44 protein-coding genes, 1 tRNA gene and 2 pseudogenes are annotated in these 49,232 nt (G+C 62.2%); 23 read left to right on the forward strand and 24 right to left on the reverse strand.

Features of this window, described 5'->3' with window-relative positions; all coding sequences use genetic code 11:
* Window positions 1-358: 358 nt before the first annotated feature.
* The 9 genes from ccmI to NKJ15_RS30270 all read left to right on the forward strand — a co-directional run bounded on the left by ccmI (window position 359) and on the right by NKJ15_RS30270 (window position 12,220).
* Window positions 359-1,495: a c-type cytochrome biogenesis protein CcmI gene (gene ccmI, locus NKJ15_RS30230; RefSeq protein WP_352471011.1), complete on the forward strand. Its 1,137-nt coding sequence runs from the start codon at window positions 359-361 to the stop codon at window positions 1,493-1,495.
* Between the two features lie 3 nt (window positions 1,496-1,498).
* The gene (ccmE, locus tag NKJ15_RS30235) at window positions 1,499-1,942 is read left to right on the forward strand and encodes a cytochrome c maturation protein CcmE (protein WP_352471012.1); all 444 of its coding nucleotides are present in this window, start codon (window positions 1,499-1,501) and stop codon (window positions 1,940-1,942) included.
* Between the two features lie 14 nt (window positions 1,943-1,956).
* Window positions 1,957-3,945, forward strand: coding sequence for a heme lyase CcmF/NrfE family subunit (locus NKJ15_RS30240; RefSeq protein WP_352819404.1), 1,989 nt, complete (start codon window positions 1,957-1,959; stop codon window positions 3,943-3,945).
* Window positions 3,942-4,406 carry a cytochrome c-type biogenesis protein gene (locus NKJ15_RS30245; RefSeq protein ID WP_352616899.1) on the forward strand — a complete coding sequence of 155 codons (465 nt, stop codon included), beginning with the start codon at window positions 3,942-3,944 and terminating at the stop codon, window positions 4,404-4,406. The genes NKJ15_RS30240 and NKJ15_RS30245 overlap by 4 nt, the downstream gene beginning before the upstream one ends.
* 116 nt (window positions 4,407-4,522) lie before the next feature.
* Window positions 4,523-6,079, forward strand: a complete 1,557-nt coding sequence (locus tag NKJ15_RS30250; RefSeq protein ID WP_352616897.1) for a Do family serine endopeptidase — start codon at window positions 4,523-4,525, stop codon at window positions 6,077-6,079.
* Window positions 6,080-6,478: 399 nt separating this feature from the next.
* Window positions 6,479-7,153, forward strand: coding sequence for a response regulator transcription factor (locus NKJ15_RS30255; RefSeq protein WP_254819962.1), 675 nt, complete (start codon window positions 6,479-6,481; stop codon window positions 7,151-7,153).
* 6 nt (window positions 7,154-7,159) lie between these two features.
* Window positions 7,160-8,629, forward strand: a complete 1,470-nt coding sequence (locus tag NKJ15_RS30260) for a sensor histidine kinase (RefSeq protein WP_352819406.1) — start codon at window positions 7,160-7,162, stop codon at window positions 8,627-8,629.
* Entirely contained in the window at window positions 8,629-11,595 is a 2,967-nt protein-coding gene (locus tag NKJ15_RS30265; RefSeq protein ID WP_352819408.1) for a bifunctional [glutamine synthetase] adenylyltransferase/[glutamine synthetase]-adenylyl-L-tyrosine phosphorylase, read from the forward strand. Before NKJ15_RS30260 ends, NKJ15_RS30265 begins: the two co-directional genes overlap by 1 nt.
* A gap of 145 nt (window positions 11,596-11,740) precedes the next feature.
* The gene (locus NKJ15_RS30270; RefSeq protein ID WP_352471018.1) at window positions 11,741-12,220 is read left to right on the forward strand and encodes an EF-hand domain-containing protein; all 480 of its coding nucleotides are present in this window, start codon (window positions 11,741-11,743) and stop codon (window positions 12,218-12,220) included.
* Between the two features lie 50 nt (window positions 12,221-12,270).
* Here NKJ15_RS30270 and NKJ15_RS30275 read toward each other — a convergent pair whose 3' ends face one another.
* Both NKJ15_RS30275 and pepN read right to left on the reverse strand, forming a co-directional pair.
* On the reverse strand, window positions 12,271-14,598 hold the full coding sequence (locus tag NKJ15_RS30275; RefSeq protein WP_352471019.1) for a PAS domain-containing sensor histidine kinase: 2,328 nt from the start codon (window positions 14,596-14,598) through the stop codon (window positions 12,271-12,273).
* A 188-nt stretch (window positions 14,599-14,786) separates the two neighbouring features.
* Window positions 14,787-17,432 carry an aminopeptidase N gene (pepN, locus tag NKJ15_RS30280; protein ID WP_352819410.1) on the reverse strand — a complete coding sequence of 882 codons (2,646 nt, stop codon included), beginning with the start codon at window positions 17,430-17,432 and terminating at the stop codon, window positions 14,787-14,789.
* A 154-nt stretch (window positions 17,433-17,586) separates the two neighbouring features.
* Between pepN and NKJ15_RS30285 the strand changes: the two genes are divergently transcribed.
* Window positions 17,587-17,811 (forward strand): hypothetical protein, encoded by a 225-nt coding sequence (locus NKJ15_RS30285; RefSeq protein WP_352819420.1) that lies wholly within the window; start codon window positions 17,587-17,589, stop codon window positions 17,809-17,811.
* Window positions 17,808-18,785 (forward strand): DMT family transporter, encoded by a 978-nt coding sequence (locus NKJ15_RS30290; protein WP_502897762.1) that lies wholly within the window; start codon window positions 17,808-17,810, stop codon window positions 18,783-18,785. Before NKJ15_RS30285 ends, NKJ15_RS30290 begins: the two co-directional genes overlap by 4 nt.
* On the opposite strand, the gene NKJ15_RS30295 is transcribed toward NKJ15_RS30290, so the two are convergent.
* The 3 genes from NKJ15_RS30295 to NKJ15_RS30305 all read right to left on the reverse strand — a co-directional run bounded on the left by NKJ15_RS30295 (window position 18,786) and on the right by NKJ15_RS30305 (window position 21,270).
* Window positions 18,786-19,601 (reverse strand): helix-turn-helix domain-containing protein, encoded by an 816-nt coding sequence (locus tag NKJ15_RS30295; RefSeq protein ID WP_352819411.1) that lies wholly within the window; start codon window positions 19,599-19,601, stop codon window positions 18,786-18,788. It abuts the gene before it with no gap.
* Window positions 19,602-19,706: 105 nt separating this feature from the next.
* Window positions 19,707-20,588 carry a uracil-DNA glycosylase gene (locus NKJ15_RS30300; RefSeq protein ID WP_352501793.1) on the reverse strand — a complete coding sequence of 294 codons (882 nt, stop codon included), beginning with the start codon at window positions 20,586-20,588 and terminating at the stop codon, window positions 19,707-19,709.
* Between the two features lie 37 nt (window positions 20,589-20,625).
* Window positions 20,626-21,270, reverse strand: a complete 645-nt coding sequence (locus NKJ15_RS30305) for a hypothetical protein (protein WP_023677808.1) — start codon at window positions 21,268-21,270, stop codon at window positions 20,626-20,628.
* Here NKJ15_RS30305 and NKJ15_RS30310 point away from each other — a divergent pair.
* The 3 genes from NKJ15_RS30310 to NKJ15_RS30320 all read left to right on the forward strand — a co-directional run bounded on the left by NKJ15_RS30310 (window position 21,221) and on the right by NKJ15_RS30320 (window position 23,897).
* Complete coding sequence (locus NKJ15_RS30310) at window positions 21,221-21,403, forward strand: hypothetical protein (protein WP_198023574.1); 183 nt, start codon at window positions 21,221-21,223, stop codon at window positions 21,401-21,403. The genes NKJ15_RS30305 and NKJ15_RS30310 overlap by 50 nt on opposite strands.
* Before the next feature lie 106 nt (window positions 21,404-21,509).
* Complete coding sequence (locus tag NKJ15_RS30315) at window positions 21,510-23,189, forward strand: electron transfer flavoprotein-ubiquinone oxidoreductase (protein WP_352471023.1); 1,680 nt, start codon at window positions 21,510-21,512, stop codon at window positions 23,187-23,189.
* A gap of 111 nt (window positions 23,190-23,300) precedes the next feature.
* Window positions 23,301-23,897 carry a DUF922 domain-containing protein gene (locus NKJ15_RS30320; protein ID WP_352501795.1) on the forward strand — a complete coding sequence of 199 codons (597 nt, stop codon included), beginning with the start codon at window positions 23,301-23,303 and terminating at the stop codon, window positions 23,895-23,897.
* A 30-nt stretch (window positions 23,898-23,927) separates the two neighbouring features.
* Here the strand turns inward: NKJ15_RS30320 and NKJ15_RS30325 are convergent, their stop codons facing one another.
* The 5 genes from NKJ15_RS30325 to NKJ15_RS30345 form a co-directional block, all read right to left on the reverse strand.
* Window positions 23,928-24,965, reverse strand: a complete 1,038-nt coding sequence (locus tag NKJ15_RS30325; RefSeq protein ID WP_352616882.1) for an endonuclease/exonuclease/phosphatase family protein — start codon at window positions 24,963-24,965, stop codon at window positions 23,928-23,930.
* Between the two features lie 80 nt (window positions 24,966-25,045).
* The gene (locus NKJ15_RS30330; protein ID WP_352540756.1) at window positions 25,046-26,548 is read right to left on the reverse strand and encodes an AMP nucleosidase; all 1,503 of its coding nucleotides are present in this window, start codon (window positions 26,546-26,548) and stop codon (window positions 25,046-25,048) included.
* A gap of 80 nt (window positions 26,549-26,628) precedes the next feature.
* Window positions 26,629-26,823 (reverse strand): hypothetical protein, encoded by a 195-nt coding sequence (locus tag NKJ15_RS30335; RefSeq protein ID WP_352454349.1) that lies wholly within the window; start codon window positions 26,821-26,823, stop codon window positions 26,629-26,631.
* A gap of 41 nt (window positions 26,824-26,864) precedes the next feature.
* Window positions 26,865-27,017, reverse strand: a complete 153-nt coding sequence (locus tag NKJ15_RS30340; protein ID WP_023677802.1) for a hypothetical protein — start codon at window positions 27,015-27,017, stop codon at window positions 26,865-26,867.
* 210 nt (window positions 27,018-27,227) lie between these two features.
* Complete coding sequence (locus NKJ15_RS30345) at window positions 27,228-27,572, reverse strand: DUF2147 domain-containing protein (RefSeq protein WP_023677801.1); 345 nt, start codon at window positions 27,570-27,572, stop codon at window positions 27,228-27,230.
* Between the two features lie 459 nt (window positions 27,573-28,031).
* Here NKJ15_RS30345 and NKJ15_RS30350 point away from each other — a divergent pair, with 459 nt between their 5' ends.
* Both NKJ15_RS30350 and NKJ15_RS30355 read left to right on the forward strand, forming a co-directional pair.
* Window positions 28,032-28,298: a sel1 repeat family protein gene (locus NKJ15_RS30350; protein ID WP_352819414.1), complete on the forward strand. Its 267-nt coding sequence runs from the start codon at window positions 28,032-28,034 to the stop codon at window positions 28,296-28,298.
* Window positions 28,299-28,688: 390 nt separating this feature from the next.
* Window positions 28,689-29,810, forward strand: a complete 1,122-nt coding sequence (locus NKJ15_RS30355) for a branched-chain amino acid ABC transporter substrate-binding protein (protein WP_352471026.1) — start codon at window positions 28,689-28,691, stop codon at window positions 29,808-29,810.
* A gap of 99 nt (window positions 29,811-29,909) precedes the next feature.
* Here NKJ15_RS30355 and NKJ15_RS30360 read toward each other — a convergent pair whose 3' ends face one another.
* From NKJ15_RS30360 to NKJ15_RS30415, 12 genes are all read right to left on the reverse strand, one after another.
* Window positions 29,910-31,898: an acetyl/propionyl/methylcrotonyl-CoA carboxylase subunit alpha gene (locus NKJ15_RS30360; protein WP_352616875.1), complete on the reverse strand. Its 1,989-nt coding sequence runs from the start codon at window positions 31,896-31,898 to the stop codon at window positions 29,910-29,912.
* A 111-nt stretch (window positions 31,899-32,009) separates the two neighbouring features.
* Complete coding sequence (locus tag NKJ15_RS30365; RefSeq protein ID WP_023677798.1) at window positions 32,010-32,384, reverse strand: hypothetical protein; 375 nt, start codon at window positions 32,382-32,384, stop codon at window positions 32,010-32,012.
* A gap of 43 nt (window positions 32,385-32,427) precedes the next feature.
* On the reverse strand, window positions 32,428-32,808 hold the full coding sequence (locus NKJ15_RS30370; protein WP_245274740.1) for a hypothetical protein: 381 nt from the start codon (window positions 32,806-32,808) through the stop codon (window positions 32,428-32,430).
* Between the two features lie 29 nt (window positions 32,809-32,837).
* Window positions 32,838-33,212 (reverse strand): hypothetical protein, encoded by a 375-nt coding sequence (locus tag NKJ15_RS30375; RefSeq protein ID WP_352471111.1) that lies wholly within the window; start codon window positions 33,210-33,212, stop codon window positions 32,838-32,840.
* A 115-nt stretch (window positions 33,213-33,327) separates the two neighbouring features.
* Window positions 33,328-33,858 carry an O-acetyl-ADP-ribose deacetylase gene (locus NKJ15_RS30380; protein WP_352616871.1) on the reverse strand — a complete coding sequence of 177 codons (531 nt, stop codon included), beginning with the start codon at window positions 33,856-33,858 and terminating at the stop codon, window positions 33,328-33,330.
* A gap of 1 nt (window position 33,859) precedes the next feature.
* Window positions 33,860-35,467: a carboxyl transferase domain-containing protein gene (locus NKJ15_RS30385; RefSeq protein WP_352616868.1), complete on the reverse strand. Its 1,608-nt coding sequence runs from the start codon at window positions 35,465-35,467 to the stop codon at window positions 33,860-33,862.
* Between the two features lie 4 nt (window positions 35,468-35,471).
* Window positions 35,472-35,855 (reverse strand): type II toxin-antitoxin system VapC family toxin, encoded by a 384-nt coding sequence (locus NKJ15_RS30390; protein WP_023677795.1) that lies wholly within the window; start codon window positions 35,853-35,855, stop codon window positions 35,472-35,474.
* Window positions 35,852-36,244: an AbrB/MazE/SpoVT family DNA-binding domain-containing protein gene (locus NKJ15_RS30395; RefSeq protein WP_352616865.1), complete on the reverse strand. Its 393-nt coding sequence runs from the start codon at window positions 36,242-36,244 to the stop codon at window positions 35,852-35,854. The genes NKJ15_RS30390 and NKJ15_RS30395 overlap by 4 nt, the downstream gene beginning before the upstream one ends.
* 82 nt (window positions 36,245-36,326) lie before the next feature.
* The gene (locus NKJ15_RS30400; protein ID WP_352566160.1) at window positions 36,327-37,490 is read right to left on the reverse strand and encodes an isovaleryl-CoA dehydrogenase; all 1,164 of its coding nucleotides are present in this window, start codon (window positions 37,488-37,490) and stop codon (window positions 36,327-36,329) included.
* A 47-nt stretch (window positions 37,491-37,537) separates the two neighbouring features.
* A complete protein-coding gene (locus NKJ15_RS30405; protein WP_352616861.1) occupies window positions 37,538-38,200 on the reverse strand; it encodes a TetR/AcrR family transcriptional regulator in 663 nt (220 codons plus the stop codon).
* Window positions 38,201-38,345: 145 nt separating this feature from the next.
* The gene (locus NKJ15_RS30410; protein ID WP_352616858.1) at window positions 38,346-38,624 is read right to left on the reverse strand and encodes an acylphosphatase; all 279 of its coding nucleotides are present in this window, start codon (window positions 38,622-38,624) and stop codon (window positions 38,346-38,348) included.
* Between the two features lie 90 nt (window positions 38,625-38,714).
* Window positions 38,715-39,827, reverse strand: coding sequence for a pyridoxal phosphate-dependent aminotransferase (locus NKJ15_RS30415; protein WP_352616855.1), 1,113 nt, complete (start codon window positions 39,825-39,827; stop codon window positions 38,715-38,717).
* Window positions 39,828-39,946: 119 nt separating this feature from the next.
* Between NKJ15_RS30415 and NKJ15_RS30420 the strand changes: the two genes are divergently transcribed.
* Window positions 39,947-41,599 carry a tetratricopeptide repeat-containing sulfotransferase family protein gene (locus NKJ15_RS30420; RefSeq protein WP_352616852.1) on the forward strand — a complete coding sequence of 551 codons (1,653 nt, stop codon included), beginning with the start codon at window positions 39,947-39,949 and terminating at the stop codon, window positions 41,597-41,599.
* A 44-nt stretch (window positions 41,600-41,643) separates the two neighbouring features.
* Here the strand turns inward: NKJ15_RS30420 and NKJ15_RS30425 are convergent.
* A pseudogene (locus tag NKJ15_RS30425) lies at window positions 41,644-41,794 on the reverse strand (pyridoxal phosphate-dependent aminotransferase); the annotation flags it as partial.
* Between the two features lie 107 nt (window positions 41,795-41,901).
* Between NKJ15_RS30425 and NKJ15_RS30430 the strand changes: the two are divergent.
* Window positions 41,902-43,554, forward strand: a complete 1,653-nt coding sequence (locus tag NKJ15_RS30430) for a tetratricopeptide repeat-containing sulfotransferase family protein (protein WP_352819417.1) — start codon at window positions 41,902-41,904, stop codon at window positions 43,552-43,554.
* 231 nt (window positions 43,555-43,785) lie between these two features.
* Here NKJ15_RS30430 and NKJ15_RS30435 read toward each other — a convergent pair whose 3' ends face one another.
* Window positions 43,786-44,937 carry a porin gene (locus NKJ15_RS30435; protein WP_352449013.1) on the reverse strand — a complete coding sequence of 384 codons (1,152 nt, stop codon included), beginning with the start codon at window positions 44,935-44,937 and terminating at the stop codon, window positions 43,786-43,788.
* Window positions 44,938-45,386: 449 nt separating this feature from the next.
* Between NKJ15_RS30435 and NKJ15_RS30440 the strand changes: the two genes are divergently transcribed.
* The 5 genes and pseudogenes from NKJ15_RS30440 to NKJ15_RS30460 all read left to right on the forward strand — a co-directional run.
* Window positions 45,387-45,477: transfer RNA gene (locus NKJ15_RS30440), tRNA-Ser, on the forward strand.
* A gap of 289 nt (window positions 45,478-45,766) precedes the next feature.
* On the forward strand, window positions 45,767-45,946 hold the full coding sequence (locus NKJ15_RS33120; protein WP_502899381.1) for a GIY-YIG nuclease family protein: 180 nt from the start codon (window positions 45,767-45,769) through the stop codon (window positions 45,944-45,946).
* Between the two features lie 233 nt (window positions 45,947-46,179).
* Window positions 46,180-47,367: a porin gene (locus NKJ15_RS30450; RefSeq protein ID WP_352566168.1), complete on the forward strand. Its 1,188-nt coding sequence runs from the start codon at window positions 46,180-46,182 to the stop codon at window positions 47,365-47,367.
* A gap of 237 nt (window positions 47,368-47,604) precedes the next feature.
* A complete protein-coding gene (locus NKJ15_RS30455; protein WP_502899351.1) occupies window positions 47,605-48,663 on the forward strand; it encodes a tyrosine-type recombinase/integrase in 1,059 nt (352 codons plus the stop codon).
* 450 nt (window positions 48,664-49,113) lie between these two features.
* Window positions 49,114-49,232: pseudogene (locus NKJ15_RS30460) on the forward strand (IS110 family transposase); the annotation flags it as partial.

Below are 49,232 nucleotides of genomic sequence, written 5' to 3' on the forward strand. Positions count from 1 at the left end.
CCGACCCTCGCCGCTGAGGGAGGGCGGCTACCCTCTCTCAGCGTTCCTTTCTGACCCATTCGGCAGCGAAAGTCATAAGACAAGCAATTCCAGGAAAAGTGTGAAACGGTTTTCCGTCCGGAATTGCGCAACAAAGACGCCCGGCCGTCGATCCGCCGATACCGATCCGGCACTAAAGCGCGTCGCGTTCGACCGTCGTCATGCGACGCGCTATAGGTTCTTGTTTTGATGCATGGTCGTTATCGCAAAACCGCTGCACACTTTTGCGCGACATGCATTATCGATCGGAGCGGCCCCGCCAAAGCGTCGCAGCACGCTTGTGTTGGCAGGGCAAGGGTCTCGTTCTATTGGAAGAGCCATGCTGTTTTGGGTCATAGCCGCACTCCTGACGCTGGGCGCAAGCTTGGCGGTGCTGCTGCCGTTGGCCGGCGGATCGAAGAACGCGTCCGCTGCCGGCGATCACGACCTTGAAGTCTATCGCGACCAGCTGGCCGAGCTTGACCGCGATATGGCGCGTGGCCTGATCCGGCCAATGGAGGCCGAAGAGGCACGCGCCGAAATCGCCCGCCGCATCCTTCGCCTGAGCAATGCCGGCCACGCCGACGAGACGGCGACGCAGCCGTCGCGGTCGACAAGGCTGGTGGCGACGGCGGCCGTGCTGCTGGTTCCGCTGGTCAGCTGGGGCCTCTATGGCCAGCTCGGCTCACCCGACCTGCCGTCGCAGCCGCTCAGCGAACGCCTGGCCAAGAACCCCGCCGACAGCTCGGTCGACGAGCTGATAGCCCGCGCCGAGGCGCATCTGGCGGCCAACCCATCCGATGGCCGCGGCTGGGACGTGCTGGCGCCGGTCTATCTGCGCATGCAGCGATACGCCGATGCGGTGACCGCCTATCGCAACGCCATCCGCCTCGACGGCGACAGCGCCGCCCGCCAGGCGGGTCTTGGCGAGGCGATCGCCAATGCGGCCGGCGGCATTGTCTCCGCCGAAGCGCAGGCGGCTTTCGAGGCGGCGTTGAAGCTCGATCCGGCCAATCCGAAGGCCTCGTTCTATCTCGCCATGGGCATGGCACAGGAAGGCCGCATAGCTGAAGCCACGGCGGCCTGGCAAAAGATGCTTGCCGCCTTGCCGCAGGGCTCGCCGTGGCGCGGCGCCGTCGAGCAGGCGCTGGCCGAATCCGCCGCCCGCAGCGTCGCTTCTGAGGCGCCCGCGAAAGGGCCGAGCGCCGAGGATATCGATGCTGCCTCCTCGATGTCGCCGCAGGACCGGCAAGCCATGATCAGCACCATGGTTGCCGGCCTCGACGAAAGGCTTCGGCAAAATCCGCGCGACGAGGAAGGGTGGATGCAGCTCGTTCGTTCCTATGCCGTGCTGGGCAAGACAGATCAGGCGCGTGACGCGCTCAATCGCGGTATCGCCGTCTTTGGCGCGGACAGTGACCAGGCCAGGAAATTCACCGCCTTTGCCGCCTCGCTTGGCGTGACGGCGACGGAGTAGACGATGACGCGCAAGCAGAAACGACTGTCGGTGATCGCAGCGGGGCTGGGGTTTCTCGGTGTTGCCACGGGGCTGACCTTCTATGCGCTTGGCCAGAAGGCCTCCTATTTCTACATGCCGGCCGATCTGGCCACCGCCAGCCTTCAGCCGGGCCAGCGCATAAGGCTCGGCGGTCTTGTCGAAAAAGGCACGGTCGAGCGTGGCCAAGGCGCCACCGTCGCCTTTTCGGTGACCGACAACCAGAAGGACGTCAAGGTCACCTATACCGGCATTCTTCCCGACCTCTTCCGGGAAGGACAGGGCGTGATCACCGAAGGCTCGTTTGGCCCTGACGGAATCTTTGTCGCCGACAGCGTGCTGGCCAAGCATGACGAGACCTATATGCCCAAGGAAGTGGCCGACGGCCTCAAGGCCAAGGGCGTATGGCAGGAGAGCAAGAGTGACTAGCGGGTGCGGTGACAATGGTTGAAACCGGACATTTCGCCCTGGTCCTGGCGTTTGCGCTGGCCCTGGTGCAGACGATGGTGCCGCTGTTCGGTGCGCGCACCGGCAACCACAAGATGATGGCCGTCGGCGCACCGGCCGCGCTGACCGGCTTTGCCTTGACGGCGCTGTCTTTCGTGGCGCTGGCAACCGCCTACGCCGGCTCCGACTTCTCGGTTGAGAGCGTCTGGGAGAACTCGCATTCGCTGCAGCCGCTGATCTACAAGATCACCGGAACCTGGGGCAATCACGAAGGTTCGATGCTGCTCTGGGTGCTGATCCTGACCTTCTTCGGCGCGCTCGTCGCCGTCTTCGGCGGCAATCTTCCGGCGACGCTCCGGGCCAATGTGCTTGCCGTGCAGGGAGCGATCGGCGCCACTTTCTTCCTGTTCATCCTGACGACGTCGAACCCGTTCGTCAGGCTCAATCCGGCGCCTATCGAGGGCCGCGATCTCAACCCGATCCTGCAGGACCTCGGCCTCGCCATCCATCCGCCGCTGCTTTATCTCGGCTATGTCGGTTTCTCGATCTGCTTTTCCTTCTCTGTCGCTGCCCTCATCGAGGGCCGCATTGACGCTTCGTGGGCGCGCTGGGTAAGGCCGTGGACATTGGTTGCCTGGATGTTCCTCACCGGCGGCATCGCCATGGGCTCCTACTGGGCCTATTACGAGCTCGGCTGGGGCGGCTTCTGGTTCTGGGATCCGGTCGAGAACGCATCCTTCATGCCGTGGCTGGCGGGCACGGCGCTGCTGCATTCGGCGATCGTCATGGAAAAGCGCTCGGCGCTGAAGATCTGGACGCTGCTTCTGGCGATCCTGACCTTCTCGCTGTCGCTGCTCGGCACCTTCCTGGTGCGTTCCGGCGTGCTGACCTCGGTGCACGCATTCGCCACCGATCCGACGCGTGGCGTGTTCATTCTCTGCATCCTGACGCTGTTCATCGGCGGCTCGCTGGCGCTGTTTGCCTTGCGCGCCTCCCTGCTGACGGCCGGCGGCCTGTTTCACCCGATCTCGCGCGAAGGCGCGCTGGTCCTGAACAATCTGTTCCTGACCACCGCCACCGCCACCGTGCTGGTCGGCACGCTCTACCCGCTCGTCGTCGAAGCCCTATCTGCCGACAAGATTTCGGTCGGCGCGCCGTTCTTCAACCTGACATTCGGCCCGCTGATGGTGCCGCTCTTGGTCGTCGTGCCGTTCGGGCCGCTACTCGCCTGGAAGCGCGGCGACATTTTCGCGGTCGCCCAGCGCCTGATGGCGGCTTTCGCGGCGGCGCTGCTCGCGGTGCTGGTGACGGCCCTGTTCATCGATGGCGCTTCGGTGTTGGCGGCACTCGGTGTCGGCCTTGCCTTCTGGCTGATCTGCGGCGCGCTCACCGATCTCGCCGTCAAATCCGGCTTCGGCACCGTCGCGCCCGCCACCATGCTCAGGCGCTTCGCCGGCCTGCCGCGCTCGGTCTTCGGCACAGCGCTTGCGCATCTCGGCCTCGGGCTGACAACGCTCGGCATTGTCGGCACGCTTTGCTTCGGGACCGAAAAAATCCTGTCGATGCATGCCGGCGAGACCGTCGAACTGTCCGGCCACAAGCTGCGCTTCGAGGGGCTCTACCCGGCCCAGGGGCCTAACTACAGTGAGGATCGCGGCCGCTTCACCCTGCTTGGCGCCGACGGCAGCGTCGCAGGCGAGATCACCTCGGCCAAGCGCTCATATCCGGTGCGCCAGATGACCACGACCGAATCCGGCATCAGGACGATCGGCTTCAGCCAGCTCTATCTTTCGCTTGGCGACGAGGGCAGCGATGGCTCTGTGGTCGTTCGTCTGTGGTGGAAGCCGCTGGTGACGCTGATCTGGGGCGGCGGACTGGTGATGATGGCGGGCGCGGCGATGTCGCTGCTCGACCGCCGCCTGCGCGTCGGCGCACCGTCGCGCCGCAAGGCTGCGGCCGGCGTGCCATCGGCGAGCCTGCAATGAAAAGGGCCACGCTGGCCTCGCTGGTCCTGCTGCTGGCGCTGTTGTTCGCCGGCGCCGCGCAGGCCGTCAAGCCGGACGAGGTGCTGGCCGACCCGGCACTCGAGGCGAGGGCGCGCGCATTGTCGGAAGGCCTGCGCTGCATGGTCTGCCAGAACCAGTCGATCGACGAGTCCGATGCCGACCTCGCCCGCGACCTGCGCGTCCTTGTGCGCCAGCGCCTGGTCGCCGGCGATACCGACCGGCAGGTGATGGACTATGTCGTTTCGCGCTACGGCGAATTCGTGCTGCTGAAGCCACGCTTCAATCTGCGCAATGTTTTGCTCTGGGGGACGCCAGTTCTTCTGCTGCTCGTTGGCGGGACATTCATCCTGCTGGCCGCCCGCTCGCGCCGTTCGACGGTGACCGCTGCATTAACTGCCGAGGAACAGGCGGCGCTGGACAAGATGCTCCGCCGCGATTGATCGATACATTACGAAAGTTTCATGTACCGGAAATGGCGCCGTAATGTGCGGCCCTCTATTTCCTTTGTCGAGGATGCCAATCAAGGGGCGTCCCTTGAAAAGAGGATACGATAACCATGAATGTTGCCCCCAATTCATATCTACGCACCCGCAAACGCCTTTTGGCCGCAGCCGCATCCCTGGCCATTGCCGGCGCGATCGGCTTTGGTGCTGTTGCCACCGGGACAGCCCCGGTGCTGGCCGACGCCGTGCGTGTCGAGGCACCGCAGGTCCCAAGCTTCGCCGATGTGGTCGAGCGCGTTTCGCCGGCGGTTGTCAGCGTGCGCGTCAAGGCCAAGATCCAGTCGACGGCCGATGACGGTTCCGGCCAGATGGACGACGAGGACGGTCTAGGCAATCTTCCCGACAACCCGCAGCTGCGCCGGTTCTTCCGCGAATTCCGCGGCTTTGGCGATCAAGGCGGCGATCAGGGCCCGAACGGAATGCGCCGTTTTGGACACCGTGACCGCAACAACGACCAGCCACGGCCGGTGGCGCAAGGGTCCGGTTTCTTCATCTCCGATGACGGCTATCTCGTCACCAACAACCATGTCGTCGAGGAGGGCACCGCCTTCACCGTGGTGACCAATGACGGCAAGGAACTCGACGCCAAGCTGATCGGCACCGATCCGCGCACCGATCTTGCGGTGCTCAAGGTCGATGACGGCAACAAGTTCACCTATGTCGACTTCGCCGATGATTCCAAGGTTCGCGTCGGCGACTGGGTGGTGGCTGTCGGCAATCCGTTCGGCCTCGGCGGCACGGTTACCGCAGGCATCGTTTCGGCCCGCGGCCGCGACATCGGCGCCGGTCCCTATGACGACTTCATCCAGATCGACGCCTCGGTGAACCGCGGCAATTCGGGTGGCCCGACCTTCAACCTCAACGGCCAGGTTGTCGGCATCAACACCGCGATCTTCTCGCCGTCGGGCGGCAGCGTCGGCATTGCCTTCGACATTCCCGCTTCGACCGCCAAGCAGGTCGTGCAGGATCTGATGAAGAACGGTACAGTCCAGCGCGGCTGGCTCGGTGTCGAAATCCAGCCGGTCACGCCCGAAATCGCCGAGTCGCTTGGCCTTGGGTCCGGCAAGGGCGCGCTCGTTGCCAGCGCGCAGGACAACGGTCCCGGCAAGAAGGCCGGCATCACCGCCGGTGACGTGATCACCCAGGTGGACGGCAAGGACGTTGCTTCGCCGAAGGAACTCGCCCGCCTGATCGGCGCTTACCCGCCCGGCAAATCTGTCGATGTCACGGTGTGGCGCAACGGCAAGAGCGAGGCGGTCAAGGTCGATCTCGGCAAGCTGCCGTCGAGCGACAAGCAGGCCTCGGCCGACCAGCAGCCTGCCCCAGCGCCGAAGACCGACACGCTCGCCGATCTCGGCCTGACCGTCACCAAGTCTGACAATGGCAAGGGCCTTGTGGTGACCGATGTCGAACCCGACAGCGATGCCGCCGATCGCGGTATCCAGCCCGGCGACGTCATCACCTCCGTCAATTCGGCGGAAGTGAACGGCGCCGGCGACGTCGACAAGGCGATGGCCGACGCGGTGAAGTCCGGCCGCAAGGCGGTGCTGATGCAGATCACCCGCGACGACAGCAACCGCTTCGTCGCACTGCCTGTCGCCAAGGGCTGAGCGCATGACCCCGAACACGTATTCCGTTTTCGGAAAGGCTCATGCGCCGATTCAAGGTGCTAGAGCGCCCTTTGCGCGTCCAAGAGGACGCGCGGCGCTCTAGTGGTCGACTTTTCCGGTGCGGCGGTTTTCAACACCCCCGAGCCGCCGCACGGGAAAGCACGGGGCCTGAATACGTTCGTCAGTCATCGTGTTCCGCCCCAGCGGCAGCGGGCTTCCCATCGCCCGCTGCCGCTCGAACATGCCGCTCAAGGCGTGAAGCGGTTTTAGGCTACGACATGCTAAAACAAAGACTTACCGCGTATCCCTGAATCACTTTGTTCGCGATACGCCATGGAGAAGGCCACGATGCATATGCCGGCCACTCAATCTTCCAGCGAAATCGCGTATAACGGTTCTATGAAGATTCTCGTCATAGAAGACGATCGCGAGGCAGCCGACTACCTGCAGAAGGCGTTCGCCGAGGCCGGCCATACCGCCCATGTCGCCGGCGACGGCGAAACCGGCTTCGCGCTCGCCGATTCCGGCGACTATGACGTCATGGTCGTTGATCGCATGATGCCGCGCCGCGATGGCCTGTCCGTCATTGCCGGGCTCAGGTCCCGGGGCAATACGACGCCCGTGCTGATCCTGTCGGCGCTCGGCGAAGTCGACGACCGGGTCACCGGTCTGCGCGCCGGCGGCGACGACTATCTGACCAAACCCTACGCGTTTTCGGAACTGCTCGCCCGCGTCGAGGTGCTGAACCGCCGCGCCAGCGCCAGGGAAGCCGAAACCGTCTACCGGGTCGGTGATCTCGAACTCGACCGGCTGTCGCACTCGGTGCGCCGCGCCGGGCGCGAGATAACGCTGCAGCCGCGCGAGTTCCGCCTGCTCGAATATCTGATGCGCCATGCCGGCCAGGTGGTGACGCGGACCATGCTGCTCGAGAATGTCTGGGACTACCATTTCGATCCGCAGACCAATGTCATCGACGTTCATATCTCGCGGCTGCGGGGCAAGATCGAGAAGGGCTTCGACAAGCCGATCCTGCACACGGTTCGCGGCGCCGGCTATATGCTGAAAAGCGGCTAGAACCCCATGGCTCTTTCCGTGCCGGCCATCATGAAGACGACGGCAGCGCGGCTTTCGGCGCTCTACCTCCTGCTGTTCGCCATCTGCGCGGTGCTGCTCGTGTTCTACATGACCTCGCTGTCGGCGCGCATGCTGACCGGCCAGACCCAGGACACGATCAACGACGAGGTGCTCGGCCTCGCCCGCGCCTATCAGCGCGGCGGCCTCCCGCTGCTGGTCCGCGTCGTCGAGCAGCGCTCCCGCCAGCCCGGCGCCAATCTCTATCTGATCGCCGATGCCAACGGCCAGATCCTGACCGGCAACGTGCAGAGTCTGGAGCCGGGCGTGATCGAGGCCGAGGGCTGGACTACCGAGCCGTTCTCCTACCGCCGCTTCGGCGAGGGCGAGCTCGAGCGGCAGCGCAACCCGGTCTCCGACCCGAACGAGCCCGCCCAGAGCGAAGTACAGGCCGAAGGCGAGAAGGGCCATAACGCCATTGCCCTGGTGCTGCGCCTGCCCAACCAGATGATCATGCTGGTCGGCCGCGACCTCGGCGAGCCGGAGCGCTTCCGCGCCGTCATTCGCCGCGCTCTGATGCTGGCGCTCGGCATGATGGGCGTCGGCGGGCTGCTGATCTGGTTTTTTGTCGGGCGCGCGGCGCTGAAGCGCATCGACAGCGTGTCGGAGGCGAGCCGCCGCATCATGGGCGGCGATCTTTCCGGCCGGCTGCCGGTCACCGGCGCCGGCGACGAGTTCGACCGGCTGTCGGAAAACCTCAATTCCATGCTGGCCAGGATCGCCACGCTGAACGAGGGCCTGAAGCAGGTCTCCGACAACATCGCCCACGACCTGAAAACGCCGCTCACCAGGCTGCGCAATCGCGCCGAGGCGACGCTTTCCGGCAAGCACAACACCAGCGACTACCGGCAGGCGCTGGAAGGAACGATCGCCGAATCCGATCAGCTGATAAAGACCTTCAACGCCATCCTGATGATCTCGCGACTGGAAGCCGGCTATTCCTCGGAAAGCACCACCAGGGTTGATCTGGCCGCTGCCGTGCACGACGTCGTCGAACTCTACGAGCCGGTAGCGGAGGAGGCGGGCGTGACGCTCGAAACTTCGGTGCAAGGTTCCTTCGCCGTCAACGGCAATCGCGAGCTGATTGGCCAGGCGCTGTCCAACATCGTCGACAACGCGATCAAATATTCGACCGACTCGACCTCCAGGCCTACGGTTCGCGTGACGCTGGAGCGTGTCGGTAGCGAGATCAGACTCGCCGTCTCCGACAACGGCCAGGGCATTCCCGACGATGTTGACCGCGCCAGGGTGACCGAGCGTTTCGTGCGGCTGGAAAAGAGCCGCTCGCAGCCGGGATCCGGCCTTGGCTTGAGTCTCGCCAAGGCGATCATGACATTCCACAATGGACGGCTTGAGCTTCTGCCCGGCAATCCCGGATTGTCGGTCGTCATGAGTTTTCCCGGGCGGGACGATCGCTGATGGTTGCAAGGATAGCAGTGCGACGCCTCGAAACGGACTGGCTGTTGAAGCCGGCGGTAGAGCTCGTTCCACTGGATGCAAGCCGCGCCAGGCAGGAATTGTCGGAGATCGCCGACGCCGCGCGGCAAAAGGAACTGCCGCGACTGGCGAAATCTCTCGCCGGCAAGGGGGTCGTCCAGGATTTCCTCGCCGCCGTGTTCGACCTGTCGCCGTTCCTGCGCGATACCGCGCGCCGCCGGCCACGGATACTCGATGCGCTTTTCGACGGGAGCGTCGAGGCGCGGCTGTCATCGATCGGCGCCGCGGTCGACACGGCAGCACGCGTAGAGGCCGTCTCCGAAAGCAGCCTGATGATGGAGCTGCGCCAATGTAAGGCGGAGGCGCATTTCCTGATCGCCTTGGCCGATCTCGCCGGCGAGGCCGAGACCTCGCTGACGGTGCGGCGACTGAGCGACCTTGCCGACGCCTGCACGCGTGCGGCTGTCGATTTCCTGCTCCGCGACGCGCATGAGCAAGGCAAGCTCCGATTGCCGGATGCCAAAAATCCGGCGCGACGCTCGGGCTGGATTCTGCTTGGCATGGGCAAGCTCGGCGCGCATGAGCTGAACTTCTCCTCCGACATCGACCTCGTCGTCTTCTTCGACCCCGATGCGCCTGCCGTCGTCGATCCGCTCGATGCCACAGAGCTGTTTTCGCGCCTGACCCGCCGGCTTGTTCGTATCCTCCAGGACCGCACCGAGCACGGTTACGTCTTCCGCACCGATCTCAGGCTTCGTCCCGACCCCGGCTCGACGCCGCTGGCGATCCCGGTCGAGGCGGCGCTGCGCTACTATGAGGCGCGCGGCCAGAACTGGGAGCGCGCCGCCATGATCAAGGCCCGCCCGGTGGCTGGCGATCTTGCCGCCGGCGCCGCGTTCCTGAAGGAACTCCAGCCCTATATCTGGCGCAAATACATGGACTATGCGGCGATTGCCGACGTCCATTCGATCAAGCGCCAGATCCATGCCCACAAAGGCCATGGCGAGGTCGCGGTCAAAGGCCACAATGTCAAGCTCGGTCGCGGCGGCATCCGCGAGATCGAGTTCTTCGTCCAGACCCAGCAGCTTATCGCTGGCGGCCGCTTTCCCGAACTGCGCGGCCGCGAGACCGTGCCGATGCTCGGCGAGCTCGCCGCGCGCGGCTGGATCACCGCCGACGCGCGCGATGCGCTCACCAGGCAATACTGGTTCCTGCGCCGCGTCGAACATGCCATCCAGATGATTGCCGACCAGCAGACGCATATCCTGCCGGAGGACGAAGAGGGGCTGGAGCGCGTCGCCCGCATGCTGGGCTTTGCCGATGCAGCAGGCTTTGCCGAAACGTTCCGCGCGGCGCTGCACCAGGTCGAGCGCCACTACGCAGCGCTGTTCGAAACCGCGCCGGAGCTTTCGGCCGGCATCGGCAATCTGGTCTTTACCGGGGACGTCGACGATCCCGATACCTTGCAGACCTTGCAGCGGCTCGGCTTCCAGCGGCCGAGCGACATCTGCCGGGTTATCCGCGGCTGGCACTTCGGCCGCTACCGCGTCACCCGGTCGGCGGAGGCGCGCGAGCGGCTGACCGAACTGACGCCGGCGCTGCTGCAAGCCTTCGGCCAGACGCGGCGGGCGGACGAGGCAGTGATCCGCTTCGACGAATTCCTTGCCGGCCTGCCTGCCGGCATCCAGCTGTTTTCGCTGCTGCAGTCGAATCCGGCTTTGCTGAAGCTGATGGCGACTATCATGGGCGCGGCACCGCGGCTGGCCGCCATCATCACGCGCCGGCCGCATGTCTTCGATGGGCTGCTCGATCCGGCGCTGCTGAGCGAACTGCCAAACCGCGCCTATCTGTCGGCGCGCCTTGCCGCCTTCCTCGAAGGCGACAGAGCCTATGAAGACGTGCTCGACCGGCTGCGCATCTTTGCTTCGGAGCAAAAATTCCTGATCGGCGTCAGGCTGCTTGCCGGGTCGATCGACCCGCCGCGCGCCGGCCGCGCTTTTTCCGATCTCGCCGACCTGACCATCGAGGCGGCATTGCAGGCGGTGATGGCGGAATTCGCTTTGCGTCATGGCTATATTGCCGGCGGCCGGGTCGCCCTGCTCGGCATGGGCAAGCTCGGCAGCCGCGAACTGACGGCGGGCTCCGACGTCGACCTCATCCTGCTCTACGATCACGACGCCGATGCGGAGGAGTCCGACGGCGACAAGCCGCTTGCCCCGTCGCATTACTACAGCCGGCTGACACAGCGGCTGATCGCCGCCGTTTCCGCGCCGACCGCCGAGGGCGTGCTCTACGAGCTCGACCTTCGCCTGCGGCCGTCCGGCAACAAGGGGCCGGTGGCCACTCATGTCGACGCCTTCAAGAAGTATCAGCGCCAGGACGCCTGGACATGGGAGCACATGGCGCTGGCGCGGGCCCGCACGATCGGCGGCGATGCCGAGCTCTGCCGCGAGATCGAAGGGGACGTTGCCGCAGTACTCGCTCTGCCGCGCGATCCAGCCAAGGTGATGGCCGAGGCATCCGAGATGCGCGCCATGGTCGACAAGGAGAAGCCGCCGCGCGATCCCTGGGACATCAAGCTGATCCCGGGCGGCCTCATCGATCTCGAATTCATTGCCCAGGTTGCGCTGATCACCGGAAAGATCGAGGCAGGCCGCAGGGCCACCGGCACGGCTGAGGTCCTGTCGCGCCTGGCGCCGGATTTCGCCAAGCCCCGGGTCAGGCAGGAACTGGTGGATGCCTATTCGCTCTATCTGGCGCTGACCCAGATGATACGGCTTTGCCTCACCGGCGCGTTCGAACGCGACGACGTTCCGCCAGGGCTTTCCGATCTGCTTCTTGCGGTCACCGACCTGCCGGATTTCGGGGTGCTTGAAGCGCACCTCAAGGAGACGTCGCAGAAGGTCAGAAAGGATTTCGACCTTCTGCTTCGTGCGAAACAACCGTGACGGCAACCAGCCGTACGGGCGAGAGCATCGGGCCCAAAATTGCGACCTGCTTTGGGAGGTTCCGATGTTCAATCAAAGAGATAGAGCGGGGGATTGAAGGTCCGCCGCTCTAGCATCGGGGGTGACGATGCAACAGGAGAAGACCATGAGAAAGACAACCAGACTTGCACTCGTTTTCGCAGCCCTGGCCGGCGCCGTCGGCACCGCTGCCTATGCAGACGAGCACTCCGTGGCCGGGCCGCGCGACGGCATGATGATGCGCCTCGGCAAGGTCATGAAGGACAATGACGGCACCATCACCTTCGACCAGTTCTCCGACGCCATGAACGCGCGGCTGAAGAAGATGGTCGCCGACAATGGCGGCAAGCTGACCGTGGCACAGCTCGCCGACGCGCTCGAGAAAGCACGCTTCGAGCAGATGGCCAGGCGCATCATCGCCCGTTACGACACCAAGGGCAACGGCACGCTGACCGCCGATGACATCACCAGCCGCCAGAAGAAGGTCTTCGCCATGCTCGACCGTGACAATGACGGGAAAATCGAGAAGAACGAACTGCCGAAGGGTCCCGGCGGTCACCGCCAATGGGACGGCGAGGGCAATGATGGCACTGACGGCATGCAGTGAGAAGTGATAACGCTCCGGCGGTGCGAGCCGCCGGAGACTTATTTTGTCATTCAGGCGGCGGCCTTGACCGCCTGCGCGGCTTTCTTGATCGGGATGCGTACCGAGACGATCGTGCCGGTGCCTTCGGTCGAGCGGATCTTCAAGGCGCCACCCTGAAGTTCGGCCAGCGAGCGCGAGATGGCGAGGCCGAGGCCGGAGCCGGCATGGCTCTTGGAGAACTGGTTTTGCACCTGTTCGAATGGCCGCCCGAGCTTGCTCAGCGCCGCCTTCGGGATGCCGCAGCCATTGTCCTCGATCGTCAGGATCAGCGCGCTGGAAATGCTGCGGGCTCTGACCGAGATGTGGCCGCCTTGCCCGGTGAACTTCACCGCATTGGACAGAAGGTTGATGAGGATCTGCTTGATCGCCCTGCGGTCGGCGAACAGCGTCAGCGAATCGGCGATGCGGGTTTCGACGGTGATCGACTTTTCCGCCGCCTGCAGAGAAACGACGCGAACCGTCTCCCTGATGAGCGGGCAGAGATCGATTTCTTCCTGATCCAAGGCGAACTGGCCGGCCTCGATCTTCGACATGTCGAGGATGTCATTGATCACACCGAGAAGATATTTGCCGCTGCCGTTGATGTCGGTGGCATACTCTTCGTAGCGCGGCGAGCCCAGCGGCCCGAACAGCCGCCGCTCCATCAGTTCCGAGAAGCCGATGATCGCGTTGAGCGGGGTGCGCAACTCGTGCGACATGTTGGCCAGGAATTCGGATTTGGCCCGGTTTGCCGCTTCGGCGCGCTCGGTTTCCTTCATGTATTTGCGATTGAGTTCGACGAGCTCACGCGCCCGTTCTTCTTCCGCGCGGCGGGCAAGGCTGAGGTCATGGATTGTCGCCATCAGCCGGCGCTCGCTGTCGACCAGCTTCTCCTGGTGCAGCTTGATCTGGGTGATGTCGGAGCCGACAGAGACGGTACCGCCGTCCCTTGTCCGCAACTCGTTCACCTGCAACCAGCGGCCGTCGGCAAGCTGGCGCTCGAAGGTCACGCCTCCCTGCGGTCCGTTGGTGTTGGCAAGCCGCCGCTCCGAGGCGAAGGCCAGCATGCGTTCCTCCAGAACGGCGCGCGGAGCGCCCGGCATCACGTCGCGATCCAACAGGCCGTTGTCCTGCTGGTATTTGGAATTGCACATGATCAGGCGCTCGGACGAATCCCACAGCACGAAAGATTCGTTGATGTTTTCGATGGCCGTCCTCAGGCGCAGGTCCGCCGCTTCGGAGCGCAGCGCCAGATGCCGCTGCTCGGTGACGTCGACGGCGATGCCGATCAGCTGGATCTCCGGCGCTTCCGGGTCGATAACGTGTGCTCTTGCGCGCATCCAAACCCATTGCCCGTCGGCATGGCGCATCCGGAACACCTGGTCGATATGGTCGATCTCGCGTGCGACGATCCTGTTGGCGAGTTCGAACAAATCGCCGTCCTCGGGATGAATGATTTCATCGACTTCGCCGAACGACAGCATCGTGTCACAAGGCTCGTAGCCCAGCATGTCGTACATCGAGCGCGACCAGTACATCTTGCCGCGCACCATGTCCCAATCCCACAGGCCGCAGCGGCCGCGCACCAGCGCCATGTCGATGCGCTGGTGGGCTTCGAGATAGATGCGATCGGCGGCCTGGGCGCGCGCCGCCTGGCCGAAATAGGCGTAGAGGATGATGATCAGCACACCGGCCGTCAGCACGAACAGCGTGACGTTGAGTGAGACCGTCTTGCGCCAGGCGTCAAAAACTGCCTCCCGCGGCACGAACGCTGCCGCGGCACCCTTTCGGCCGTTCGCCAGGCTCACTGCCGCGTACCAGTCCTGTCCGCCGATGCTGACCTCCATCACCCCGGCGCGGTCGCCGAACATGAACAGCGGCTGCCCGCCCTGTACGACGCCATCGAGCGACCGGCCCTCCCAGTGCATCGACTGCGGCGATACGGCAATGATCTTGAAGGCGCTATCGGTGATCGCCAGTACGTGGCTTCGGCCCATCGCGCCCTGACGACCGGTGCTCTCCAGCAGGTCCTGGATCGCGCCGGGCGTGGAACCCATGGTCGCATCGGCAGCGATCGAACTGGCCAGTTGGCCGGCGGCCAGCGCAAGGATCGCCTTGGCGTCGCGCTCGATCTCGTCGCGCTCGTTCATCAGTGACAGAAAGCGCAGTACTGCGATGATCAACAGAAACATGATAATGAGGGCCGGTATCGATCGCCGCAACAGCGGCTCGGCTGCCAGCAGCCGTCGGTAGGCAGGTTCGGCGATGAGCCGCGTATTGCCCGCGAGACCGTCGCTTCGCGCCTCGCGCCGCCCAAAAGCCGTCCCACCGGGCGCGCCCCACGCGTCCGCCTTCGCCATAAATGGCACTCCCCGATTTTCTGTCCCGCTTGACGATCCGGCAACGCCGCACTTCCGAATCGTCACTAAAGAATCAAAGGTGATTCGCCTTGTCCAGAGGCGCGGCGAAAAAAGATTAAAAATCGACTAAAATAACTGGGTTTTCGGGGGGTCTTCCCTTTTTCCCACAAGGGGACAACGGAGGTCGCTTACGCCAGGGTGCGCTCGACGATGTCTCGCAAATCGGCCGACAGCTTCTCGGTATTGGCGATCGAAAGCAACGCCTCCCTTGCCTTGGCCTGCCGCACCGGTTCGAGCGAGCGCCACGACCTGAGCGCCGTCGCCAGCCTGGCGGCCACCTGCGGGTTGCGTTTTTCGACCTGCAGCACCGTTTCGACGAAAAGCCGGTAGCCTTGGCCGTCGGTGCGATGGAAGCCGGTCTGGTTGGCGCTGGAAAACGTGCCGATGAGTGCCCGTACCCGGTTCGGGTTGGCCATCGAGAACGCAGGGTGGCCTGTCAAGGCGCGCACCGCGTCGACGGTTTGCGGGCCGGGCACGCTGGCCTGGATCTGGAACCATTTGTCCATGACCAGCGGATCGGTTGCATATTTCGCCTCGAAATCCGCCAGCGCCTTGGTCGCCTCCGGTGAGCCATGGTGACGGTGCGCAAGCACGGTCAACGCCGCGGCCCGGTCGGTCATGTTGGTCGCCGATTGGAAGTGCCCGGCAGCGAGTTCCGCACCTCCCGGCAGCAAGGAGAGATAGTCCAGCAGGACATTGCGCAGCGCCCGCCGCCCGGCACTGGCCGCGTCCGGGCTGAACGGACCAGTGTCGGCAAGCCGATCGTAAAATTTGGAGAATATCTCGCGGTTGGCCTCGGCGATTGCAACCGCCAGCGCCTCGCGCGCCGCGAAAATGGCGTCGGGGTCGATGTTCTTGCCGATGTCGCGGGCGATATCGGCCTCGCCGGGCAGCGCCAGCGCCAGTGCCCGATAGGCGGGTTCGAGCGCTTCGTCGCCGGCTATTTTGCCGGCAAGCCCGGTCAGCCGGGCGCTGAACTCGGGTTGCTTGTGGTCCAGGATCTGGCGGAAGGCTGCAATCAGCGCATCGGTCAAAAGCGAGTTGAACGACTGCCAGCGCGAGAAGGCGTCGCTGTCGTGGCCAGCCAGAAAAAACTGGTCGTCGGGCCGCTGCTCGACCGAAAGTGTCACCGGCGCCGAAAAGCCGCGGTTGAGCGACATGGCTGGACGCTCGGCAATCCCGGAAAACCTGACGACATGGCGGCGTTTGCGGATATGGATGACACCGTCCTCGACGTTCGCCCCTTCGGCGCCGCTGTGGGCTATCGCCTCGCCACCGGCGCCAACCAGGCCGAAGGCAAGCGGAATGTGCATCAGCCGCTTGCGGCTTTCCGACGGCGTTGGCGGCACCGACTGCTCGATTTCGAGCGTGAATTCCCGCGCTGCCGGATTATACGCCGAACTGACGGTCAGGTTCGGCGTACCGGCCTGATGATACCACAGCGAAAACTGCGACAGGTCGCGACCCGAGACGTCTTCGAACACTTTGATGAAGTCTTCGATCGTCGCCGCCTGGCCGTCGTGACGTTCGAAGTAGAGGTCCATGCCGGCGCGGAACGTCTCGGCGCCGAGGATGGTATGGATCATGCGCACGACTTCCGAGCCTTTTTCGTAGACCGTCGCCGTGTAGAAATTGTTGATCTCGCGGTAGCGGCGAGGCCGGACCGGATGCGCCAGCGGCCCTTGGTCCTCGGGAAACTGATGGGCGCGCAGCGTACGAACCTCGGCGATGCGCTTGACGGCGCGCGAGCGCTGATCGGCGGAGAATTCGTGGTCGCGGAAAACCGTCAGGCCTTCCTTCAGGCAAAGCTGGAACCAGTCGCGGCAAGTGATTCTGTTACCTGTCCAATTGTGGAAATACTCATGGGCAATGATGGCCTCGATATTGGCGAAATCGGCGTCGGTCGCGGTTTCCTGGTCGGCCAGCACATATTTGTCGTTGAAGATGTTGAGACCCTTGTTCTCCATTGCGCCCATATTGAAGTCGGACACGGCGACGATGTTGAAGACATCGAGGTCGTATTCGCGGCCGAATGCCTCCTCGTCCCATTTCATCGACCTTTTCAAAGCGTCCATGGCGTAGCCGGCGAGCCTCTCCTTGCCCGGTTCGACATAGATTCCGAGCTCGACCCTGCGGCAAGACAGGGTGACAAAACTGTCCGAGATCTTGCCGAGGTCGCCCGCCACCAGCGCAAACAAATAGGACGGCTTGGGGAAGGGGTCGTGCCAGACCGCATAGTGCCAGCCGCCGGCAAGCTCGCCGCTGCCGGCCGGGTTGCCGTTGGACAAAAGCAGCGGCGCCTCATTGCGCTCAGCTTCGATACGCACCGTATAGACCGACAGGATGTCGGGACGGTCGAGGAAATAAGTGATGCGGCGAAAGCCTTCGGCCTCGCATTGCGTGCAATAGACGTCGCTCGAGCGATAGAGGCCCATCAGCGCTTCGTTCTGCGCCGGCGCCAACACGGTTTCAATTCTCAGCTGGAAGCGCCTTGTCGCAGGGGGGCTGATGATTGTCAGTTGATCGGGCGTGACGAGAAAATCCGCAGGGCTCGGCTCCTGGCCGTCGATGGCGATGCCGCGGAGCGTCAGCCCGTCGCCATCCAGCACCAGTGGCACCGACGCCGCAATCCCGTCGCGGCGTTCGACCGTCAGCACGGCGGTCACATGCGTTGCTTCAGGCGAAAGGCGGAAAGTCAGGCTGGTTTCCGGAATGAGATAATCACTGGGGCGATAGTCTTCGAGCTTGAAGACCTGGCCGGTATCTGTGCGCATTCCTTGATTTTTCCTGTCGATCCGGGTGCGGCGGGCGGGTCCGCTGGTCCAAATAATTTGAAGTCTGCGCTCTTTACACGAAACGCTCCCTCGACAAAACTGCAGCGACGTCTATTTCAGGCGATCATTTCCCAAGCATCATCGCGAGGCTTCCATGACCGTCGTCACGCCGAAATTCGGAACGAGCGCCTCTGTGTTGTGTCGCGAGGATGTGGCCTTCATCAAGGGCGCGCGGGAGGCGGGTACGATCGGGTCGACGCCTGCCGCGCTCAATGCGGTGACCGACGCGCACTACCGCACCTACGGCATCAGGCATATCGACATGCCGGCAACGCCGGCGTGCATCTGGGCGGCGATCGAGGAAGCAAGAGGGGCGTGACAGCCAGACCGGATTTGCCAGTGCTTGCAGTTGGCGACCTTGCCGGCGAGCACAGCACGCTGACCGGAATCTTGCTCAAGATCGTATCGGTGGCGGTCTTCGTCGGCATGTCGTCCTGCATCAAGGCGGCAGGCACCGTCCCGGCGGGCCAGATCGTCTTCTTCCGCTCCTTCTTTGCCATTTTTCCGATCATCGCCTTCCTCGCCTTCCAGGGAAAACTCGGAACCGCCTTTTCGACAAAGCGCCCGCTCAACCACATTGCGCGCGGCGTCGTCGGTGTCTGTGCCATGGGGCTCGGCTTCTTCGCGCTGACGCGGCTGCCGCTGCCGGAGGCGATCACACTGAACTACGCGCAGCCGCTGCTGGTCGTGGTGTTCAGTTCGATCTTCCTCGGCGAAGCCATCCGCATCTATCGCTGGAGTGCGGTTGCCGTCGGCCTGGTCGGGGTGCTGATCATCTCGTGGCCGGAACTGACGCTGCTCAGTTCGGGCGCTGCCCTTGGCGATCAGGAGGTGCTTGGCGTCATCGCCGCCCTGATAGCCGCGGCGATCTCGGCCATCGCCATGCTCCTGGTTCGCAACCTCGTCCAGAGCGAGCGGACGGCGACCATCGTGCTGTGGTTTTCGGTAACCGCGAGCGTCATGGCGCTGCTTTCGCTGCCATTCGGCTGGCAGGCGCTGACGCCAGCACAGGCGGGGCTTCTGATTGCCGCGGGTTTTTGCGGCGGGCTTGGCCAGATTCTGATGACCTCGGCCTATCGCCATGCCGAGGCTTCCGTCGTAGCACCTTTCGAATACACTTCGATGATCCTCGGCGTCGTCGTCGGCTATCTGGTCTTTGGCGATATCGCCACGATCAACATGCTGGTCGGCGGCATGATCGTGGTTGCGGCGGGGATTTTCATCATCTGGCGCGAGCGCCAGCTGGGTCTCGAACGCACCCGCACCCGCAAGGCCGTCGCGCCGGAAGGGTGATCAGCCCGCTGCGTCGGTCCGCTCTTTCGCCAGCCGCATCAGCACCGCCCGCGTCTGCTCGTCGGCGGGGAAAAAAGATTCGATCGCCAGCTCCGCCAGCGTCACGTCGAGCGGCGTGCCGAACACGGTGATGGTGCTGATGAACGACAGCACCGCGTCGCCATGGGCAAGCTTGAGCGGATGGACAATCGCGTTCGGTTCGACCGGCGCCGGCCGGCTGCTTTTAAGGCCGGACGGATAGGCCCGAAGCTCGCGCTCGAGCTCGACCAGAACCGGATCGGCGGCAGCGTCGTTCTGCCGCTTCAGCCGCTCCAGAAGATGCGTCCGCCATTCCGCAAGGTTGACGATGCGCGGCGCGATGCCGCCGGGATGCAGGCTGAGGCGCAAAACGTTGACCGGCGGCTTCAGCAGGGAGGCGTCGGCGACATTGGCGAGGAACGGGCCGATGGCGGCGTTCGCCGACACCAGGTTCCAATGCCGGTCGACGGCAAGCGCCGGGAACGGCTCGTGCGCCTTGAGCACGGTCTCGACCGCCGCCATCGCCGGTGCCATCGAGGCATCGTCAAGTGGTCGTTCACTGAAGCTCGGGGCAAAGCCGGCGGCCAGCAGCAGCTGGTTGCGCTGCCTGAGCGGGATCGAAAGCTGCTCCGCCAGATGCAGCACCATGTCACGCGAGGGTGCGGCGCGGCCGCTTTCAACGAAACTCAGATGCCGCTGCGAGATCTCGGCCTCCATGGCGAGGTCGAGCTGGCTGATGCGCCGGCGTGTACGCCATTCGCGAATGAGACTGCCGGCGGAAATCTGGGCTGCTGTCATAACGAGATGACTAGGCCGGCAGTGGGCGCATTTCAATTACCTGCGAGATCATGATGCCGCCCTTCCTTCCTCGCAAGGGGAGGACGGAAGACGCGTTCTGCACCGTTACCCAAGTGCCCGCAACTTCGCCTTCACTTCGAGGAAATCCCGCCACGCCAGCTTCTTGTGCGCAGGCGTTCTCAACAAATAGGCCGGATGCAGGGTCGGCATGGCGGGAATGGCGACGCCAGACGGGGTCGTGTGGACGCGCCAGTTGCCGCGCAGCCGCAATATGCCTTCGGAGGTGTTGAGCAGGGTCTTTGCCGACGGGCCGCCGAGATTGACCAGCACCTTCGGATTGACCAGTTCGATCTGCCGCTCGATGAACGGCCGGCAGATCTCGGTCTCGTGCGGCGTCGGCGTGCGGTTGCCCGGCGGCCGCCAGGGAATCACGTTGGCGATGTAGGCAGATGTCCGGTCAAGACCGATCGCGGCCAGCATGCGGTCGAGCAGCCGGCCCGAGCGGCCGACGAACGGCAAGCCCTCTATGTCCTCGTCGCGGCCCGGCGCTTCGCCGACCAGCATCACCGCGGCAGTCGGATTGCCGTCGGCGAACACCAGGTTCTTGGCGGTGAATTTAAGATTGCAGCCGTCGAATGCCGCCATGTGCTGGCGAAGCTCGTCGAGGTTTGCCGCCGATCTCGCCAGTTGCCGCGCCAATGCCGCCTGCGCCTCGTCGGGCACCGTTGACATGGCCGGGGACGTTCGCACTGCCGGTGCCGTATTCGGTCTCTCGCCCATTTCGCCGCGCGACACGCTCGTCGAGCGATGAGGCGATGCATTTTCACCGGCCGGCAGAGCGGCCGCCGCAGGCACCCGCTCCGGCGGCCTGGCTTCTGCAAACCTGTTTACCGGCTGTTCTTCAAGTGCCTCGTCGACGCCGGCGCTGGCGTAGAAGGCCAGCAGCTCGGCGAGATCGGCTCGGCTAGTGTGGGGGGCGGCAGTCATGGTTTCACATTCGGCCGCGGAGCTTGAATTTGCAAGTTCAGCTCGACGGTATGCGCGGATCCTGCACCAGATAGAACGTCCAGCGCGGCGTGTAGTCGGTGATCAGGAAATAGAAGCTGGCGGTCTTCAGCGGGTCGATCTTGCCGTTCTTGAACAGCAGGCGGTCATACGGTTCGAAATTGCGGTCGAAATCGGCGTAGCTGCTCGACCAGATATTTTCGGGCGTTTTGTTGCGCTGGTCGAACGACAGGCCGTCGCCGAACACGCTCGGCTGGTCGAGGATCTCCTGGAGTTCGAACTGGAACTCGACCCAGGCTTGGCCGCTATTGTTGAGCACGTCGATGCGCATATACATCAGACCATTGGCGAAGTCTCCCGCCTTGCCGAACGGCTGGATCGGCCTTGTCGTGCGAATGGCCAGCGTTACCGGCGTCGCTGAATTCAGCTCTTCGGTGATGACCAGCGGATCCTCTTTCGTGCCGATGCCGGAAGCCCCGGTGATGCGGAAACCGCCGCGCTCGTCGGAAAAGGAATAGGCGCCGGTCGCCCAGACCAGTTGCTGCTCGGCACGGGCATCGAGGGCCGTCAGTGGCAGAAGCGCCAAGAGCGCCGCACGGCAAAACCGGCCGGGCGTGAAAAAAAAGCGCGTCGATGAAAAGCCAGCCGGCCCGAATATGCGCATGGCGGGAAGTATGGCCGATAAGCAAGCCGTCGAACAATTAAAAACATCAGTGCGACATATCTGTGCAAACGGAATAGGATTGAAGATTGATGCTCGTCACCGCGAATCTGTGCGGCAGGACGCGACTTTTTGATGAAATCGGTATTGTCACGTCCGCGCCGGTTTCCCGTCGCTATTTGATGCGCTATGCAGCGCGTGAGCCAGCAAGATGCCGGGAATAGCGAGCCAGTGAGGGATCGATGAGCGATATCGAACGCGAAAGCATGGAATTCGACGTGGTCATCGTCGGCGCCGGCCCGGCCGGCCTCGCCGCCGCGATCCGTCTCAAGCAGGTCAATCCCGAGCTTTCCGTCGTCGTGCTGGAAAAGGGCGGCGAAGTCGGCGCGCACATCCTGTCCGGCGCCGTCGTCGATCCGATCGGCATCGACCGGCTGCTGCCCGGCTGGCGCGAAGAGGAGGGTCATCCCTTCAGGACACCGGTCACCGACGACCATTTCCTGGTTCTCGGCCCCGCCGGTTCGTTCCGTCTGCCCAATATCCTGATGCCGCCGCTGATGAACAATCACGGCAATTATATCGTCTCGCTCGGCAATGTCTGCCGCTGGCTGGCGACCAAGGCCGAGGCGCTGGGCGTCGAGATCTATCCGGGCTTTGCCGCGGTCGGCCTGCTCTACAACGAGGCCGGTGCGGTCACCGGCGTCGTCACCGGCGACATGGGCGTCGAGAAGGACGGCACGCACGGTCCGGGCTTTGCGCCGGGCATGGCGCTGATGGGCAAATATGTCTTGATCGGCGAGGGCGCGCGCGGCTCGCTGGCCAAGCAACTGATCGCCAAATACCACCTTTCCGACGGTCGTGAGCCCGGAAAATACGGCATCGGCCTCAAGGAACTCTGGCAGATCAAACCGGAAAACCACCGGCCGGGCCTTGTCCAGCATTCCTTCGGCTGGCCGCTCGATTTGAAGACCGGCGGCGGCTCCTTCCTCTACCATCTCGAGGACAACCAGGTGGCAGTCGGCTTCGTCGTTCACCTGAACTACAAGAATCCCTATCTGTCGCCCTTTGACGAGTTTCAGCGCTTCAAGACCCATCCGGCGATCCGCGGCACCTTCGAGGGTGCCAAGCGGCTGGGCTATGGTGCCCGCGCCATCACCGAAGGCGGCTGGCAATCGGTGCCGAAACTGTCCTTCCCTGGCGGTGCGCTGATCGGCTGCGCAGCCGGCTTCGTCAACGTGCCGCGCATCAAGGGCTCGCACAATGCCGTGCTCTCCGGAATGCTGGCGGCCGAGCATGTCTGTGATGCGATAGCCGCCGGCCGCACCAATGACGAGCTGGCCTCCTACGAGGCCGCCTGGCGCGCCACCGATATCGGCAAGGACCTGAAGAAAGTGCGCAACGTCAAGCCGCTATGGTCGCGCTTCGGCACCATTGTCGGCGTCGGCCTTGGCGGCCTCGACATGTGGCTGAACACGCTGTTCGGCTTCTCGCCCTTCGGCACGATGAAGCACGGCAGGGCCGACTATGCGACGCTGGAACCGGCCGCCGCGCACCAGAAGATCGCCTACCCGAAGCCGGACGGGGTGCTGACCTTCGACCGGCTGTCGTCGGTGTTCCTGTCCAACACCAACCACGAGGAGAACGAGCCGGTGCATCTGCTCGTCGCCGACATGGACCTGCAGAAGCGCTCTGAGCATGACGTCTATGCGGGACCCTCGACGCGTTACTGCCCGGCCAGCGTCTACGAATGGGTCGACAAGGACGGCAATGCCGCCGCCGATCCTGCGGCCAAGGATGTGCGCTTCGTCATCAACGCGCAGAACTGCGTGCACTGCAAGACTTGCGATATCAAGGACCCGAACCAGAACATAAATTGGGTGCCGCCACAGGGCGGCGAGGGCCCGGTCTACCAGAACATGTAAGTCACAAGGTTTGCTCCGGACTAAACAAGATGAGGAGCAGCGCAACCGTAGGATTGTTGAATAAACCGCCTGCCTGTGTTTCCTTTCTGCGGCGACAGGGAGGAAGGAAAAATGCGCCTGGCAGTTCTGACGAGCGTTGTGGCGATCGGGGCATTGTGCGCCCCTGCAGCCTTGGCCGGCACTAAGGTGCTGGTCAAGACACGAACTTACAACATTGCCGGAACCACCGGCGCGGCCCTGATCGAGGCCATGGATCGCAGTGGGCCGAAGCACGGCTTCATGACCCACGCCATCGCGCAGACCGGCTACAGCGTCGATGATTGGACCTTCGACGCCCAACGGGAAAACGGCGTCTGCCGCCTGCGCCAGGCCAACGGGACGCTCAATCTCTTCTATACCTATCCCAAACTAGTCTCAGCCACGTCGCCTGCGCTGCAGAAGCGCTGGAAGCGGTTCTTCGCTGGCGTTCGCGCCCATGAAGAGACCCATGGCCGCATCGCCAGACAGATGATGCGGGCCACCGAAAAGTCGGTTCGAGGGCTGACAGTCGGTGATGACCCGCACTGTTTCGAGGCACGTCGCGAGGCAAAGCGCCGGATCAATGCCATCTATGCCGAATACGAGGCAAAGCAGATCGCCTTCGATGCGCACGAGCATCGCGACGGCGGCCCTGTCGAGCACCTCATCCGCGCTTTTGTGGGCCAGTAATAAGCCAGGTCGAGATTGGACTGCGGATTTTCAGCTTCGCGTCCCGCCAGGCAGCGCCGCAAGCGCGGTCGCCGTCTGGTGCTCGTCGAGCGGCTTTTGTTCATCCGACCGAAGCGAAAACTCCACCAGCACCGGCAGATGGTCTGAGCCGGTGTCCTCAAGGGTCGACGCCGAATGGATAACAATGGCGCCCTTGCTGAAGACCTGGTCGATCGGCAGTCCGGCGAAGCGCAGGAAATCCGGCAGCCTTCTGTAGAGCCAGGTCGGCCCGACCGACGGCATTACAGTCAGCTTGCCAAGCGATGCGACGCGCCGGACGGCGGCGCTCCATGGCGCTGCGTTGCAGTCGCCTGCCAGGATCGACGTCTCGCCAAGCGAGGCGATTTCGTCAGACAACCCTCCAATCTGCCGTGATTGGTTGTGCGGCCATGGCCAGGTGAGGTGGATGGCGGCGACATCGACGTCGGTTCCGCCGAAATCGACCGTGGCGATCGCCATCGCGCCGCGGCTGTCGCAGTGCGGCTCCGTGCCTATGCCAAACGGTCGTCTGGACAGCAGCGCAACGCCGAACACGCCATTGGGATATGGGCAGAGGATCCGGTAGGGATAGCCGCCGGATAGCAGCCCAAGCTTTGCCTTCCACGTTTCGGACACCTCGTCGAGGGTGATAACATCAGGCTGGGTCCGGCCGATCAGCGACAGCACCTTCTCAGGCGTTGGATTGTTGAACCTGAGGTTCATCTGCAGCAGGCGGTAGACTGGCTCGTCACCGAGTTTGGCTTCGTAGGCGGCCTGCACCTGCCATAGCCGCGAAAGCGGCAAGGCATTCTGCGTGGTGGCAAAGGAGGCTATCGCAAACAGCAATGCGACCGCGGCCTGCAGGCGAAACGAGGTGGCGAGCAGCGGCAGCGCGCAAAGCGCCATCAGCACCGAAAAATGGACGCGGAAATGAGCAAAGGAATCGAGGGCCGGATGCAGCGATCCGAAGAACCCGGCCACCAGCGCGGCCGAGAGTGCAAGCATTGCGACGAATGCCAGCGCAACCGTCATGTCCCGAACACGTGCCATCGCTTTGTCTATCGGCAGAAGTGCGGCTCAATCAAGATGACGAAATGTCCTGACCTGGACCGACACATGCGATTCGGCATTTACTGGAACGCAGTTTCCGAAAAGCTCCTGAGTTTGCGCGAATGCAGTCGGTCCATCGGCATTTCAGCCAGCTTCTCCATCGCCCTGATGCCGATGGTCAGGTGCTGCGCTACTTGCCGCTTGTAGAACTCGGTCGCCATGCCCGGCAACTTCAATTCGCCATGCAGCGGCTTGTCGGATACGCAAAGCAGCGTGCCATAGGGCACCCGGAAGCGGAAGCCGTTGGCGGCGATCGTCGCCGATTCCATGTCGAGCGCGATCGCCCGCGACTGCGACAGCCGCTGGACCGGCCCGCGCTGGTCGCGCAGCTCCCAATTGCGGTTGTCGATAGTGGCGACGGTGCCAGTGCGCATGATGCGCTTGAGATCATATCCGGAAAGCCCGGTGACCTCGGCGACCGCTTCCTGCAGAGCCACCTGGATTTCGGCTAGCGGCGGGATCGGCACCCAGACCGGAAGATCGTCGTCGAGGACATGGTCTTCTCGTACATAGGCATGGGCCAGCACATAATCCCCGAGCGCCTGCGTGTTGCGCAGGCCGGCGCAATGGCCGAGCATCACCCAGGCATGCGGCCGGAGCACCGCAATATGGTCGGTGATCGTCTTGGCGTTGGAAGGCCCAACGCCGATATTGACCATGGTGATGCCGCCATGATTCGGCTTCTTCAGATGATAGGCCGGCATCTGCGGCAGGCGAGGCGGCGCAGCACCCTCACCGGGCGCGCCGTCCCCTGCTTTGGTCACGATGTTGCCCGGCTCGACGAACTCGACATATCCATCACCGCCATTGGCCATCAATTCGCGTGCGCGGGCGACGAATTCGTCGATGTAGAATTGGTAGTTGGTGAACAGCACGAAGTTCTGGAAATGCTGGGGACTTGTCGCCGTATAATGCGACATCCGGTGCAGCGAATAGTCGATGCGTTGCGCGGTGAACGGCGCCAGCGGCCGTGCCTCGCCCAATGCCACTTCGAACGTGCCGTTGGCGATCTGGTCGTCGGTGCCGTCGAGATCCGGCACGTCGAACAGGTCACGGATCGGCCGTTTGATGCGCTCGGCAGCAGTCCCGTCGACATGCGTGCCTTCGAGGAAGGCGAAATGCAGCGGGATGGGAGTGGTCGATTCCGAAACCGTGACGGGAACGCCGTGGTTGCGCATGATCAGCCGAAGCTGTTCGGTGAGGTAGCTTTCGAAAAGAGCAGGCTGGGTGACGGTGGTTGAGAAATGCCCCGGCGTCGGCATGTGGCCATAGGCCTGCCGCGAGTCGATTTGCGTGAAGGAACTCGTGGTGACGCCGATCTCCGGATAGAAAGCCCGGTAGCGTTTGTTGTTGTCGCCGCCCGCGGCGAGCGCGGTAAATGAATCGCGCAGGAACTTGGTGTTGCGGTCGTAAAGCACCTGTAGGGCGGCGACCGCCTTCTTGGCGTCGTTGAAGCTCTGCCGGCCAAACGGCTCCGGCGTGACCACCGATTCAATGGCTTGGGGATAGATTCGCTTTTCCATGACCCAATATAGAGAGTTGGACGCGCGGTTGGGAGGGGGTAAGGCGGCCTCAATACGCGCTGTCGGCGTTTTTCGGTCTGCTAACCGCGCTGCAGGCTAACCAGCAGCACAAAGCCGAGGCCTGACTTCCTCAACGCAGGCGCCTCGATCGTCGAGCCGGCATTGGTGCGCATCGTCGGCACGGCCAGTACCGGTACCGAAAGAACAGTCAGGATGAGCGCCGCGCGCGGCAGCAGCCGAAGCGTCTTGAGGGTGTTGGCGGCGAGGCGGTTCATTGGCGTTTTGCTTTTCTCTAAAGGTTCAGCTCTTTGTCGTTTCAGTGGTGAAGATGGTTCAAGCAACCGAGTCGGCAGGAACTGGCGACGTCCCAGGAGCGGGACGGCCGGCCGGCTTCGGCGACAAGGACGGCGAACAACATGCCGAACAGACTCATCAGCAGGCAGACGATGGTGAAGCGGCGGGCAAGCATTGCGCGGTGTCTCCTTCAACACGCATGACAATGCCTTGCCCCGGCTGAACCGGCTCTGATCCCGGCGTTCATCTGCGGTTCAAAAATGGTTGATGATCTCTGAGAGGGTCCGCTGTGAGTGCAGCGACCCATGGCGACACCATGGCTGCGAGACCGATAACATGAAAACGGGGCCGACTGGCCCCGCTCACCCCGGCAGGAAGGGCACGATCAGAGCTTGTGCCAGGTCTGGCTCTTGCAGATCAGCCCGCCGAGCACGCAGCCGCTCATCTTGAGAGAACTGCCGGAAAGCGAAGCCTTGCCCGAATAGGTCTTGTCGGTTTCCGGGTCGGTTATCGTGCCGGCATATTTGTTGTCGCCGGCAACCTTCAGTGAACCGATGTTCTTGCCGGCAAATTTGCCGGATTTGAGCGTAATCGAAAATGCCCCGCCGCCACCCGAAATGGCGGCAGTCGATCCGGCTTGCGTTTTCCAATTGCCTTCGATCGGATCGGCCCATGCCGCGCCGGTCATCATTATTGCGGCCGCGAGGGCCAGGCTCACTTGTCGAAACATGTCTTTCCTCCCTCAGGTAAGTCCAATCGGGCTCCGTCCCGGGTGTCTGCCCCTTACGCAAACGTAAGCTAGTCCAGCTCCCGGAAAAACAAAAGCGGTGCCGCCACGGAAGGGTTGCGGGTTTTTGCCCGCTCCCGAACGGCCGCGCCGGCGAAAGATGAAACGGGCCGCACACGTCTTTGTCTTCTGTGGTTAGCGGAGTCTTGATCCGCGCCTCGCAAGTTTTCTTCAAATCTTGTGCAAACCGGCGCGATTGCTGGCTTTGTATCCTTAACGAATTTTCGTGTTTACCTCTTGTTTTAGCTTTGTTTTCCTCAAATTAAGCACGCCATTTAACGACGGATTCAAGCCTCCGGGGCATTCTCGAAAGCATCGAAAGAGCGGCCGCCCCCGACGGTAATCAAGGACACCGAGGGACATACGGAGACAGCTCTCGGGAGCCAGAACAGGGGATTTGAAATGGCACGTTTTGAAATGCTTGAAGCCGGCTTCGGCGCCATGGGGGCAACCGCCCAGGCCGATATTCTTTTCGAGTTGGGCATGATGTATGCGACTGGCCGCGATTGCGACACCGACGTCGTCGCCGCCCACAAATGGTTCAACATCGCCGCGATCAAGGGTTCGGCCCGCGCCGCGGAACTGCGCTCCGAATTGTCTGCCGCCATGTCGAAGGTCGAGATCGCCAAGGCGCTGCGCGAAGCTCGCGAATGGATGACGATGCACTGAATTCGCCGGCATCGACCTCACAAGGGGTACTGACCTCACGACAGGGACGCTTCGGGTCAAGGCCGCGCAGAGGGCCGGGCCCGAAAAATCAAGGCCGCGCAAGACGGCCGGGCCAACAAGATCAAGAACACGGCGGACGAGCCGCGCCATAAACCGTACAAACAGGGAAGGCGAGCGGATCCTGGTGGGGATACCTCGGGAACTCGATGAGAAAAGCTGCGACCGGCCGGAACAAGGCTGGCGCGGCTTTGTCTTTGGAACAGCGCATTACAGGCCCAATCGAGCGCCGACGATGCGTCTAGACAGCTCCGGTGAAGGATGAAATTCTCCCGCCATTCTGGAAGAGGCGCGGCCGGGATGGTCGCGCGAGAGTGGAGGAGTTATGTCACCATGAAGAAATTCAGTATTTTCAGCGCAGCCATATTTGGCCTGATGATGACCGCGCCGGTCGCCTTCGCCGATGACATCACCTTTTCGGTGGTCGGACCGATGACCGGTCAGCTTGCCAACATCGGCGATCAGTTTAAGCAAGGCGCGCAAGCCGCCGCCGACGCGATCAACGCGGCGGGCGGCGTCGACGGCCGCCAGATCAAGCTCGACATCGAGGATGACCAGTGCGATCCGAAGCAGGCGGTTTCGGTCGCCAACCGCATCATCGCCAACGGTGTCAAGTTCATCGATGGCCACGCCTGCTCGGGCTCCAGCATCCCGGCCTCCGCTGTCTACGCCGAAGCCGGTGCGCTGATGATGAGTCCGGCTTCCTCGAACCCGGTGTTGACCGATGCAGCGGCGAAAGCCGGCTGGCCGACGATCATGCGCCTCTACACGCGCGACGATGCGCAGGGCGCTTTCATCGGTCCCTGGATCGCCAAGAAATATGCCGGCAAGAAAGTCGTCATCCTGCACGACAAGAGCGCCTATGGGCAGGGCGTGGCCGATGCCGTGAAGGCAACGATGAACCAGAACGGTCTCAATGAAATCCTCTACGAGGGCATCAACGCTGGCGAGAAGGACTATTCCGCTCTTGTTACCAAGCTCAAGGAGCTGAAAGCCGACGTCGTCTATTTCGGCGGCTATCACCCCGAAGCCGGCCTGATCCTGCGCCAGTCGGCGGAGCAGAACCTCAAGTTCCAGTTGATCATGCCGGACTCGATCGCTTCGCCGGAATTCTGGCAGGTTGCCGGTCCGGCCGGCGAAGGCACCATGTTCGTCTTCCCATCGAATCCGCAGGCGAAGCCCGAAGCCAAGGAGGCCATCGCCAAGATCAAGGCCGGCGGCTTCGTGCCTGAGGGCTTCACGCTGTTTTCCTATGCGGTGATCCAGGCCTTCGCCGAAGGCATCAAACGCGCCGGCAGCGACGATCCGGCAAAAGTCGCCGAAGCGTTAAAGAACGGCCAGCCGATCAGCACGGTTGTCGGCTCGGTCACCTTCGACGAGAAGGGCGACCTCAAGAACGCGAGCTACGACATCAACCAGTGGCATGACGGCAAATACGCGCCGATCCAACCGTGATGGCCGCGGCGCCGCAAGACGCGCTGCTGTAATCGAACATGGCCGGGGGTCAAACCCGGCCACATTTTTTTTGGCGACGCCTTTGTCACGCGTTCGAGATCACTTCGTGGATAGGGAAACAGCAGTCAACTGAGGTTCCTCGACAAAGCGAACCAGCACGGTGCCGTCGGTTACCTGCGCGCCTTCGGCAGCAATCTCGGCGATAACCCCGTCATGGGGCGCGGCAATGGTGTGCTCCATCTTCATCGCCTCCAGGATCAGCAGCGGCTGGCCCTTGATCACGGACTCGCCTTTGCCTGCACGCACCAATTTGACCAGGCCGGGCATTGGCGCGCGCAGGCTGCCGGAAGCGGCGGCGGCTTCGTCGGCTCGGGCCAGCGGATCCGGCACGGCAAAACCGTAGCCGATGGCGCCATCGAAGACCGTGACGTGGCCCGGCCAGCGGGCGAGGCGAGGCGCCGCGCGGAGATCCCGCGAATTGACGCTGTCATAGGGCGCATCCAGCGCCACCTCGAACCGCCCGTCCGGCCGCACCGACACGCGCGCGCCGATCTCCTGCTCGCCAAACTTCAGCAGGGTGCTCCGCGCTACAGCGTGGAAATGCGCATAGCCGGCCAGTGACGACCAGGGATCGTCCGAGGACGGCAAGTCGCGCGCACCGGACGCGGCAAGTGCCGCGGCGGCAATCGTCTCACCGCTCGGCGGCGGAACCGCCGTCAACGCCTGCTGGTGCCTGGCGATCAGGCCGGTATCGACATCGCCCGCCGCAAAATCCGCAGTAGCGGCCAGCGCGGCAAGAAAGCCAGTGTTGACCGTCGAGCCGGCGATTTCGGTCTGCGACAGTGCCGTGCCAAGCGCCGTGAGCGCCGTCCGTCTGTCCTTGCCATGAACGATCAGCTTGGCGATCATCGGATCGTAGAACGGCGAAATCGCATCGCCAGCGCGTACACCGGTTTCGACGCGCATGGTCGCACCCTCCGGTGCCGGCTGCGGAAATTTCAAATGGTGCAAGGTGCCGGTCGCCGGCAAAAACCCTCTTGCCGCGTCCTCGGCATAGATGCGCGCCTCGAAGGCGTGGCCGGAGAGCGCGATCTCGCTCTGGGTCTTCGGCAGTTTTTCGCCGGAGGCTACCCGCAACTGCCACTCGACCAGGTCGATGCCGGTGACCATTTCGGTGACGGGGTGCTCGACCTGCAGACGGGTGTTCATTTCCATGAACCAGAAACGGTCGGCCTTCAGACCTTGCGAGGCATCGACGATGAACTCGATGGTACCGGCGCCGGAATAGTGGATTGCCTTGGCGGCTTTCACCGCCGCCTCCGTCATCGCCTTGCGCAGTGCCGGCGTCATGCCGGGGGCAGGCGCCTCCTCGATCACCTTCTGGTGGCGGCGCTGCGCCGAGCAGTCGCGTTCGTGAAGATGCACGGCGTTGCCGAAATTGTCACCAAACACCTGCACTTCGATGTGGCGCGGCTTGTCGACATATTTTTCCACCAAGACGCGGTCGTCACCGAACGCGGCTTTCGCCTCGCGCCGCGCGCCCGACAGTGCTTCCGAAAAATCATCGGGATGCTCGACGCGCCGCATGCCTTTGCCGCCGCCGCCGGCGCGCGCCTTGATCAGTACGGGGTAGCCTATCTCGCGCGCCTTGGAGGCGAGCAACACGATCTCCTGCGCTTCGCCGTGATAGCCCGGAACGACAGGCACGCCGGCCTTTTCCATCAGCCGCTTGGCCGCGTCCTTCAGTCCCATGGCACGGATCGAGGCCGCCGACGGCCCAATGAAGATCAGCCCCGCCGCGACCACCTGGTCGACGAAATCGGGGTTTTCCGAAAGAAAGCCGTAGCCCGGGTGGATGGCCGCGGCACCTGTGGCCAAAGCCGCCGCGATGATCTTGTCGCCGCGCAGATAGCTTTCGTTGGCGGTAGAGGCGCCGATATGCACCGCTTCGTCGGCCATTTCGACATGCAAGGCGCGATCGTCGGCGTCGGAATAGACGGCGACGCTGCGCACACCCATCCTGCGTGCCGTGCGGATCACCCGGCAGGCGATCTCGCCACGGTTGGCGATCAGGATCTTGGCGAACATCGGGCCTCCACAGGCAGAGCTGCCGCCAACGGCGCGAATTCTCGTCACGCGAACTGCGGCAATGCCCTGCTTTGTAGTCTGGCGGTCAAAGGGTAGGCAAGCGAGGCCTGCCTACTTTGAGGCCGCGATTTCGCAAGCTCCCCCGGTCGTGACCCTGTAACGGTCGCGGGTGACCTGGCAGGATTTCATCGCCATATCCTCGGCAGCCTTTTGCGAGGGCGCATTCAAGCGCGAGCCGCACAGGATGTACAACGAACGCACCCGGGAATACGGAGTGGTCGCATAAGCTGAATGGCCGCTGGCCGCCACATAGGCCTTATATGCCTTGGTGCATGGCCGATCCGCGGTCGCCGGAAAATACGGGTAGAAGCGGACGTCGCCCTTGCTTCCAGCCAGCGATTCCGCCGCGCCGACATTGGGGCTCGAGATTAGAAGCAACCCGGTTATCAGCGAGAAGACTGCTTGTTTGACGCTTATAGATTTCATTTTTCCCACCCATTGAATATGTCGAAGGCCGACGGGTGTCGGTCTATTTGGAGGCAGCTATGGCGCAGGCCCCTGCAGTCGTGACCTTGTACTTGCTGCGCGCGGACTGGCAGGATTTCAACGCCAGCGCCTCCGCAGCCTTCTGGGATGTTGCATTCAGATAAGCACCGCAAATAGTGAATTCGGTTGCCCAGTTGAATGGCGTCATCGCATAGGCCGAGTGACCGCCAGCCGCCACATAGTCCTTGTAATTCTTGCCGCAGCCTCCGATTGTACCCGGTGCAAAATAGACCGGAAAGCGGCTGTCGCCCTTGCTTCCCGCCAGCGATTCGGCGGCGCCGACATTCGGTGCAGAGGCCACAAGCAGTGCAAGTACCGACATGGTTGCTCGCTTGATTGATAAAGATTTCATTGCCAAACCCATTTGAACCCCAAACACTGAAATATATTCGCCTACTTGGAGGCAGCGATTTCGCAGCCGCCGCCTGTTGTAACTCTGTAACTGTTGCGGGCGGCCTGACAGGATTTCAACGCCAATTCTTCGGCAGCTTGCTGTGACGGTGCATTCAAGCGCGAGCCGCAGATGATGTACAGAAAACGCACCCGGGAATACGGAGTGGTTGCATAGGCTGAATGGCCGCCGGCCGCTACATAGGCCTTGTAGGCCCTGGTACACGGATCCTTCGGGCTCTGCGGCAAATAGGGATAGAAACGGGTCTCGCCCTTGCTTCCCGCCAGCGACTCCGCTGCACTGATGCCAGGCGTCGCTAATATAAGCAACGCCGCAAGTATATGCGCAGTTGTTCTCTGAAAAACCCGCCGCCTCATCTTCGCCCAATCCCCATTGGTATTTGCGATGATCAATAGCCGTGATTCTTTCGTCTGGCCAGATCGAGAAGCAAAAAATAGTCTGGAGATGTGGTGGGTTGTCTCCCGCGCAGGGTCACACCCTGCCGAGTGCAGCGACGACCCGCTGATACAATTCGGCCGTCGGCTCGTCGAAGCAGCAGAAAATGACGGTTGCCGGAGCGATGTTCTGGCCGATGAAGGCGCTCACGGTCCCGACAGCAATTTGCGTCGCCTGATCCTTCGGATAGCGGTAGGCCCCGGTCGAGATCGCAGGAAACGCCACCGTCCGGCAGTCCTTTGCGGCGGCGATTTCGAGCGACCGGCGATAGCAGGAGGCGAGCAGTTCGGCTTCTCCTTTGCTGCCACCTTGCCAGACCGGCCCGACCGTATGAATGACGTAGCGCGCGGGCAGCCTGTAGCCCTTGGTGATTTTTGCGTCTCCGACCTTGCAGCCATGCAAGGTCCGGCATTCTGCCACAAGCTCGGGGCCGGCCGCGCGGTGGATAGCGCCGTCGACGCCGCCGCCTCCGAGAAGAGAGGTATTGGCGGCGTTGACGATGGCATCGACCGCCAGCTTCGTGATGTCGCCGGTTTGAATGCGAATCCTCTGGCCGATTTCGCTCATCTCACATCCTGAACACGCCGAATTTTGTCTCCTCGATCTCGGCGTTGAGCGCGGCCGAAAGGCTGAGCGCCAGCACCTCGCGGGTCTTGGCCGGGTCGATGATGCCGTCGTCCCAGAGCCTTGCCGACGAATAGAGCGGGTGTCCCTCGTGCTCGTACTTCATCAGGATCGGCTTCTTGAATTTCGCTTCCTCCTCAGCGCTCCATTCCCCGCCCTTGCGCTCGATGCCTTCGCGCTTGACCACGGCCAGCACCGTTGCCGCCTGCTCGCCGCCCATCACCGAAATGCGGGCATTCGGCCACATCCACAGGAAGCGTGGCGAATAGGCGCGTCCGCACATGCCGTAATTGCCGGCACCGAACGAGCCGCCGATGATCACGGTCACCTTCGGCACCTTGGCCGTTGCGACCGCCATGACCAGCTTGGCGCCGTCCTTGGCGATGCCGCCGGCCTCGTATTTTCGCCCGACCATGAAGCCGGTGATGTTCTGCAGGAAAATCAGCGGGATCTTGCGCTGGCAGCACAGCTCGATGAAGTGCGCGCCCTTCAGCGCGCTTTCCGAAAACAGCACGCCATTGTTGGCGACGATGCCGACCGGCATGCCGCTGAGATGGGCGAAACCGGTGACCAGCGTGGTGCCATAATTCTGCTTGAACTCATCGAACTCGGAGCCGTCGACGGTGCGGGCGATTACCTCGCGCACGTCATAGGGCTGGCGCAGATCCGTCGGCACGATGCCGTAGAGTTCATGTGGATCGTGAAGCGGCGGAATCGATTTCTGCAAGGCCAGGCTTACATTTTTGTTCCGATTCAGGTTTTTGACGATACGCCGGCATATGGCCAGCGCATGCTCGTCGTCGAGCGCATAGTGGTCGGCAACGCCGGAAAGCCTTGTGTGCACGTCGGCGCCACCGAGGTCCTCGGCGGTGACGTCCTCGCCGGTGGCCGCCTTCACCAGCGGCGGCCCGCCGAGAAAGATGGTTGCCTGGTTGCGCACCATGATTGTCTCATCCGACATCGCAGGCACATAGGCGCCGCCGGCCGTGCACGAGCCCATGACGCAGGCGATCTGCGGAATGCCGGCAGCCGACATGTTGGCCTGGTTGTAGAAGATGCGGCCGAAATGATCGCGGTCGGGAAACACCTCGTCCTGGTTGGGCAGATTGGCGCCGCCGCTGTCGACCAGATAGACGCAAGGCAGATTGTTCTGCAATGCGATCTCCTGTGCACGCAGATGCTTCTTCACCGTCAGCGGATAATAGGTGCCGCCCTTCACCGTGGCGTCGTTGACGACGACCATCACTTCGGTGCCTTCGACGCGGCCGATGCCGGCGATGAGGCCGGCCGAAGGGATGTCCTCGCCATACATCGACCATGCCGCGAACTGGCCGATTTCGAGGAAGGGCGAGCCTGTGTCGAGCAATTGGGCTAGGCGTTGCCGCGGCAGGAGCTTGCCGCGGGAGACGTGCCGCTCACGCGCCTCTTCCGAGCCACCGCGCTCGATGGCGGCGGCTTTTTCAGCAATATCGGCGACCAGCGCCCGCATGCGCCCGGCATTGGCGCGGAAAATATCGGAGGCGGGCGATATCTGCGAGGTGAGGGGGGCCATGGCGCTACCGGATCAGCTCGATCTTGCAGCCGACATCGAGGTCGCCCCAATCGCGATCAGCGGTGACGGCAATGGCATTCTCGCGAATTGCCAGCGCCAGGCAAGCCCGATCGCCCAGCGACAAGCCGCGATGCCGCGTCAATTGGCGAAGCTGCCCGGCGGCGATGCCCATCGCGTCGTCGAAAACGGCGATCGGCATGCCGAGACTGGCGAGGTCGTCCGCAGCCTGTTCCATGCTGCGTCCCTTGTCGATCAGCTTGGCGATGATTTCGGCCGCATTGACCGAACTGCATTGTGCATCCGGCGCGAACCCCAAAGCATTATCGGTGCCTTGCTCGTTGAGCAGGATTGCGAGCGCCGCCGAACTGTCCATGACATAGGGCTTCATTTCGCCCGCTTTCCCGTTGTCCCTTCGGCGTGAAGCCGGTCGAGACGCTTGTCGCTTCGGCGCTGCTCTTCCCGTCGCTCTTTCAGAAATTCGTCGACGACGCTTTCACCGGGCTGTTTCAACGCTGACAATTCGGCCTGGACGCGTCGCAGATTCTGCAGCCACGATCTTACCCGCAGTTCGCCGTTCTCGACATGCAGGATCATATCGTCGCCAGGCTTCACGCCCATCTCCTCGCGCATCGCGGCAGGGATGACGAAGCGCCCGCCCTCGCCAAGCTTGACACGCTCGCGTTTCGCCGGAGCACGAAGCTGTGGTTGGCGAGCGCCGGCATCGAACTGTGTTTGCGGATCTTCGTCAAATCCGGACTTTCCCGTTCTGCCCGCCATGGTCCACCTCGCCTGGATTGTGGCACATTACCCCATGTATGCCACATCGTGCGGCTTCTGGCAAAATCTCAAAAAGACGCCATCAGGCGCCCTCCGCCATGATTTCTCGTCCGATCAGCCAGCGACGGATTTCGCTGGTGCCGGCGCCGATCTCGTAGAGCTTGGCGTCGCGCAAAAGCCGGCCGGTCGGGTAGTCGTTGATGTAGCCGTTGCCGCCCAAAAGCTGGATGGCGTCGAGCGCCATCAGCGTTGCCTTTTCGGCGGCGAAGAGAATACAGCCGGCAGCATCCTTGCGGGCCGTCTCACCGCGATCGCAGGCGGCGGCTACGGCATAGACGTAGGCGCGCGCCGCGTTCATCGTCGCATACATGTCGGCGAGTTTGCCTTGCACCAGCTGGAATTCGCCGATCGGCTGACCGAACTGCCTGCGTTCATGCACGTAAGGTATCGCCACGTCGAGGCACGCTGCCATCAGCCCGACCGGCCCGCCGGCCAGCACGGCGCGTTCGTAGTCGAGGCCCGACATCAACACCTCGACGCCGCGCCCTTCCTCGTGCAGTACATTGTCGAATGGCACTTCGACATTCTCGAACACCAACTCACCGGTGTTCGAGCCGCGCATGCCGAGCTTGTCGAGCTTTTGCGCCACCGAAAAACCGGCAAAGGCTTTTTCGACGATGAAGGCGGTGATGCCGCGCGAATTGAGTTCCGGATCGGTCTTGGCGTAGACGACCAGCGTCTCGGCATCCGGCCCGTTGGTGATCCACATCTTGGTGCCGTTGAGCACATAGCGGTCGTTGCGCTTTTCGGCGCGCAGGCGCAGCGACACGACATCGGAGCCGGCACCCGATTCCGACATCGCCAGTGCGCCGACCTTTTCGCCGCTGCAGAGCGATGGCAGATACTTTTCCTTCTGCGCCTGCGTTGCCCAGCGGTTGATCTGGTTGACGCAGAGGTTGGAATGGGCGCCGTAGGAGAGGCCGACCGAGGCCGAGGCGCGCGAAATCTCCTCCATCGCCACGACATGGGCAAGGTAGCCCATGCCGGTGCCGCCGAAATCGGGATCGGCGGTGATGCCGAGCAGGCCGAGCCCGCCGAGTTCGGCCCACAGATGTGCCGGGAATTCGTTCGAGCGGTCGATTTCGGCGGCGATCGGTGCGATCTTTTCCTGGGCGAAGCGCCGCACCAGGTCGCGCAGCGCCTCGATGTCTTCGTCAAGCCCGAAGTTGAGCGTATGCATGTACATGCCGTTCCTCCCGGCGCACGATCCCGAAATCGGGATCATGCGCGAAATCAAGTTGCTAGAGCGTCCTTTGCGCGCCCGAATAGAGGCGCGGCGTCGTCGCTCGTTGACGCGCCATCGCTCTTTGCTCCAACAAGGCGCATTGTCATTGCCAGATATGTAGCGGTGACTTCGGCGATCGACAGCCGCTCGCCCGGCCGGAACCAGACAATGACGCCGGTCATCATCTGGATCAGCGCCATGGCGGTGAGCCCGGTGTCTTCGATGCTGAATAACCCCGCTTCGACGCCGTCGCGCAGGATGGCGCGCAGCTCCTTCTCGTAGGCCGTGCGCATGCGCAGGATCTGCGTGAGTTTTTCATGCGACAGGCTGCGCAGCTCCATGTTCGAGACATGGGTGGAGTGGCGGCGTTCGATATGGAAAGCGATGTGGTTTTCGACATAAGCGGCAAGCCGCGCTGCCGGATCAGCGCCGACAGGGCGTGTTGCGCGCCACGCCTCGATCAAGCCTTCCATATGCTCACGCATCAGCATGAACAGAAGGTCCTGCTTGGTCGGGAAGTAGCGGTACAGCGCCGCTGCCTGGACGCCGACCTCGGCCGCCAGCTGGCGCATCGACATCGCCTCGTAGCCGAGACGCGCAATCAGGCTGACTGCCGCCTCGCGGACCGCAGCTTCGGTCTTCTCTCCGTCGGAACCGGTCGTACGCGCCATGACAAGCCGCCTTTTCGCGGAAAATAAAACAAACGTTCAATTAATTCAAGAGGCGCGTCCGGGCAGGGCAATGGCTTCAGATTTGCTCTATCTGCACCCTCGAGAACTTTGTGCGATGGAAGCGAATGAGCAGGACCATGCCTTGCTAGGCAACAATCCTGAAATCGGCCGACATGTCGCGAGCCTCGATCTCCTCGACATCGACCTTCGAAACCGCTGCCCCTGGCGGCCCTTGCCGAAGCCGTTCGATCATTGCCAAGACCGCCGCATCGGTCCCTGCAATCAAGGCTGTCACCGAGCCGTCAACTTCGTTGCGCACCCACCCGGCAAGGCCAAGCGCCGACGCCTCGCGCCGCGCCCAGACCCGGTAGCTGACGCCTTGCACCTTGCCGTAAATGCGTACCTGCACAGTCCGGTCGGTCATCACGCTCTCCATCCTCTGAGGCGAGTCTGGCGCATCGCCGTGCAAATTCAACCGCGTTGCCGCCGGTCAGCCACATAGGGCGAAGGCTCTTCAGTTCCCCCGCGCTGCCGCCAGCGCGCCAGGCAGTTCCTCGGCAAAGATGTCGAGTTCGTGATCGAGGCCGACACTGACCCGGATGCAGCGGTCGAGAACCGGCGCCATCGGCTTGCGGATGAAGACGTCGCGTGACAACAGCGCCTGCAGCACTTTTAGTGCGAAAGCGCCGTCGCGGCCGCAGTCGATGGTGACGAAATTGGTCGCCGAAGCCAGCGGCTTCAGCCCGTTCGCTTCGGCTATTGCGGCGATACGCCGGCGGCCGGCGGCGACCCGCGCCACCACGCTCTCCAGCCAGGCCTGATCGGCAAGCGCCTCGACACCGGCGATCTGCGCCATGCGGCTGACGCCATAGTGGTTGCGGATCTTCTCGAAGTCCCGAATCACCTGGGCCTCGGCCACCGCATAGCCGCAGCGTATGCCGGCCAGCCCATAGGCCTTGGAGAAGGTGCGCATGCGGATGACGTTCGGCCGCGCCACATCGATCGGCGGCAGCGCTGAGGCTGGCCCTAATTCGCCATAGGCTTCGTCGAGCACCAGCATTGTGGTCTCCGGCAAGGCTTCGATGAAGCGGCTGAGCTCGGCGGCTTCCCACCAGCTGCCCATCGGATTGTCCGGATTGGACAGGTAGACCAGTGGCGCCTTTTCCCTGGCCACTGCCGCCAGCAGGCCGTCGAGGTTTTCCCGATCGTTCTCGTAGGGCACTGCGACCAGCCGGCCGCCGACGCCGGCAACATGAAAGTTGAAGGTCGGATAGGCGCCGCGCGAGGTCACCACCGCGTCGCCGGGCGCCACATACATGCGCGCCACCAGGCTGAGCAGCCCGTCTATGCCTTCGCCGATGACGACGTTTTCGGCGCCGACGCCGAGATGCCCGGCGGCAGCTACCTTCAAATCGTGATTATCGGGGTCGCAATACATCCACATGTCGCCGGCAATCTCAGCCATGCGGGCAATGACGCGCGGGGAAGGGCCAAAACTGCTCTCATTGGCGCCGATGCGGGCGCGAAAGGCGCGGCCGCGATCACGCTCCTGCGCCTCCGGGCCGACAAACGGCACCGTGGAGGGAAGCGCGTCGATGAGCGGCGTAAGGGGAGGGCGCAGGCGCATGATAGGGCTCGTTCGAAAGCGGGCCTTCTTGCTAGCCTGCCGGCTTGGCCTGCGCAAGTTCCGCGGCAGGCAGGAACGTCAGGCTGGATTCTCCCGGATCATTTTGCTAGCGAGACATGATGAGCAACCGACTGCCACCCGCTTGGTCCAAGCACATAAAGTCCCGCCCGGCGCCGAACGTGCAACCGCCGAAAGCGAAACCGCCGTCGCGCGCGCAGGCCGACGACATGCTGCTGAAACAGGCATATGACTTTCAGCAGGCCAAGCGGTTGGCCGAGGCTAAGGAACTGTGCCGTCGCGTGCTGGAGCGCACGCCCAACCATCCCTTGGCATTGTATATCATGGGCACGCTATTCATCGGGCTCGACGATGAAATTGCATTGCGATATTTGGCGTTAGCCGTCGGCGAGGAGCCTCGAAACCCCTATTACCACCTTAGTCTGGGTGAAACCTATCTGAAGGTCAGCGAATATTCGCCCGCAATCACGCATATCCAGCAGGCCTTGAAGTTGAAGCCGGATTTGCTGGAAGCGCTTTGCGCGTTGGGACGCGCTTACGTCGAATTCGACAAGGCTGACATGGCTCTGCCGCTTTACGAGAGAGCGCTCAAGATCAACCGCGATCATCCCCGCGTTCGGGCGGGATTGGCCAGCGCCCTCATCGGTCTCGGCCGCATGGACGAAGCCGAAATCTATCTGAAAGAGGCGATCGAACGTCGCATAGCCATGCCAGCCGCCTATAATGAGCTTGTGCGCACGCGCAAATTCACTGAAGAGCCTGCGGAACTTAAGTCCATCTTGCGCGAGCTTGGCAACCCAAAGCTTGACCCGGACAGTGCGATGACACTTCATCACGCTGCCGGCAAGGTGCTGAACGACCTTAAGCGCTACGACGACGCGATAGATCATTTCAAGAAAGCCAAACAGGTCGCCGGCTATAAGTTCGATCTGGAAACCTATCGCCGCTGGGTCGACTCCACGATCGAGTTCTTCAACCCGGATATGTTGGCTGCCAAGGCGGGTTATGGAAGCCCATCGGAAGTGCCCGTGTTTGTACTGGGCATGCCCCGCTCGGGGACCACCCTGACCGAGCAGATTTGCGCGAGCCACCCGGATGTTCACGGCGCAGGAGAACTCAGCAAGCTAAGACGAACCGCAAATGCTATCGGCCTTACGAGGCTTTCGGCACAGGGCTTGGCCCAATCGATCGTGCCGATCACCCCCGACCTAGCCAAGATGCTGACCGAGGGGCACCTGTCCTACCTTCGTGAGCGTGCGCCGACCGCACTTCGCATAGTCGACAAAATGCCCCAGAATTTCGAACTTGTCGGTCTTATAGGCCTTCTTTTCCCCAACGCGCGGATTATTCACTGTCGCCGCGACGCCATCGACAATTGCCTCTCATGCTTTTTCCTGAATTTCTCCAAGGGACACAGCTACATCACCGACCTGCAAACGCTCGGGCTGTATTATCGTGAATATGATCGCCTGATGCGACATTGGGACAAGGTTTTTCCGGGACGCATCTTCGAAAGTCGCTACGAGACGCTGGTTGCGGATCAGGAGGCACAATCGCGCCGTCTGATCGATCATCTTGGATTGCCCTGGGACGATGCCTGCCTGCGCTTCTTCGAGAATGACGGTTCGGTCAACACGGCCAGTCGCTGGCAGGTTCGGCAGCCCATCTACAACTCGTCCATCAAGCAATGGAAAAATTATGAGAGCAAGATCCAGCCGCTGATTGACGCCTTGGGCGACCTGGCCGAACTTTGAACAAGTAGGTGCGACAAGGCCCGTTAGAACGAGCAATGTAAGCGAAGCATGCCGCCGACGCCGGCAATATGAAAATTGAAGGTTGGGTTGGCGCCGAGCGAGGTCACCACCGCGTCGCCGGGCGCCATACATGCGCGCCACCAGGCTGAGCAGCCCGTCTATGCCTTCGCCGACGACAACATTGTCGGCGCCGACGCCGAGGGGAGGGCCCTCGCTAGCCTGCCGGCTCGCCTCGCGCAAGTTCCGCGGCAGGCGGAAACGTCAGGCTGGATTCTCCCGGATCATTTTGCTAGCGAGACATGATGAACAACCGACTGCCGCCCGCGTGGTCCAAGCATGTAAAGTCCCGTTCGGCGCCGAAAGTGGAACCGCCGAAAGTGAAACCGCCGTCGCGCGCGCAAGCTGACGACATGCTGCTGCGACAGGCGCTCGAACTTCAGCAAGCCAAGCGGCTCCCGGAGGCGGAGGAATTATGCCATCGCGTTCTCGCCCGCACGCCCAACCACCCGCTTTCGCTCTATATACTCGGCACGTTGGGCCTCGGTGTCGACGATGAGTTGGCTCTCAAATATTTTGCGCGGGCAGTAAGCCAGACGCCTCAAAATCCATATTTCCACCTTAGCCTGGGAGAGGCCGGTCTGAAACTTGGCGACAGCTTGCTTGCGATCAGGCACCTGCAGCGCGCCTGCGAATTGAAGCCCGATCTGGTGGAAGCGCTTTGCGGACTGGCGCGTGGCTACGTCAACTTCGACAGGGCCGAGATGGCTTTGCCCCTTTACGAGAAGGCGCTAAAGATCAACGGCGACCATCCCATGGTCCGGATTGGTCTGGCTGGTGCGCTCACCGGCCTCGGCCGCATGGACGAAGCCAGAGCCTATCTCGATCAGGCAATAGAACGTCGCGTCGATGTTGGGGCAGCCTACAATTACCTGGTCGACACGCAAAAGTTCACCGAAAAACCTGCCGAGCTCGATTCTATCCTGCGCGAATTGTCCAATCCCAGGCTCGAACCGGTTGCTGCATCACAGCTCCATCACGCCGCAGGCAAAGTGCTGAACGATCTCGAGCGCTATGAAGAGGCGATGGATCATTTCAAGAAGGCGAAAAAGGCCGCTGGTCACGATTTCGACCTGGAGCACTACCGCCGAAGTGTCGATTCCATGATCGAGATATTCAGCCCGTCATTATTGGAAGCCAAGGCTGGCCACGGCAGTCCGTCCGAAGTGCCTGTGTTTGTGCTGGGCATGCCCCGGTCGGGGACGACGCTGACCGAGCAGATCTGCGCGAGCCATCCGGATGTCCATGGCGCCGGGGAGCTTACGAAGCTGCGGCGAATCGCGAACTCGATGGGCTTTAGAACACTGTCGGATAAAGACCTGTGCAATTCGATCATGTCGATGACGAGGGATCAGTCGAGGGCGCTGGCCGAAGAATACCTGTCCTATCTGCGCCAGCACGCGCCCGGCGCACTCCGCATCGTCGACAAGATGCCGCACAATTTCGAGTTTATCGGCGTGATCGGAATTCTCTTTCCCAACGCGCGCATCATTCATTGCCGCCGCGATGCCATCGACAATTGCGTGTCCTGCTTCGTCCTACATTTCACCAAGGACCACGGCTACAACGCCGACCTTGAGACACTCGGCCTATACTACCGCGAATATGATCGCTTGATGCGGCATTGGAATAAGGTCTTTCCCGGACGTATATTCGAAAGCCGCTACGAGACGTTGGTTGCGGATCAGGAGACACAGTCGCGTCGTCTCATCGATCATCTTGGATTGCCTTGGGACGATTCCTGCCTGCGCTTTTTCGAGAAGGACAGGTCGGTCAATACCCCCAGCCGCTGGCAGGTCCGGCAGCCGATCTATACATCATCGGTCAAGCGCTGGAAAAAATATGAGAGTACGATCCAGCCGCTGATCCAGTCGCTTGGCGATCTCGCCGAGATTTGATTTGGGGTTGGCGGTCCACATTGCGTGGATCGTGATATCTGAACTGCGCAGGCTTACGGCGGATTTCCCAGCGTGCGGCCAGATATCTGTCGGTAGAATTTCTCAGCAACTGGCAGAGAACGATCGCGACCTGTAACCGGCGCCATGCTCACGCGGCTTGGTAGCGGAGTCGCCCTGATAGAAAAACCCGGCGGTTGCCCGCCGGGTTCAATATAAATCTGGCTCGGACTGTTAGAATGAGCGCTGGAAGCGGAGCATCCCGCCGACGCTGTCCTTGTCGTCGGCATTGGTCCAGTTGCGATCGTAGGCTTTATCAAACTGGCCGTCGCGGGCCCAATCGACTTCGGCAGTGATCGTGAGACCGGGAACGATATCGTAGGCAATGTTCGCAGCGACGCCGTAGTTCTTGTCGTCGTCAGCCGAGGCCTGGAGATTGAACGAGGTCTTCTCGTTGATGGTGTAGGTGCCACCGCCCCAAACTGCCCAGTTGCCGCCCCATTGCTTGTAGAAGTTGCGGTCGATGTTGTCGTCAGAGCCGTAGCCGGCCATCAGGAACAGTGTCAGGTTCTGTATCGGCGTAACGTCGACGCGAACCTTGCCGGCCCACTCTTCCCAGGTGCTGTCGTAGGCGGCGACACCGGTGATCGAGCCCCAGCCCTGTGTGTATTTGATACCGCCGACGACATACGGGACATAGCTGTCGATGGAATCATTGCCGCTGTTGCTGTCTTGGAAAATGCCAGGATCCGCAGCGGCACTGCCCGAACCGGTTTCCAACGAAGCCACGGCCGAGAAGCCGTTTCCGGCATCGAAGTAATACTGAACGACGTTGGTGTCGAAGCCGCCGTAGGGGACCAGCGTATCCTGGATGACGTTGCCGGCGTAGCCGATGAAGGTATCGAAGGCCGATTCGTCCTTACCGACGCGCAAACCACCGAGCTGGACCCAGGCAAAGTTCAGCGAAACGCTCGTACCGCCATTGAAGTTGTCATCAAGGTAATCGTTGTGGTTACCCCAGTTGAAGCGCGTCTCGGTGTATGTCTTCAGGGTGCCGAGCTCGGTTTCCTGGCCGGTCCAGGTCTTCAGCGTGAAGCGGGCGTGCTTGTAGTAGGTATCCTGCGAGTCGCCGTCCTGCTGATCGGTAGTCTTTGCACCGTCGAATGAGCCGACGTCACCGATGCCGATGTCATAGCGGACGTAGCCGCCGATGCGCAGGCAGGTTTCAGTGCCGGGGATGTAGAAGTAGCCAGCGCCGTAGACGTCGCAGATCTTGACGTATTCAGCGGGTTCCGGCTCGGCGACGACGACGGCGTCGGCGGCGCGCGCACCGGAAACTGCGATCAGTGCCGCAGCGGAGCCGAGAAGAAGGCTCTTGATGTTCATTTTCTGACCTCCAGTCAAAAGTTAAAAAACGGGTCTGGGTATTCTTTGCTGAAGGACAGCGTTCCCTGCCCCATCCCCACTACCGAAAAAGATGCGCACCGCGCCGCTCCTTCAAATCCGACATTACCCATGAGACGGCGGCGTTCAACCACGATCGTACCGGCAAAAGGTTTGTCTTGGCGCTATCCCCCAGCGTTGTTGCACAAATGACACGATTTGGCCTCACTCCGAAAGCTCCCGTTAACCAATGGCCCTCCGCAAGCCGTTGCAAACGGCGGATTCCGGCGACGGTCGGCCCGAAATGTGACCTTGGCCCGAGTCGCGAACCAGGGAATTGCCGCAGAATCGACACATCGCTGGGCCGCACCTTGGCAAAGGGTCGATTTTTCAAGGATAATAGCGCCGGCTTGTTGATTGTGCCGGCGCTTTTCTTTATCCACCGGCGCAACGGAGAGGTGGCCGAGTGGTCGAAGGCGCTCCCCTGCTAAGGGAGTAGAGGTCAAAAGCTTCTCGTGGGTTCGAATCCCATCCTCTCCGCCACCCTACACCCTGCGGGCTTCGGGTGGCAGGCGATCCTGCTTCGCGCTGTGCGCTTCGCAGGACAAGTCCAGCGAATCCCCTCTCCGCGCGAAGCAGGATGCCCTCCGAAGCCGTAGGGAAGGAGGGCCGCTAGCCCCGAAAACCCCTGCTGTGCGCTTCGCAGGACAAGTCCAGCGAATCCCCTCTCCGCGCGAAGCAGGATGCCCTCCGAAGCCGTAGCGAAGGAGGGCCGCAACCTCTTGGAACGCTTGCACAATCGCGGTTGGCATATTCCTCCTTGCGAAGGAGGATGCACTCCAATGCGTTGGCGAGGGAGGGCCGGTTCGTGTGGTACGTATATCTGCTGGAAAGCAAGACTGCGGGAGGCGAGCGCTATATCGGTGTGACCTCGGACCTGAAGCGACGGATCGCCGAGCATAACGCCGAAAATCCCGCCATACCTCCAAATTCCTGCCATGGCGGATCGTGACCTGCATCGCCTTCTCGAACCAAGCCAAGGCGACCTCATTCGAGCGTTATCTCAAATCCGGTTCCGCGCATGCTTTTGCCAGCAAACGCCTTTGGTGACCCATCTGCCGCTCCTCACGCGATCGTGCAATAATCAGCGGTTTTCCCAAATAATAACGCAATATCAGCTACTTACGACAGAAACACACGGTGCCAATTCCGCTCTTTCGTTCGATTCTGACTGGAGGTCAGAAAATGAACATCAAGAGCCTTCTTCTCGGCTCCGCTGCGGCACTGATCGCAGTTTCCGGTGCGCGCGCCGCCGACGCCGTCGTCGTCGCCGAGCCGGAACCCGCTGAATACGTTAAGATTTGCGACGTCTACGGCGCTGGCTACTACTACATCCCCGGCACCGAAATCTGCCTGCGCATCGGCGGCTATGTCCGCTATGACATCAGCGCTGGCCAGGCTGGCTCGTTCGACGGCGCCAGGTACCAGGACCTTAAGGATGCCTTGAATGGCGAAGACAACGTCAACGACGGCTATTACAAGCAGGCTCGCTTCACGCTGAGGACCTATACCGGCCAGGAAACCGAGATGGGCACCTTGAAGACCTACACCGAGACGCGCTTCAACTGGGGAACCGGCTACCAAACCGTGCCCGGGATCGACAATGCCTTCTCCAACTTTGGCAGCAGAGGCGTTTCGCTGAACTTCGCCTGGATCCAGCTCGGTGGTCTCCGCGTCGGTAAGGACGAAACAGCCTTTAACACGTTCACCGGCTACGCCGGCAACGTCATCCAGGATACGCTGGTCCCCTACGGCGGCTTCGACACCAACGTCGTCCAGTACTACTTCGATGCCGGCAACGGCTTCTCGGCCGTGGCTTCGTTGGAAACCGGTGAAGGCTTTATCCTTAACGCTGCTAACACCGCCACCCATCTCGGCCACGACTCGATCGACAGCTATGTTCCGTATGTCGTTGGCGGTCTCAAATACACGCAGGGCTGGGGCTCCATCAGCGGTGTTGCTGCCTATGACAGCAGCCTGGAAGAATGGGCTGCCAAGGTTCGCCTCGACGTGACGCCGATGCAGAACCTGTCGCTGTTCTTGATGGCCGGCTACGGCTCCGACGACAATCTCCCGCGCAACTTCTACAAGCAGTGGGGCGGTAACTGGGCAGTCTGGGGTGGTGGCACTTACACCATCAACGAGAAGACCTCGTTCAACATCCAGGCGTCGTATGACGAAGCCAAGGAAGCCGGCGTCGCGGCCAATATCGCGTACGACATCGTTCCCGGCTTCACGATCACGGCCGAAGTCGACTGGGCTCATAACCAGCACAAGGCCGGCGCCCTCGGTACTGAATACAACTGGACGGGCATCCCGGGCGACAAGAAAAACGCCGTCGGCGGCATCCTCCGCTTCCAGCGCTCTTTCTAAGGGCTGGACTTAAGCAAGTGAAATCCAGCCCGGGCGCCTTAACGCCCGGGCTGTTTTTATTTCGCGACTGGTAGCAAACAGAAGGAAAAGGGGGTTCGGTAGCTGAACAGGGTTGTGGAACGATGTCGTTGGGATCCGCCGATCGGTGGATGAAATCGGCCGCAACGCTTAAAACTCTTGAAAGGGCACCGCCAAGCAGGTAGGTCTAGGCCTATCCACTCGGGGGTGTGGCGAATAATGACGAACGATGCGATTCAAGAGGGAGGAACCTCTGATCATTTTTCGATGTTTTCTTCTCAAGCTGCAAAAATAAAATACAGTTACAACAAGATACGAGAAGTAAAGTCGCACAGGATCGGAGAACTGTTTTTAGCATACCGGGACATACTTTGGGATGACGGGCGGCACAAATACAATGTCAGCTCCTTCATCGGCGAAATAGACGAGATCCTCCTTGGGGAGCGTTTCAGCGCCTTTGACCAAAGCACCCTCGACAACCTTATCGGCACCTTGCGCCAGCGCGGCAACAGCAACGCAACCATCAACCGGAAGATGGCTGCCCTCAGCAAACTGCTGCGCAAGGCTCACAAGATGGGGGATATCCACAGCCTGCCCGAGTTCCGCCGCCAGAAGGAGCGGGCGGGACGGATTCGTTTCCTCGAAAGAGACGAGGAGGCCCGGCTGTTCGCCGCCATCAAGAGCCGCAGCGAGGACGCTTATCGGCTTTCCGTCTTTCTCGTCGACACCGGCTGCCGCCTCGGCGAAGCGCTGGGCTTGATCTGGAACGATATCCAGGAGCACCGCGTCAGTTTCTGGATCACCAAATCCGGCCGCAGCCGCACCATCCCGATGACCGAGCGGGTAAAAGAGGTGATCAAGCTGCCGGCCACCGAGGGCCGCCGGCCCAAGGGCCCGTTCACCAAGCTCAGCCAGGCGCAGTTTCGCGCCATCTGGAACGATGCCAAGGCCGAAGTCGGGCTTGGCGCCGACGATCAGGTCGTGCCGCATATATTGCGCCATACTTGCGCCTCGCGTCTCGTCCAGGGCGGCATCGACATCAGGCGCGTGCAGATGTGGCTCGGTCACCAGACGCTGTCGATGACCATGCGTTACGCGCATCTGGCCACCAACGACCTCGATGGCTGCGTCACTGTGCTGGAGACACCGCGGTGCAGTGGCGCGGACAGCGGCGGCGCAAGCGCTTTGTCTTCTCCACCTCCGGCAAGGCGAGAGCCAAAAGGCGAGCCGGCCGCAAGCAAAGCCCCAAAGCCAGCGAAGAGAAGCGCCAAATCCTGACGGTTTGTTCCCTGCGAAGTTAAGTCAAGTAATACTCGAGATGAAGTCTCGGGTATTACTTAAGTTGGCCTTCCACTCGGCAGCGAGCCTCCAAAATTCTTTCAGTGGCAAAGCGCAAATCTCCGAGATTGGCCGAAGCCTCCTCGCATTCGTCATCCCTGGGCGGAGCAGGAGCGAAGCGACGTAGCGAAGACCCTGGGATCCATGCCGTTACATTTGCGTACACGAAAGCGGAGCAAATTCGAGTGCTTTTCGCACCGGCGGTCAGTCGCGGGTGATGGTTGAAGGGTAGCTGTCCACGTTGCGGATACGAGCGCCATTCCGATCCGCTGCATTCTTCGGCTGACGTCATTCTTCGGCTGACGTCATGGCATGATGGGGTGGACGGCGCCCGACAGCATCGGATGTGCCAGAATGAGTTCGTTGAGATCTCAAACAAGGGAGCCGTCCGTGGAACACCTTATCTGTATTGGCATGGATACGTCCAAGAGTGTTTTTCAGCTGCATGGTGTCGACGCTGCGGAGCGTTCGGTGCTGGTGCGTAAATTGCAACGGCGGGCGGTAGTCCC

It is taken from the genome of Mesorhizobium sp. M0207, assembly GCF_040321995.1.
GTDB lineage: Bacteria > Pseudomonadota > Alphaproteobacteria > Rhizobiales > Rhizobiaceae > Mesorhizobium.

Excerpts from the sequence above, each read along its gene's own strand:
- ccmI (WP_352471011.1), top strand. The coding sequence starts at position 359 with ATGCTGTTTTGGGTCATAGCCGCACTCCTGACGCTGGGCGCAAGCTTG.
- ccmE (WP_352471012.1), top strand. The coding sequence starts at position 1,499 with ATGACGCGCAAGCAGAAACGACTGTCGGTGATCGCAGCGGGGCTGGGG.
- NKJ15_RS30240 (WP_352819404.1), top strand. The coding sequence starts at position 1,957 with ATGGTTGAAACCGGACATTTCGCCCTGGTCCTGGCGTTTGCGCTGGCC.
- NKJ15_RS30245 (WP_352616899.1), top strand. The coding sequence starts at position 3,942 with ATGAAAAGGGCCACGCTGGCCTCGCTGGTCCTGCTGCTGGCGCTGTTG.
- NKJ15_RS30250 (WP_352616897.1), top strand. The coding sequence starts at position 4,523 with ATGAATGTTGCCCCCAATTCATATCTACGCACCCGCAAACGCCTTTTG.
- NKJ15_RS30255 (WP_254819962.1), top strand. The coding sequence starts at position 6,479 with ATGAAGATTCTCGTCATAGAAGACGATCGCGAGGCAGCCGACTACCTG.
- NKJ15_RS30260 (WP_352819406.1), top strand. The coding sequence starts at position 7,160 with ATGGCTCTTTCCGTGCCGGCCATCATGAAGACGACGGCAGCGCGGCTT.
- NKJ15_RS30265 (WP_352819408.1), top strand. The coding sequence starts at position 8,629 with ATGGTTGCAAGGATAGCAGTGCGACGCCTCGAAACGGACTGGCTGTTG.
- NKJ15_RS30270 (WP_352471018.1), top strand. The coding sequence starts at position 11,741 with ATGAGAAAGACAACCAGACTTGCACTCGTTTTCGCAGCCCTGGCCGGC.
- NKJ15_RS30275 (WP_352471019.1), bottom strand. The coding sequence starts at position 14,598 with ATGGCGAAGGCGGACGCGTGGGGCGCGCCCGGTGGGACGGCTTTTGGG.
- pepN (WP_352819410.1), bottom strand. The coding sequence starts at position 17,432 with ATGCGCACAGATACCGGCCAGGTCTTCAAGCTCGAAGACTATCGCCCC.
- NKJ15_RS30285 (WP_352819420.1), top strand. The coding sequence starts at position 17,587 with ATGACCGTCGTCACGCCGAAATTCGGAACGAGCGCCTCTGTGTTGTGT.
- NKJ15_RS30295 (WP_352819411.1), bottom strand. The coding sequence starts at position 19,601 with ATGACAGCAGCCCAGATTTCCGCCGGCAGTCTCATTCGCGAATGGCGT.
- NKJ15_RS30300 (WP_352501793.1), bottom strand. The coding sequence starts at position 20,588 with ATGACTGCCGCCCCCCACACTAGCCGAGCCGATCTCGCCGAGCTGCTG.
- NKJ15_RS30305 (WP_023677808.1), bottom strand. The coding sequence starts at position 21,270 with ATGCGCATATTCGGGCCGGCTGGCTTTTCATCGACGCGCTTTTTTTTC.
- NKJ15_RS30315 (WP_352471023.1), top strand. The coding sequence starts at position 21,510 with ATGAGCGATATCGAACGCGAAAGCATGGAATTCGACGTGGTCATCGTC.
- NKJ15_RS30320 (WP_352501795.1), top strand. The coding sequence starts at position 23,301 with ATGCGCCTGGCAGTTCTGACGAGCGTTGTGGCGATCGGGGCATTGTGC.
- NKJ15_RS30325 (WP_352616882.1), bottom strand. The coding sequence starts at position 24,965 with ATGGCACGTGTTCGGGACATGACGGTTGCGCTGGCATTCGTCGCAATG.
- NKJ15_RS30330 (WP_352540756.1), bottom strand. The coding sequence starts at position 26,548 with ATGGAAAAGCGAATCTATCCCCAAGCCATTGAATCGGTGGTCACGCCG.
- NKJ15_RS30335 (WP_352454349.1), bottom strand. The coding sequence starts at position 26,823 with ATGAACCGCCTCGCCGCCAACACCCTCAAGACGCTTCGGCTGCTGCCG.
- NKJ15_RS30340 (WP_023677802.1), bottom strand. The coding sequence starts at position 27,017 with ATGCTTGCCCGCCGCTTCACCATCGTCTGCCTGCTGATGAGTCTGTTC.
- NKJ15_RS30345 (WP_023677801.1), bottom strand. The coding sequence starts at position 27,572 with ATGTTTCGACAAGTGAGCCTGGCCCTCGCGGCCGCAATAATGATGACC.
- NKJ15_RS30350 (WP_352819414.1), top strand. The coding sequence starts at position 28,032 with ATGGCACGTTTTGAAATGCTTGAAGCCGGCTTCGGCGCCATGGGGGCA.
- NKJ15_RS30355 (WP_352471026.1), top strand. The coding sequence starts at position 28,689 with ATGAAGAAATTCAGTATTTTCAGCGCAGCCATATTTGGCCTGATGATG.
- NKJ15_RS30360 (WP_352616875.1), bottom strand. The coding sequence starts at position 31,898 with ATGTTCGCCAAGATCCTGATCGCCAACCGTGGCGAGATCGCCTGCCGG.
- NKJ15_RS30365 (WP_023677798.1), bottom strand. The coding sequence starts at position 32,384 with ATGAAATCTATAAGCGTCAAACAAGCAGTCTTCTCGCTGATAACCGGG.
- NKJ15_RS30370 (WP_245274740.1), bottom strand. The coding sequence starts at position 32,808 with ATGGGTTTGGCAATGAAATCTTTATCAATCAAGCGAGCAACCATGTCG.
- NKJ15_RS30375 (WP_352471111.1), bottom strand. The coding sequence starts at position 33,212 with ATGAGGCGGCGGGTTTTTCAGAGAACAACTGCGCATATACTTGCGGCG.
- NKJ15_RS30380 (WP_352616871.1), bottom strand. The coding sequence starts at position 33,858 with ATGAGCGAAATCGGCCAGAGGATTCGCATTCAAACCGGCGACATCACG.
- NKJ15_RS30385 (WP_352616868.1), bottom strand. The coding sequence starts at position 35,467 with ATGGCCCCCCTCACCTCGCAGATATCGCCCGCCTCCGATATTTTCCGC.
- NKJ15_RS30390 (WP_023677795.1), bottom strand. The coding sequence starts at position 35,855 with ATGAAGCCCTATGTCATGGACAGTTCGGCGGCGCTCGCAATCCTGCTC.
- NKJ15_RS30395 (WP_352616865.1), bottom strand. The coding sequence starts at position 36,244 with ATGGCGGGCAGAACGGGAAAGTCCGGATTTGACGAAGATCCGCAAACA.
- NKJ15_RS30400 (WP_352566160.1), bottom strand. The coding sequence starts at position 37,490 with ATGTACATGCATACGCTCAACTTCGGGCTTGACGAAGACATCGAGGCG.
- NKJ15_RS30405 (WP_352616861.1), bottom strand. The coding sequence starts at position 38,200 with ATGGCGCGTACGACCGGTTCCGACGGAGAGAAGACCGAAGCTGCGGTC.
- NKJ15_RS30410 (WP_352616858.1), bottom strand. The coding sequence starts at position 38,624 with ATGACCGACCGGACTGTGCAGGTACGCATTTACGGCAAGGTGCAAGGC.
- NKJ15_RS30415 (WP_352616855.1), bottom strand. The coding sequence starts at position 39,827 with ATGCGCCTGCGCCCTCCCCTTACGCCGCTCATCGACGCGCTTCCCTCC.
- NKJ15_RS30420 (WP_352616852.1), top strand. The coding sequence starts at position 39,947 with ATGAGCAACCGACTGCCACCCGCTTGGTCCAAGCACATAAAGTCCCGC.
- NKJ15_RS30430 (WP_352819417.1), top strand. The coding sequence starts at position 41,902 with ATGAACAACCGACTGCCGCCCGCGTGGTCCAAGCATGTAAAGTCCCGT.
- NKJ15_RS30435 (WP_352449013.1), bottom strand. The coding sequence starts at position 44,937 with ATGAACATCAAGAGCCTTCTTCTCGGCTCCGCTGCGGCACTGATCGCA.
- NKJ15_RS33120 (WP_502899381.1), top strand. The coding sequence starts at position 45,767 with ATGCACTCCAATGCGTTGGCGAGGGAGGGCCGGTTCGTGTGGTACGTA.
- NKJ15_RS30450 (WP_352566168.1), top strand. The coding sequence starts at position 46,180 with ATGAACATCAAGAGCCTTCTTCTCGGCTCCGCTGCGGCACTGATCGCA.
- NKJ15_RS30455 (WP_502899351.1), top strand. The coding sequence starts at position 47,605 with ATGACGAACGATGCGATTCAAGAGGGAGGAACCTCTGATCATTTTTCG.